This is a genomic window from Geopseudomonas aromaticivorans, from assembly GCF_019097855.1.
In the GTDB taxonomy this organism is placed as follows: Bacteria; Pseudomonadota; Gammaproteobacteria; order Pseudomonadales; family Pseudomonadaceae; genus Geopseudomonas; species Geopseudomonas aromaticivorans.
In genome coordinates, this window is sequence record NZ_JAHRGL010000018.1 from 1 (window position 1) to 54303 (window position 54303).

A 54303-nucleotide genomic window follows, 5' to 3' on the forward strand; every position below is an offset into this window, starting at 1 on the left:
CCAGGTAATCAGGAAGCGGTTTTCTCGTGGTTGTGGTGAACAGCGACACTGTCGGAACAGGCGAGTCCTGCAGCGGAACAAGGCCGATAACAATTCTGATCCCCGTGATCGATTGAACGCTTGGCCCTCGCTGCGCGAACTACAGAGTGGCCCGGGCGGTAACGCCCAGCGAAGGCCGGATATACGAATGCAACCGCACTGACGACAGGGTTGGAAAGGCTTTACTCACCACTTGTGGGGAGAGTCCATATACCATTAGTTAGAGTGCGAGGCTTCGAGGTAAAGCCACGCTCTGTGCGCTGAAAGTGGAATTAATATTAGTTCAATTAGTAATGGGTATGAGGTTGAAAATAGAAGATTGAGGCTTTCGGCCTTAAGCGCTGTGATGCTGAAAAATAAAATAGGGGTGTATATCGCAAGAGCAGCAAGTGGGGCGTATTTTTTGTAAATGTACGCGGCTGGAAAAGCTATGATTGATGCGGCAAGTGCAGTGAGAATAAAATTTAGCGCGACTGATGAAAGTAAGATGCCTGTCATTGAATTGTTGGGGTTTGCTGGGATTAAATCCGTCAATGGCATGACTGCAAATTTTGAGAATCCGCCGAAAAATGCTATGGCGAAAACTGGTATTAGTAGAATTTTTATCAATGTAACTGCGGCGTGCACGAGTTTTCTCCTTGTTCTCTAGCGTTTGGTTAAGGGGCCGGCTTTAGCCGGTCCCGAGTGAGCGAAGCGAACGGCTTGAACTATTTGTTATGTGCTCGCTAGGCACTCCAGGATAACGCCAGAAAGAATAATAAGCTGCCTAGAATGTATTGCCACCTAAATAGTGATCTGTCGATGTATTCGGCGAGTGTCTTACCCTTGAAGGACTCAATTTTTGAGCCGAGCACTGATAGAGTTGCTGAAAGCAGAATGCCTACCCCAAAGACCTGAATTGCATTTGTTATGAGAGTTGAGGGCTTTCCGAGTGAGTGCTTTAGTCCTGCGCCAATGGCGATCCCGATAATAATTGATGAAAAAGTTATTAGAAGGGAAGAGAGAAAGGAGTTTCTAATTGCATTCGCTCTGTATAGGTTGTGCTTTTTCCATTCGGCAACGACTTCTGGAGGAGCTTTCCCATCGGGATGTGCTTCTCTAAGTTGCTTGTTGTCTCTGAACTCTTGCTCTATCCCCGCCTTGGTGGCGTACTCAGAGAACTTCTCTGGTGAAAATATGAGCAATGTTGTACCAACAATAATCTGCTTTGTTTTCATGATGGGCGCATAACGTTTAGGTTAAGGGGCGGCCGCGGTACGCGGACGTCCCAGCGAGCAGAGCGAGCGACTTGAACCGCATGTTAGGCAAGCTCAACCACTCCTGCAGCCCAGAAAAGCACATCACGATCCTCGAACCATCCGCCTACCTCTATGCTTCTTTCGCTTTCCCATCCGAGAGACTTGGTGCTTGCGATATAAATGAATGGAATTTGTGGGATTTGGAATGGGCCAAATTCAGCCAGCTGTGGCTGTGCAAACCAGAGACGCTTCAACTGTTTAGTGGCTGAGCATAGCTCGATGGTGATGCTCGATGGCAAGGAAGTATCGAAATCAAGCTCCACCTCGTAGCGTATGACCTTCCAGTCAGCAGGGCTCGTGATACACGGATGGAGAAGACTCTGCAGCTCCTCGTATGGCACTGACTCCATAGTTTTTCTGCCTAACGTTTGGTTAAGGGGCTGGCTTTAGCCAGTCCCGAGTGAGCGAAGCGAACGGCTTGAACCAGTAGTTAGAGGTTGGCATCGCAAACCGGTTTTTCGCTGTACGATGTACCTGTTTCTATGTCGATGAAAAGCCCTGACTCTGAAAATTTGAACCCATACCAACCGACCCACAAACAACCCTCTTTCTCAAAGGGCTCAAGATCCGTGAATTTTACGGCCATAGACCGGATCTCTTCCTTTGTTTTTCCTGCGAGCGAAGTTTTTAGCATGCCCACCGCTTGAGCGTTGGAACCGTTCAGCTCATAAATTTCTTGATCTATATATGAGCGCGTTACTACGGTGTCAATTGTGGTGTATAGCCAAAATATATTAGTGCCTACTAGTAGTAGGCTGAGCGTAATTATGGCTAAGCGGGTTTTCACGCAGACCTCTAACGTAGAGGTGAGGGGCGGCTGTCGGCTTGCCGGCAGGCGTCCCTCTCGACCGCCATGTTAGGGCGGGCGTGGTTAATGAAAGCGTTAAGGCTGTGTTTGTACCGCGATGACCGTGAACTCACTGCCGCCAACCTCAATTGATTTTCGCCAGACATTCTTGATATTCGGGACAGCCAAGAAGTCACCACTATATGCTTTAGACGTAAGTTCCTTATGCAACGCCGGAGTAAGAGCGGGCAGCGCGCCAGCGGGAATGTTTGAGCACCAAGAGGAGATGAAGCCTTTGAAGTTGCTGTGGCTTCCTTGTGTAACCCGGCTAGCCCCTTTGTACGAGACGATATATGTGTAGAGCGGCATTGCTCAGAGCCCTAACGTATGGTTAAGGGGCGGGCTTTAGCCCGTCCCAGTGAGCGAAGCGAACGGTTTGAACCGTTTGTTAGACATCGATATCAGCTCTGTATGACCAAGCGGAAGCGCTGGCGGTGAAGAGGCCTATTTTTCACACTTTATTATTGGGTAAGGCTCGCCTTTGAAACCAACCCCTATCAAAACACCATTTTCAACATACAAGGACGATCCGTTTGGCTTGGTAATCGGCAGGCCGCTAAGTGCATCATGCTCCTTGCACAAATATACGGATGAGATATCTAGTAGGAGATCCTTGCTCCTTCTGTCCAAGAAAGATACAGACGACTCTTGATGGGCGATAGTTATGCCTTGGTCGACGAGCGAATAAAAAGCCCATGCAAGGATAAGGAGTAGTACGACAATCGTGGAATTTTTTTTCATTGGGTCCGGAACGCCTGGATGTGTGCGGCGGTTTGATCGAAGGGCTGTCGTTTTAACCAATTTTTCCAGCCGTTGCACCATGTGCGAAGAGATGGCTAACGTAGAGCTAACCGGCGCTGCGCAGCTCTATCGCGCAGCGTCCAGCGACCGAAGGGAGCGAGGTTGAGCGCCGGGTTAGGGCTCGGCTGTTTCATTGACCAAAATGCTCCCGGTGAAGTGGGCGATACCGCCGACCGAAACGAAACGAATGTGAGGTGCCCAAAGAACCGCGTAGCCAGTGGAGCGCCGCAGGATAGAACGATGGCCGGCGACAAGCGCCAGCTTTGAACGAGGGACAGGCCCAGGCGTGAAGAAACCTTTGAGTAAGAGCGAAATGCTTTTTGGCGGGCCAGACAACCGATTGTCAACATAGCCACCCTTTGAGTTGGGTAAGCGCGGTGGTCGCTGCCCGACGTAACGCACGCCGACAGCTCTTTGGAATTGCGTGGGCAAGGCGTCTGAACTTTTGTTCTCGCGCCAAATCCTGCGGTCGCCAAATGAGCGAGGACATGTGAGTAGCCAGATTCCATAGCGACGGAGCAAGTTGAGAGCCCTAACGTTCGAGGTGAGCACCGCCCGCGCGCAGCGTGGGTGTGTGCTCTAGCGAGTAGTTAGCCGACGATATTGCACCGGTCCGCGCAGCGGACTGTAAATGGGATGGGTGCTCAGGCGCCGGCGAAAATCTAAAATTGACCTCAACCCCAACCAGGGTCTGCGGCGTGTGCATTAACTTCGTTATGCTCCGCCGCAGACCCTGGTTGGGTATAGCAGCGATTTTCGATTTACGTTGTGGCTGATTCCACATTATTTACGTTTCCCTATGCAAAATGTCGTATATCGTTGGTTAACTATAAATAGACCCCACTTGGTGTATAACACCCCAAGCGGGCTTGGTGGATAACATTCCGGGCACGGCACGCTCTGCCGCTCTGGAATGCGGCATTGGCCATGCAGGTGGGGGTAAAAGGCGGTTATACACCATGCCAGCAGGTCCTTTTGCGTGCGGTGTTTGGCAAGTGCCGGGAGGGTAGCGCGTGGCGAGGTTGGAAGACAACCGGGGCAGGGGGAGGCCCCGGCTGTCGGCAGCAGGTGCCCGCGTCAGTTGCCGAGCATCTCGTGCATGGAGATGATCTGCTCGGCCACCTGGATCAGCTTCTGCTGCTTGCTCATCGCCTGGCGGCGCATCAGGGTGTAGGCCTCTTCCTCGTTGCACTGGCGCATCTTCATCAGCAGGCCCTTGGCCAGTTCGATGCGCTTGCGCTCGGCCATCTGCTGGTCGCGGGCGTTGAGCTGGGCGCGCAGGGCCTGGTCGCTCTCGAAGCGCGCCATGGCCACGTCGAGGATCGGCTGCAGGCGCTGGGCGTGGATGCCTTCGACGATGTAGGCGCTGACCCCGGACTGGATGGCCTGGCGCATCACTTTCGGGTCGTGCTCGTCGGTGAACATGACGATCGGGTGCGGCTGGTCGCGGCTGAGCAGGCAGACCTGCTCCATCACGTCGCGCCCGGGCGATTCGCTGTCGATCAGGATCACGTCCGGGCGGACCGCGGCGACCCGCGCCGGCAGGTCGATGGTCAGGCCGGACTCGTCGACCACCTCGAAGCCGGCTTCGGTCAGTGCGCTTTTCAGGCGGCCGACCTTCTTCGCGGTGTCGTTGATCAGGAGAATGCGCAACATATACAGAACTCCTGCGGATCAGAGGGCCAGTGACGGGCGTGCGGCCAGCGCGTGCAGCGCGAAGCTGCGGGCGTACCCGGCCGGGTCGCTGCCGTCCCACACCTTGCCATCCTGGAGGGTGGAACTGCGCATGGGCTGCGGCACGGCGATGCCCAGCGCACCCGCCGCCTCGCGATACAGGGCGAGCTGGTGCACTTCGCTGGCCAGTTCATGGTACGCCGGATCGTCGCGCAACAGACCCCAGCGGCGCAGCTGGGTAAGGAACCAGATGCCGTCGGACAGGTAGGGCATGTTCACCGCGCCTTCGGCGAAGAAGCGCAGCGGGTGGGCGTCCAGCCAGGCGTGGCCGAGGCCATCCTGGTAGTGGCCGAGAAAGCGCGGCTCCAGGGTGCTCGCCGGCGCGTTGACGAATTCCGCGGCGCTGAGCAGCTGGGCGGTGCTGCGACGGTTTTCCACGCTGGCGTCGATGAAGCGGCTGGCCTCGAGCAGCGCCATGCTCAGGGCGCGCGCGCTGTTGGGGCACTGCTCGACGAACTCGCGGGTGACACCGAGGACCTTTTCCGGATGGTCCGGCCAGATCGACTGGCTGGTAGCGATGGTGAAGCCTTGGCCCTCGTCTACTGCGTGGGCGCCCCACGGATCGCCGGCGCAGAAGCCGTCGATGCGCCCGGCGCGCAGGTGGGTGACCATCTGCGCCGGCGGCACCACCACGCTGTTGACGTCGCTGAGCGGATGGATGCCGTGGCCGGCCAGCCAGTAGTACAGCCACAGGGCATGGGTGCCGGTGGGGAAGGTGTGGGCGAAGGTGAGTTTCGCACCGCTCTGGTGCGTGCGTTCACGCAGCGCCTCAGGAGTGGTCACGCCGGCCTCGCGCAGTGCCGTGCTCAGGTTGATCGACTGGCCGTTCTGGTTCAGGCCCATGAGGATCGCCATGGGCGTGGCCGGGCTGCCGATGCCCAGATGGGTGCCGTAGACCTGGCCATAGAGCATCTGCGCCGCGTCCAGTTCGCCGCTGACCAGCTTGTCGCGCAGGCCGGCCCAGGAGGCCTGGCGGCGCAGGTTGAGGGTCAGGCCGTAGGGCTGGGCGAAGCCCTGGGTGGCGGCGACGATCAGCGACGCCGAGTCGGCCAGGGCCATGAAGCCGAGGTCGAGGACGTTCTTTTCCGGGGCATCCGAGCCGGCGACCCAGGACAGGGCGTCGTGGCGGGGAGCGGGGGTATGGTCGGGCATGACGGGTTCCAGAAACGGGCAGGGCAGGTGGGCTGCATGCCTGCGATAAAGCAAGCCGTATGCCAGTGTGGCTCCTGGTCGTGCCAACGATGCTGTCGCCACGCCCGTGGTACACGCCTGTGCACCAAAGATGAACGCTACCGACCAGGGCGAAGGCCTGGGGTGGTTGCTCCGGCGCGCGGGGCTCACTACAGTCCTTTCAAGGGCTTATCGAACCAGCCCAGGCAGGGGGCCGCCGTGATCCAGTTTCTGCTCAACCGCGAGCAGCGCCGCGAGACTGCGCTCGATCCGAACCTGACGGTGCTCGAATACCTGCGCCGCCATCTCGGTCGCAGCGGCACCAAGGAAGGCTGCGCCTCCGGCGACTGCGGTGCCTGTACCGTGGTGGTCGCCGAGGCGGACCCGTCCGTCAACGGCGAGCGCCTGCGCTATCGCAGCCTGAATGCCTGCCTGACCTTCATGTCCGCGCTGCACGGCAAGCAACTGCTCACGGTCGAAGACCTCGGCCAGCCGGGTCACCTGCACGGCGTGCAGCAGGCGATGGCCGACTGCCACGCCAGCCAGTGCGGTTTCTGTACCCCGGGCTTCGTCATGTCGCTGTTCGCCCTGCACAAGGGCTGCGATGGTTACGACCGCGCGCAGGCGGTCGATGCGCTGACCGGCAACCTGTGCCGCTGCACCGGCTACCGGCCGATCCTCGCCGCTGCCGAACGGGCCTGCACGGACAGGCAGGTGGATACCTTCGACCGCCACGAGACGGAAACCCTGGCCGCCCTGCGCGCCATCGCCAGCCAGGACGAGGCCGGATTGGCGCGGGGCGAGCGGCGCTGCTGGCTGCCGCAGACGTTGGACGAGCTGGCCGAACTCTACCTGGCCCAGCCGCAGGCGCGCCTGCTGGCCGGCGGCACCGACGTGGCTCTGGAGGTCTCCCAGCAGCACAGTACCTTGCCGCTGCTGATCGACCTCGGCCGGGTGGCCGAACTCAAGCGCATCGCAGTGACCGACTCGCATGTCGAGATTGGTGCGGGCGTGGCGCTGAGCGACTGCCAGGCCGTGCTGGCCGCCGAGTACCCGGACTTCGGCGCGCTGCTGGCACGCTTCGCCTCGCGGCAGATCCGCAACCGTGCCACCCTCGGCGGCAATCTCGGCAATGCCTCGCCGATCGGCGACACGCCGCCGCTGCTGATCGCCCTCGGTGCCGAGCTGCTGCTGCGCCGTGGGGCTACGCGGCGCACGCTGGCGCTGGAGGAATTCTTCCGCGACTACCGGGTCACCGCGCTGGCGCCCGGCGAATTCATCGAGTGCATCCGCGTGCCGCGGGCCACCGCGGGACAGGCGCTGCGCGCCTACAAGGTCAGCAAGCGCCTGGACGACGATATCTCCGCGGTCTGCGCGGCGTTCAACCTGCAGCTGCACGATGGCGTGGTAACGCAGGCGCGCATCGCCTTCGGCGGCATGGCGGCGACGCCTAGACGCGCCTTCCAGTGCGAGCAGGCGCTGCTCGGCACGCGCGGCGACGCGGCGGCCATTGAGCGCGCCGGCCAGGTACTGGCCGGCGAGTTCACCCCGCTCAGTGATCAGCGCGCCAGCGCCGCCTACCGCCTGCGGGTGGCGCAGAATCTGCTGCGCCGTTGCTTCATCGAGCTGCAGCAACCTTACGTGGCCACCCGGGTGTATCCAGCATGAACAGGCCTGAACTCTCTCCTGACCAGCCATCCCAGCAAGAGCTGGCGGAACGCTTCCGCGCCGGCATCGCCAGCGGAGTCGGCCGCGGCCTCAAGCACGAGAGCGCCGACAAGCATGTGTCCGGCACGGCGCTGTACGTCGACGACCGCCTGGAGTTCGCCAACCAGCTGCACGTCTGCGCACGGCTCTCCGAGCATGCCCATGCGCGCATCCTGCGCATCGACACCTCGCCGTGCTACGCCTTTCCCGGCGTGGCCATCGCCATCACCAGCCGCGACGTGCCCGGCGAGCTGGACATCGGCGCGGTGGCCCCCGGCGATCCGCTGCTGGCCGACGGCGTGGTGCAGTACCTCGGCCAGATGGTGCTGGCGGTGGCCGCCGCCGACCCCGAGATCGCCCGCCAGGCGGCGCAGGCGGCGCGGATCGACTACGAGGTGCTCGAGCCGCTGCTCGACCTGGAGGAGGCGCTGCGCCGCGGCGAGTTGGTGCGCGACAGTCATTGCCAGCAGCGCGGCGATGCCGATGCCGCGCTGGCTGGCGCGCCACATCGGCTGCAGGGACGTCTGCACATCGGCGGCCAGGAGCACTTCTATCTGGAAACCCAGGTCTGCACGGTGCTGCCCAGCGAGGACGGCGGCATGCTGGTGTATTCCTCGACGCAGAATCCCACCGAGATCCAGCAGCTGGTCGCCCGCGTGCTCGGCGTGTCGATGCACCAGGTGGCGGTGGACATGCGCCGCATGGGCGGCGGCTTCGGCGGCAAGGAAACCCAGGCGGCCGGCCCGGCCTGCCTGTGCGCGGTGGTCGCCCAGCTGACCGGGCGGCCGGCGAAGATGCGTCTGGCGCGCCGCGACGACATGCGCACCACCGGCAAGCGCCACCCGTTCCTGATCGACTACGACGTCGGCTTCGACGACCAGGGCGTGCTGCAGGGCATCGACATCCGGCTGCTGGCCAACTGCGGCTTTTCGCCGGATCTGTCCGGAGCCATCGTCGACCGCGCCATGTTCCATGCCGACAACGCCTACTACCTGGGCGATGCGCGGGTCACTGGCCATCGTTGCCGTACCCACCTGGCGTCGAACACGGCGTTTCGCGGTTTCGGCGGCCCGCAGGGCATGCTCGGCATCGAGGAGGTGATGGAGCGCATCGCTCGTCACCTCGGCCTCGATCCGCTGGAGGTGCGCAAGCGCAACTACTACGCCGCTGCGCCGCGCAACGTCACCCACTACCAGCAGACGGTGGAGGACAACCTGCTGGCCGAGCTGACCGCGCAACTGGAGGCGAGCTGCGACTACCAGGCCCGCCGTGCGGCGATCCGCGCCTTCAATGCCGAAAGCCCGCTGTTGAAGAAGGGCCTGGCGCTGACCCCGGTGAAGTTCGGCATCAGCTTCACCTCCGGCTTCCTCAACCAGGCCGGCGCGCTGCTGCACATCTACACCGACGGCAGCATCCACCTCAACCACGGCGGCACCGAGATGGGCCAGGGCCTGCACACCAAGGTGGCGCAGGTGGTCGCCGAGACCCTGCAGGTCGATATCTCGCGCATCCACATCAGCGCCACCCACACCGAGAAGGTGCCCAACACCTCGCCGACCGCCGCTTCCTCGGGCAGCGACCTCAACGGCAAGGCGGCGCAGAACGCCGCGCTGATCCTGCGCCAGCGCTTGGTCGGTTTCGCCGCCACCCACTTCGAGGTCGATCCGGACGAGGTGGAATTCGGCAACGGCCATGTGCGGGTGGGCGAGCGTTACCTGAGCTTCGACGAGCTGATCGGCCTCGCCTATGTCGGCCAGGTGTCGCTGTCCAGCACCGGCTTCTACGCCACGCCCGGCGTGCACTACGACCGCGAGCAGGCGCGCGGCCGGCCGTTCTACTACTACGCCTTCGGGGTGTCCTGCTCCGAGGTGCTGGTGGATACCCTGACCGGCGAATACAAGGTGCTGCGTACCGACATTCTCCACGACGTCGGCGACTCGCTGAACCCGGCCATCGACATCGGCCAGATCGAGGGCGGCTTCATCCAGGGCATGGGCTGGCTGACCTGCGAGGAGCTGGTGTGGGACGTCCAGGGCCGGCTGCTGACCGACAGCCCGGCGACCTACAAGATTCCCACGGTGGGCGACCTGCCGGCGGACCTGCGCGTGCAGCTGGTGGCCAACCGCAGCAACCCGCAGGACACCGTGTTCCACTCCAAGGCGGTGGGCGAGCCGCCGTTCATGCACGGCATCTCGGTGTGGTGCGCGATCAAGGATGCGCTGGCCAGTCTCGCCGACTACCGCGTGCATGCCGAGCTGGACGCCCCGGCCACCCCGGAGCGGGTGCTGTGGGCGGCGGAGCGCCTGCGCCATGCATGACTGGATCGAAACCTTGGCGGCGCTGCAGCGCCGCGGCGAGCCCTGCGTGCTGGTCACCCTGGTCGAGGAGCAGGGCTCCACGCCGCGCGAAGCCGGCGCCAAGCTGCTGGTCACCGCTGAGCGCAGCTACCACAGCATCGGTGGCGGCCATCTGGAACTGCGCGCCATGCAGATCGCCCGCGACCTGCTCGCCAGCGGTACCCGCACGCCGCTGCTGGAGCGCTTCAGCCTGGGCGCGAGCCTCGGCCAGTGCTGCGGCGGCGTCACCCTGCTGCTGTTCGAGCCGCTGGGGCGGCCACGGGCCGAGGTCGCCGTATTCGGTGCCGGGCATGTCGGCCGCGCGCTGGTGCCGCTGCTCGCCGGCCTGCCGTGCCGGGTGCGCTGGATCGACTCGCGCGTGGCCGAGTTCCCGGCGCAGCTGCCGTCGGGTGTCGAGCGGGTGGTCAGCGAAGAACCGGTCGATGAGGTGGACGAGCTGCCGCCCGGCTGCTACTGCATCGTCATGACCCACGACCATCAGCTCGACCTCGAGCTGGCCGAGCGCATCCTGCGCCGCGGCGATTTCGCCTATTTCGGCCTGATCGGCTCACGGACCAAGCGCGCGCGCTTCGAGCATCGCCTGCGCGAGCGCGGCCTGGCAGCGGAGTCGATCGCCCGCATGCGCTGCCCGCTGGGCCTGCCCGAGGTGCGTGGCAAGCTGCCGCTGGAGATTGCCATCGCGGTGGCGGGGGAGGTGATCGCCACCTACGGCGCCGGGCAGGACCGGCAGGAGCAGTAGACCGGGCAGCAGGTAGGGCGCAGGGCGCGGGCTGGTGAATGCCCGGGCAAAGCTGCCCGGCCTGATCCGCTCCATCCGCTTTTCCGCCAGGCTGGCGCCGGCCCGGTATAATCGACGCTTTTGCGAGCATCCCCGTGGCCAACAAGAGATACAGCTGTATCGGTCTGTTCAATCCCAAATCGCCGGAAAATGTCGGCTCGATCATGCGCGCGGCGGGCTGCTATGACGTCAGCTCGGTGTTCTATACCGGCACCCGCTACGACCGGGCGCGGGACTTCGTCACCGATACCAAGAAGGTCCACCAGGACATTCCGCTGATCAACATCGACGACCTGCGCAAGATTCTCCCCTTCGGCTGCACGCCGGTGGCGGTGGAGCTGGTCGAGGGCGCGCGGTCCCTGCCCGAGTACACCCACCCTGATCGCGCGCTGTACATCTTCGGGCCGGAGGACGGCTCGCTGGACAAGCAGATCCGCGACTGGTGCGAGGACGTGGTCTACATCCCCACCAACGGCTGCATGAACCTCGCCGCCACGGTCAACGTGGTGCTCTACGACCGGCTGGCCAAGGGCAACAACACCCGCTCCGGGCCGCTGTTCTAGAGCGCTCGGTCAGTCCGCCAGCGGACGACCGATTGGGTTTCGAAGGCTGCCCGGCGGGGCGTAATTTGCTAAGGTGCGCCCGCCGTTCCGTCGCCCATTCCCGAGAAACCAGCCCCTATGTCTGCCGAGCACTCCAGCACTGCGCCCGTGGCGCGCCCGTTGACCCGCAGCGACTTCAAGACCCTCTCGCTCTCCGCCCTGGGCGGTGCGCTGGAGTTCTACGACTTCATCATCTTCGTGTTCTTCGCGGCGGTGGTCGGCAAGCTGTTCTTCCCCGCCGAGATGCCCGAGTGGCTGCGCCAACTGCAGACCTTCGGCATCTTCGCCGCCGGCTATCTGGCGCGGCCGTTGGGTGGCATCGTCATGGCCCACTTCGGCGACCTGCTCGGGCGCAAGCGCATGTTCACCCTGAGCATCTTCATGATGGCCGTGCCGACCCTGTGCATGGGCCTGCTGCCGACCTATGCGCAGATCGGCCTGTGGGCGCCGCTGGCGTTGCTGGCGCTGCGGGTGGTTCAGGGCGCAGCGATTGGTGGCGAAGTGCCGGGGGCCTGGGTGTTCGTCGCCGAGCATGTGCCGGCGCGGCGCATCGGCTTTGCCTGCAGCACCCTGACTGCCGGGTTGACCGCCGGCATCCTGCTCGGCTCGCTGACCGCCAGCGCGATCAACCGGGCGTTCAGCGCCGAAGAGCTGGCCGACTACGCCTGGCGCATTCCCTTCCTGCTGGGTGGGGTGTTCGGGCTGGTCTCGGTCTACCTGCGGCGCTGGCTGCACGAGACCCCGGTGTTCGCCGAGCTGCAACTGCGCCAGTCGCTGGCCGAGGAGCTGCCGCTCAAGGCGGTACTGCGCGAGCATCGCCCGGCGGTGCTGCTGTCTATGCTGCTGACCTGGGTGCTGTCGGCCGGCATCGTGGTGGTCATCCTGATGACCCCGACGATCCTCCAGACCCTGCACGGCTTCGCCCCGGGCGAAGCGCTGCAGGCCAACAGCCTGGCCATCGTCGCTCTCAGCCTCGGTTGCGTGCTGGCCGGCCTGGCGGCGGACCGCTTCGGCGCGGGACCGACCTTCGTCTGCGGCGGCCTGCTGCTGTTGCTGAGTTCCTCGCTGTTCTATGCCAGCGTCGCCAGCCACCGTGATCTGCTGATCCCGCTGTACACCCTGGCCGGCCTGAGCGTGGGCACCATCGGCGCCATCCCCATGGTGATGGTCAAGGCCTTCCCGGCGGCGGTGCGCTTTTCCGGGCTGTCGTTCTCCTACAACCTGGCCTACGCCATCTGCGGCGGCATGACGCCGATCCTGGTCAGCCTGCTGCTGAAGTGGAGTCCGCTGGGCCCGGCCTACTATGTCGGCGCGCTGAGCCTGCTGTTCATCCTGGCTGGCGTCGGCCTGTGGCGCCGCGCGGCTTCGGCAATGGCGCCTGCCGGTTGCGCTTCGTAGCGGCGCAGCCGCTCCTTAACGTCGCTGGAAGGGAGCAGATGAGTCTGTTGGGATCAGATGAGCAGGCCCTGGGGGCCTGAAAAAAAGAAACCCCGCCGAAGCGGGGTTTCTTTCAGTGCCTAGGTGCTACAGGATCAAGCCTGGATGACCGGGATGTTGGCCTTGGCAGCCGCGTCACGGTATTCAGCCATCTGATCGAAGGACAGGTAGCGGTAAACGTCGGCAGACATGCTGTCGATGTTCTTCGCGTAGCCCATGTACTCCTCAACGGTCGGCAGCTTACCGATGATGGAGGCAACGGCCGCCAGCTCAGCAGAAGCCAGGAACACGTTGGTAGCGTCGCCCAGACGGTTCGGGAAGTTACGGGTCGAGGTGGAAACCACGGTCGAACCGGTCTGTACGCGAGCCTGGTTACCCATGCACAGCGAGCAACCCGGCATTTCCATGCGCGCGCCAGCACGGCCGTAGATGCCGTAGTAGCCTTCTTCGGTCAGCTGGTGGGCGTCCATCTTGGTCGGCGGAGCCAGCCACAGACGGGTCGGGATGCCGCCCTTGACCTTTTCCAGCAGCTTGCCGGCCGCGCGGAAGTGACCGATGTTGGTCATGCAGGAACCGATGAACACTTCGTCGATCTTCTGACCGGCAACGGTGGACAGCAGGCGGGCGTCGTCCGGGTCGTTCGGAGCGCAGAGAACCGGCTCCTTCACTTCGGCCAGGTCGATCTCGATCACGGCCGCGTATTCGGCGTCCTTGTCGGCTTCCAGCAGTTTCGGGTTGGCCAGCCAGGCTTCCATCGCCTGGGCACGACGCTCCAGGGTACGGGCATCGCCGTAGCCTTCGCCGATCATCCAGCGCAGCATGGTGATGTTGGAGCGCAGGTATTCGGCGATAGCCTCTTCCGGCAGCTTGATGGCGCAACCAGCAGCGGAACGCTCGGCGGAGGCGTCGGACAGCTCGAAAGCTTGCTCGACGGTCAGACCGTCCAGACCTTCGATCTCGAGGATGCGGCCGGAGAAGATGTTCTTCTTGCCTTTCTTCTCGACGGTCAGCAGGCCAGCCTGGATCGCGTAGTAGGGGATGGCATGCACCAGGTCACGCAGGGTGATACCGGGTTGCAGCTTGCCCTTGAAGCGCACCAGAACGGATTCCGGCATGTCCAGCGGCATGACGCCGGTGGCGGCGGCGAAGGCCACCAGGCCGGAACCGGCCGGGAAGGAGATGCCGATCGGGAAGCGGGTGTGCGAGTCGCCACCGGTGCCGACGGTATCCGGCAGCAGCATGCGGTTCAGCCAGCTGTGGATGATGCCGTCGCCCGGACGCAGGGACACGCCGCTGCGGTTCATGATGAAGTCCGGCAGGGTGTGGTGGGTAACCACGTCGATCGGTTTCGGATAGGCGGCGGTGTGGCAGAAGGACTGCATGACCAGGTCGGCGGAGAAGCCCAGGCAAGCCAGGTCCTTCAGCTCGTCGCGGGTCATCGGGCCGGTGGTGTCCTGGGAACCGACGGTGGTCATCTTCGGTTCGCAGTAGGTGCCCGGACGCACGCCCTGGCCTTCCGGCAGACCGCAGGCACGGCCAACCATCTTCTGGGCGAGGGAGAAGCCCTTGCCGCTGTCAGCCGGAGCAACCGGCTTCTTGAACAGGGTGGACGGAGCCAGACCCAGTTCGGCACGCGCCTTCTCGGTCAGACCGCGACCGATGATCAGCGGAATACGGCCGCCGGCGCGGACTTCGTCCAGCAGCACGTCGGTCTTCAGTTCGAAGGTGGTGATGACTTCGTCAGTACCAGCCTTGCAGACCTTGCCAGCGTACGGGTACACGTCGATGACGTCGCCCATGGCCAGGTTGGTGCAGTCGAATTCGATCGGCAGGGCGCCGGCGTCTTCCATGGTGTTGTAGAAGATCGGGGCGATCTTGGTGCCGAAGCAGAAACCACCGGCGCGCTTGTTCGGCACGTACGGGATATCGTCGCCGAAGAACCACAGCACCGAGTTGGTGGCGGACTTGCGGGAGGAGCCGGTACCGACCACGTCGCCGACGTAGGCAACCGGAATGCCTTTGGCCTTCAGGGCTTCCATCTGCTTGATCGGACCAACCGAACCCGGAGCGTCCGGCTCGATGCCGTCGCGGGCCATCTTCAGCATGGCCAGGGCGTGCAGCGGGATGTCGGGGCGCGACCAGGCGTCCGGAGCCGGCGACAGGTCGTCGGTGTTGGTTTCACCGGTGACCTTGAACACGGCCAGGGTGATTTTCTCGGCCAGGGCCGGACGGTTGACGAACCACTCGGCGTCAGCCCAGGACTGCAGCACGGCCTTGGCGGCGGCGTTGCCGTTCTTGGCGCGCTCGGCAACGTCGTGGAAGGCGTCGAACATCAGCAGGGTGTGCTTGAGCTGAGCGGCAGCGACTTCGGCCAGTTCGGCGTTGTCCAGCAGCTCGACCAGGGTGGCGATGTTGTAGCCGCCCTGCATGGTGCCCAGCAGCTCGACAGCGCGCTGCTTGCTGATCAGCGGAGAGGCGGTCTCGCCCTTGGCGATGGCTGCCAGGAAACCGGCTTTGACGTAGGCGGCTTCGTCGACGCCTGCGGGAACGCGGTTGGTGATCAGGTCAACCAGGAATTCTTCTTCGCCGGCCGGCGGGTTCTTCAGCAGCTCAACCAGGCCTGCGGTCTGCTCGGCGTTCAGCGGCTGGGGCACGACGCCCTGGGCGGCACGCTCTTCTACGTGTTTGCGGTAGGCTTCAAGCACAGTATTACCCTCATCAGTGGTCCCATGCGGGAGTCCGGGACTTTCGTCCAGAAGCTGTTTTCAAAGTTTTACGCCGGCGATCATGACGAAGCTGTGTTGGTGAGGGCGGAGCGATGCGGGTCTCACCAACTGCTTCCTGCCGGGTTTACTGTGCTCGTGACGCTTTGAAAACAGCTTCCTGCGGACATTGGCGCCTGTAACAAGGCGGGCAGATTCTACTGGAAAGAGCGACATAAGTTAAGCAACCCTCCCGGCCGGTGGCGGATGACCCAGCATAGACAAAGGGCTAACATGCCGCCCATTCCTCGCTTTGCACGCCATTCGTCATGCCCAAACAGCTCATCAAGACTCCTTGTATCGGTCTCTGCTCCACCGTCTATGGCGATCTGGTATGCCGCGGCTGCAAGCGCTTCCATCACGAGGTGGTGAACTGGAACCTGTACGGCGAAGACGAGAAGCGTGCCGTCTGGCAGCGCCTGGAAACCCTGCTGGTGCAGGTGGTCGCCGCCAAGCTCGAGGTGTTCGACCCGCACTTGCTGCGCCACCAGCTGCAGCAGCGGCAGATCCGCTTCGTCGAGCGGCAGTCGCCGTACTGCTGGGCCTACCAGCTGATCGCCCGCGGCGCGCGGCTGATCCAGCAGCTGGACGCCTACGGCATCGTGCTGCTGCCGGAGTTCCGCGACAGCAGCCTGCCGCAGCTGCGTGATGCCATCGATCGCGAGTACTTCCTGCTGTCCGAGGCACACTACCAGCGCTATATCGCGCCGCTTTTTCTGGTGGAGGGCGCGGAGAGCCGCGGCTGATATCGCGCTTACTCCTGCGCCGTCAGTTTCTCCAACTGGTCGCAGATGTCGTCCGGCTTGAGTACCAGCACGTCGCTTTGCAACACATCCAGCACCACTTCGGCGGTGTTGCCGATCAGGGCGCCGGAGAGGCCGCTGCGTGCCACCGAGCCGATCACCGTGACCGCGGCGTCCAGCTGCAACGCCATCTGCGGAATCAGGATGTCGGCGGGACCCTCGGCGATATGCAGCTGGTGGCTGCCGAGGCCGTACTCGTCCTGGAAGCTCTGGCAGGCTTCGCGGTAGCGCGCGGCAATGGTTTCGCTCAGCTGGAAGGAGGGATCGGCAGCCGTGAGCAGCGGCGCCGGATGGGCGCTGAGTACGTGCAGTTCGCCCTTGGCCAGGTGGGCGATGTCGTGGGCGTGGCAGACGATGTTGGCATGCAGGGAGTGGTGCTCGGGATCGTCATTGCCGACATCGACCGCCGCCAGCACCTTGCCGCCGGTCCAGGGCCGGTCGGTCTTGACCAGCAGTACCGGGCAGGGACAGTAGCGCAGCAACTTCCAGTCGTCCGGGGTGAGCAGCGCCTTCTTCAGTGGGTTGTCCGGGTAGTGCTGCTTGATCACCAGGCCGCAGCCTTCGGCCTGCTGGGCGGCGATGATGGTCTGGAAGGTCGTTTCCTGCCAGTCCTGGCGGGTGGAGACGGTGTGGCCTTCCTCGCGCAGGCTGTTCGCCAGATCGTCGAGCAGGACGTCGTGGTTGCGTTGCTTGTCGCACACCAGCAAGTGCAGCTCGGACTGGGTGGCGTTGGCGATCAGCGTTGCCCGTTTGAGCGCCAGGCCTTCTTCCGGCTGATTGGGTTCCAGCACGACCAGAATGCTGCGGATGGCTTGCATGGTCTTCTTCCTCGGTGGCTTTCGATCTCAACTCTAGACGCAACGCCGTCGCCTGCCGCTTGATGCACATCAAGCAGCAGGCATGCCCGTAGCGAGCGAGGGCCGTATAATGCGCGGCTTTCCAAGACTAGCCGGATTGCCATGTCCCTGCTTCCCGAGATCGAGAGCTTCCTGCTCTGCCCGACGCCCCAGGCCTGGATCGACCAGGCGCTGCAGCACCCCGAGATCCTGCTGATCGATCACGCCAACTGCGAGAAGAAGGCCGCCAGTACGGCGCTGACCCTGCTGTACCGCTATGTCGAGAAGGAAGACCTGCAGTACAAGCTGTCGCGCCTGGCGCGCGAGGAGCTGCGGCATTTCGAGCAGGTGGCGGTGCTGATGAAGAAACGCGGCGTGGCTTATCGCCCGGTGAGTGCCTCGCTGTATGCCCAGCGCCTGCATGCGCACATCCGCAAGAGCGAGCCGGGCAAGCTGGTGGACACCCTGATCGTTGGTGCCTATATCGAGGCGCGCTCCTGTGAGCGCTTCTACCGGCTGGCGCCTTATCTGGACGAGGAGCTGGGCAAGTTCTACGTCTCGCTGCTCAAGTCCGAGGCGCGTCACTATCAGGACTACCTGAAAATGGCCCAGCAGTACGCCAGCGAGCCGATCGACGAGCGAGTGGCCTTTTTTGCCGAGGTCGAGCGCGAGGCGATTCTGACGCCGGACCCGGAGTTCCGTTTCCACAGCGGCGCGGCGGCCTGAGTCGAGCGGGCAGGGCGCGCTGGCACGCCAGAGGCACCGCAGGGCGGCGGTGCGCCCTACGGCGCGTCGAGCGGGAAAGAGGTGAGGTGATAGCCCTGCGGGACCACTTCCAGCACCCAGCCCTGCTGGTCCCAGTCGCCGAGGACGATACGCTGGGAGTGTTGGCCGGCGACCAGCAGCTGGTGCACGGCGGGGCGGTGGGTGTGGCCGTGGATCAGGGTGCGCACGCCGCGCTCGGCCATCACCTGTGGCACCACTTCGGGGGTCACATCGATGATCTCGGCGGCCTTCTCGCGGGTACGCAGGCGGCTGGCATCGCGCAGCTTGCGCGCCAGCTTGTGGCGGGTGGCCAGCGGCAGGTTGCGCAGCAGCCATAGGGAGAACGGGTTGCGCAGGCGCCGGCGCAGGCGCTGGTAGCTCTCGTCGCGGGTGCACAGGCTGTCGCCGTGCAGCAGCAACACCGGCTCGCCGTACAGGTCCACCACGCTGCCTTCTTTGAGCAGGGTGCAGCCGGCCGCGCGGCAGAACCCCTTGCCGAGCAGGAAGTCGCGGTTGCCGTGCATCAGGTAGATGCGCGTGCCGGTGTCGCTCAGCCGACGCAGGGCTGCTGCGATGGAGCGCTGGAACTCGTCCATGCCGTCGTCGCCGACCCATACCTCGAAGAAGTCGCCGAGGATGTACAGCGCCTCGGCGCCAGCGGCGCGCGTCTCCAGGAAATGCAGAAACGCCCGGACGATGTCCGGGCGTTCCGCTTCGAGATGCAGGTCCGAGATGAACAGGACGCTCATCGAATCACTCGGCGACGACTTCGGCCTTCTCGATGATCACGTCGTCCAGCGGCACGTCGCCGTGGCCGGCACGGTTGCCGGTGGCAACGGCCTTGATCTTCTCGACCACGTCCATGCCTTCCACCACTTCGCCGAACACGGCGTAGCCCCAGCCCTGGGTGGTCGGTGCAGTGTGGTCGAGGAAGCTGTTGTCGGACACGTTGATGAAGAACTGCGCGCTGGCCGAGTGCGGGTCCATGGTGCGGGCCATGGCGACGGTGCCGACCTTGTTGGACAGGCCGTTGTTGGCCTCGTTCTTGATCGGCGCACGGGTGCTCTTCTGCTTCATGCCCGGCTCGAAACCGCCACCCTGGATCATGAAGTTGCTGATCACGCGGTGGAAGATGGTGTTGTCGTAGTGGCCGTCCTTCACGTACTGCTCGAAGTTGGCCGCGGTTTCCGGGGCCTTGTCGGCAAACAGCTTGAGGGTGATGACGCCGTGGTTGGTGTGCAGCTTGATCATGGGGGAATTCCGCTGGATGGTGAGGGATGCCCGGACGTCACCGATCGGCGTTGTTGCTGCCGGGTGTCTGTCAGGGGCTTGACGGGTTCGCTATCATAAGCGCTTTGCATTGGCCGGCCTACCCTGACCGGCGCCGACATGTTCAAGGATCCCATGAGCAAGCCCGAGACTTCCGCCGCTGCTGCGAACTTCCTCCGCCCGATCGTCCAGGCCGACCTGGAAGCCGGCAAGCACGCCAAGATCATCACCCGCTTCCCGCCGGAGCCCAACGGTTACCTGCACATCGGCCACGCCAAGTCGATCTGTCTGAACTTCGGCCTGGCCAAGGAATTCGGCGGCGAGTGCAACCTGCGCTTCGATGACACCAACCCGGCCAAGGAAGACCAGGAGTACATCGACGCGATCAAGGCGGACGTTGAGTGGCTGGGCTTCCAGTGGGCCGGTGAGGAGCGCTACGCCTCCAACTATTTCGACCAGCTGTACGCCTGGGCCGTACACCTGATTCAGAATGGCCAGGCCTACGTCTGCGACCTGTCGCCGGAAGAGGCGCGCGCCTATCGCGGCAACCTGACCGAGCCGGGCAAGAACAGCCCGTTCCGCGAGCGCAGCGTCGAGGAGAACCTCGATCTGTTCGCGCGCATGAAGGCCGGCGAATTCCCCGACGGTGCCCGTGCGCTGCGCGCCAAGATCGACATGGCCTCGCCGAACATGAATCTGCGCGACCCGATCCTCTACCGCATCCGTCACGCCCATCACCACCAGACCGGCGACAAGTGGTGCATCTATCCGAGCTACGACTTCACTCACGGTCAGTCGGACGCCATCGAGGGCGTCACCCACTCGATCTGCACCCTGGAGTTCGAGGATCACCGCCCGCTGTACGAGTGGTTCCTGGCCAACCTGCCGGTGCCGGCGCAGCCGCGCCAGTACGAGTTCGCCCGTCTCAACCTGAACTACACCATCACCAGCAAGCGCAAGCTCAAGCAGCTGGTCGATGAGAATCATGTCAATGGCTGGGACGACCCGCGCATGTCGACCCTGAGCGGTTACCGTCGCCGCGGCTACACCCCGGGCTCGATCCGCCACTTCTGCGACCTGATCGGCGTCAACCGCGCCGGCGGCCTGGTCGACATCGGCATGCTGGAATTCGCCATCCGCGAGGACTTGGACGCCAACGCCGCGCGCGCCATGTGCGTACTCAAACCGCTGAAAGTGGTCATCACCAACTACCCGGAAGGCCAGGTCGAGAACCTCGAGCTGCCGCGCCATCCCAAGCAGGACATGGGCGTGCGCGTGCTGCCGTTCTCTCGCGAGATCTACATCGACGCCAGCGACTTCGAGGAAGTCCCACCGGCCGGTTTCAAGCGCCTGATCCCCGGTGGCGAAGTGCGCCTGCGCGGCAGCTACGTGATCCGTGCCGACGAGGCGATCAAGGATGAGGCCGGCAACATCGTAGAGCTGCGCTGCTCCTACGACGAAAACACCCTCGGCAAGAATCCGGAAGGCCGCAAGGTCAAGGGCGTGATTCACTGGGTGCCGGCTGCCGAAAGCGTCGAGTGCGAGGTGCGCCTGTACGACCGCCTGTTCAAGGCCGCCAACCCGGAGAAGACCGACGAGGAGGGCGGCAGCTTCCTCGACAACATCAACCCCGAGTCGCTGGTGGTGCTCAAGGGCTGCCGCGCCGAGCCGTCGCTGGCCAATGCCGTGCCGGAAGAGCGCTTCCAGTTCGAGCGCGAAGGCTACTTCTGCGCCGACTTGAAGGACTCCAAGCCGGGCGCTCCGGTGTTCAACCGTACCGTCACCCTGCGCGACTCCTGGGGGCAGTGAATGACGCTTTCCATCTACAGCACCCTGTCCAAGAGCAAGGACGAGCTCAAGCCGCTGGAAGGCAACAAGGTGCGCATGTACGTGTGCGGCATGACCGTCTACGACTTCTGTCACATCGGCCATGCGCGGGTGATGGTGGCGTTCGACGTGGTCGCCCGCTGGCTGCGCCATCGCGGCTATGAGCTGACCTACGTGCGCAACATCACCGACATCGACGACAAGATCATCAAGCGCGCCAACGAAAACGGCGAGTCGTTCCAGGATCTGGTCGCGCGGATGATCGCCGCGATGCACGAGGATGAGGCGCGCCTCAACGTGCTGCGCCCGGACCTCGAGCCGCGCGCCACCGACCACATCGCCGGCATGCATGTGATGATCCAGACCCTGATCGACAAGGGCTTCGCCTACGCCCCGGGCAACGGCGACGTCTACTACCGGGTCGGCAAGTTCGAGGGCTACGGCAAGCTGTCGCGGCGCAAGATCGAGGACCTGAAGATCGGCGCGCGCATCGAGGTCGACGAGGCCAAGGAAGACCCGCTCGACTTCGTCCTGTGGAAGGGCGCCAAGCCGGGCGAGCCGAGCTGGGAGTCGCCCTGGGGCCCCGGCCGTCCGGGCTGGCACATCGAGTGCTCGGTGATGTCCACCTGCTGCCTGGGCGAGACCTTCGACATCCACGGCGGCGGCCCGGACCTGGTGTTCCCGCACCACGAGAACGAGATCGCGCAGAGCGAGGCGGCCACCGGCAAGCTGTACGCCAACGCCTGGATGCACGCTGGCGCGGTGCGCGTCGACGGCGAGAAGATGTCCAAGAGTCTCGGCAACTTCTTCACCATCCGTGAGGTGCTGGAGAAGTACCACCCCGAGGTGGTGCGCTACCTGCTGGTGTCCAGCCACTACCGCAGCCCGATCAACTACTCCGAGGACAGCCTCAAGGAAGCCAAGGGCGCCCTGGAGCGCTTCTACAACGGCCTCAAGGGCCTGCCGGACGCGGCTCCGGCCGGTGGCGAGGAGTTCGTCGCCCGCTTCGGCGCGGCCATGGACGACGACTTCAACTCGCCGGAAGCCTGCGCGGTGCTGTTCGAGATGATCCGCGAGGTCAACCGTCTGCGCGAGTCCGACCTGAACGCCGCCGCCGCGCTGGCCGCGCGCCTCAAGGAGCTGGCCGGCGTACTCGGCGTGCTGCAGCTCGACCCGGAGGCCTTCCTGCAGGCCGGTGCCGCGGGCAAGGTGGACGCCGCAGAGGTGGAGGCACTGATCGCCGCCCGCCTGCAGGCGCGCGCCGAGAAGAACTGGGCCGAGTCCGACCGCATCCGTGACCAGCTCACCGCCATGGGCGTGGTGCTGGAGGACGGCAAGGGCGGCACCACCTGGCGCCTGGCCGAGTAAGTCGCACTGTTGTACCGAAAGGGCTGCCGTGAGGCGGCCCTTTTTGCAGGCGGCGCGGAAATGCTGGGGATTAGCCTTGCGCTGCTGCGCTGTTCTCCTCGTGGATCCGCAACATCTGCTCCAGTTCGCCTTTGATCAGCGCATCCTGGCAGCCCGGCAGGAAGTCGCGGAGCCTGCGGATCACCCATTGCTGGCCTCTGTCGACGAATAGCAGGCGCTCCTCCAGCGGTTCGATAGCCATGGCCTTGGCATAGAAGGCGCCGGTTTCCCGGTTTGGCTCAAGTCCCAGGTGCTTGAGGCAGGTCAGCAGGTGCAGGCAGCTGTCGCCTTCGCCCTTGAGGATCTGCTGTAGCAGCTGGCGTTGAGCCGGGTCGCTGGTCTGGCGCAGGCTTTCGCCAGCCACCTTGGCACCTGCGCGCTCGGCGCTGAGCAGGGTCTGCAGCAGCTCGGCCTGGCCCTCGGCGCTGTGAAGAAGATTGGCTGAGTCAATCATGGTGTCGCTCCCTGGTGCGGACGTTGCCACCGCTGCTCGGCGGCGCGTTGTTTTCGTCCATGGTAGCTGGTTCGTCACGGCAGGGGAGGGCGGAATTGCGGGCATAAAAAAGCCCCGCATAAGCGGGGCTTTTTCAACGAGGGTCAGCTAATTAGCTAACGCGCACGTCTTCAGCTTGCATGCCCTTCTGGCCTTTGGCCGGAACGAAGGTCACTTGCTGGCCTTCAGACAGGCTCTTGAAGCCTTCGCTCTGAATGGCGCGGAAGTGTACGAACAGGTCAGCGCTGCCGTCGGCCGGGGTGATGAAGCCGAAGCCTTTTTCATCGTTGAACCACTTGACGGTGCCGGATTGACGATTGGACATGGTGTATCTCCAGGGGTAAAGGTAGGTTGACTCGGGCTCCAGAGTGGATCGCCAGAGTCGCTACTGAGTTGCGAGAGCAGATGGAGCCGAGGAGATGAAACGATCGAAATCAGAACACCAGTCGCGAATCACAGTGACAATTGCAGCGCAGTGGGGACACGATACGCTATTTGGCCGATCTGTACAGCTTTATTTTTATCCGCTGGCAGTGGTCCGGAAACGAAAAAGCCGCTGGCATCTCTCGAGATTCCAGCGGCTTTTTCTTGCAATATGGCGGTGAGGGTGGGATTCGAACCCACGATACGGTTTCCCGTATACACACTTTCCAGGCGTGCTCCTTCAACCGCTCGGACACCTCACCATATTCAGTCGTCTAGGCTGTCGCCCTGTCGACGGCGCATAATTTAGTCGAAGCCTTTTCCAAATGCAAAGGTTTTTTCAGTTTTTTCATTGGCTTAGGGCTGGGGCGGCCGGTCGGGAGGAGGGCGCGAGCCTGATAGACTGGGCTTGGGAAGGCCAGAGGAGAGAGGCGTGGCAAGCTGGGACATATTCTGCAGCGTAGTGGACAACTTCGGCGACATTGGAGTGACCTGGCGCCTGGCGCGCCAGCTGGCGGCCGAGCATGGCCACCAGGTGCGTCTGTGGGTCGACGAGCCGGCGGCCTTCGCCGCGCTCTGTCCGCAGGCTGATGCCGGGCTGGCGCGCCAGCAGGTGGCTGGCGTGGAAGTCTGTCGTTGGGCGGCGGACTGGCAGCCCCAGGCGCTGGCCGACGTGGTGATCGAAGCCTTCGGTTGCACGCTGCCGGAGGCGCAGGTGGCAGCCATGCGCGCCGCCGAGCGGCAGCCGCTGTGGCTGAATCTGGAGTATCTCAGTGCCGAGGACTGGGTGGCCGGCTGCCACGGCTTGCCGTCGCCCCAGGGCCAAGGCCTGCAGAAGTACTTCTTCTTCCCGGGTTTCGTCTCCGGTACTGGCGGTGTGCTGCGCGAACGTGACCTGCTGGCACGGCGGCGGGCGTTCCAGGCCGATGAGGCGGCGCAGCGGACGTTTCTCGCCGGTCTCGGTGTCGTCGTGCAGGGCGAAGAGCGGCTGATCTCGCTGTTCGCCTACGAGAATCCCGGTCTGGGCGAATGGCTGGATGCGCTGGCCGCTGATCCGCAGTCGACCCGGTTGCTGGTGCCGCGCGGGCGCATTCTCGGTGATCTGCGCCAGTGGTTGGGCGAGACCGCGGAGCTGGAGCCGGGCTTCGTCGCGCGGCGCGGCAAGCTGCAGTTGCAGGTGCTGCCGTTCGTCTCCCAGGACGACTACGACTGCCTGTTGTGGTGCTGCGATTTCAACGCGGTGCGCGGCGAGGACTCCTTCGTCCGGGCGCAGTGGGCCGGTCGGCCGTTGCTCTGGCACATCTATCCGCAGGAAGAGGGCGCCCACTGGGACAAGCTGGGGGCATTTCTGGCGCTCTATCTGCAAGGCTTGTCACCGGCAGCGGCGCAGGCGCTGCAGCAATTGTGGCAGGCCTGGAATGCCGGAACGGGGATGGGCGAAGCCTGGCGAGCGGCGCGAATGCACTGGCCAGAGTGGCGCGAGCGTGCGCAGAGCTGGTGTGCGGAACAGGCCTCCCGTCCTGATCTTGCTACGGCGCTGGAACAGTTTTACCAAAATTCGCTATCATGAGCGGCTTAGATCTTGTACCTCCAGTCATATCCGGATATTTCGCATGAAAACCGCACAAGAAATGAAGGCCAACAGCGTAGCCCTGATCGACGGCCATCCGTGGCTGATCCAGAAAGCTGAATTCACCAAGTCCGGTCGTAACAGCGCCATCGTCAAGATGAAGCTGAAGAACCTGATCAACGGCTCCAAGACGGAAACCGTTTACAAAGCCGACGACAAGATGGAGCCGGTCATCCTTGATCGCAAGGAAGTGACCCTGTCCTACATCAGCGGCGAGGACTACGTGTTCATGGATCCGGAGTACAACTCCTATGAACTGCGTGCGGAAGACCTGGAAAGCGTCCTGCCGTTCATCGAAGAAGGCATGACCGACGTCTGCGAAGCCGTGTTCTTCGAAGGCAAGGTTATCTCCGTCGACCTGCCGACCACCATCGTGCGTCAGGTTGTCTACACCGAAACCGCTGCCCGTGGCGACACCAGCGGCAAGGTGATGAAGCCGGCCAAGCTGAGCAACGGCACCGAAGTCAAAGTGGCCGATTTCGTGAACATCGACGACTGGATCGAAATCGACACCCGCGACGGCTCCTACAAAGGCCGTACCCAGGCTCCGCAAGCCTGAGTCTGACGCGCATCCACAAGAGCCCGGCCTAGCGCCGGGCTTTTGCGTTCTACAGGCCGCGCAGAATGCGGGTCTTGCTTCTCTTGGTCGTTTTGTCCCCCCACTTGTCCCCCCACTTCGCTGGCGCGTGATGCGTTCCCCCATCGGTTCGGGGTTATCTGCTGGCGCCGGTCATAGTCCCAACTGCCAGGCTATTTGCTCGGTCGTCTGCCCGGTGCGCAGGTGACGGTGGGCGGCTCGGGTCATTTCGTCCAGGGCGCGTTCCTCGAACTGCGCCGCCATCGCTGCGGCCTTGCGCACGATCAGCAACGCCAGCTCGGGCGGGAACTCCACCTTGGCCGGCGCTTCCAGGTAGTCGCATTGGATGATGGACATGGTGTCGGCCTCGCTGCTGGTCTGGTCGGGCATAGTTTGCCAGCCCCTCGCGTGCGCGCGCTGGTCACTACCCCCGGTCACTGGCTGGTCACTGGTGCGAACCTATGCCGCGAACCTCGCCGCGAACTTGCGCACTCCAGATGCGCACCGGGTGCGCACTGCGCCCAGGTGCTCGCCGGCAGTGATCCCGGAATGCGAATTTTGGGGAAACGGGAAAACGGTTCACCCTTTCGTTCGGGAGGTCATAGCGCCGGACGTTTCGCCTCCCCCCTCCCGTTAAGGGTTAACGTCTGCCGTTAACAGGGCAAATTCTGCGCGTGCGGTCGGGTGCGGTTTCCTGCGGGTGGCGCTTCCAGACTTTCGCCCCACCCCTCCCCATACGGCCACAGCAGCGCGAACAGGATCAGGCCATGCCATCGGCCAGCGGATCAGCCGGCGCGCTTCCTGCGGCCTCTCCGGGCGGTCTACTTGCGTCCATTCTAGACGGCCATTCATGGGGTTGTTTCGCAGCAGCGCCTTGCCGTGATCTTGCCTCGCGTGGTGACGTCCGAAAAACCTTGCGGTGATCTTGGGGTGCCCCGGCTCTAGGTTCTCCCCGAGGGGTGGGCCTTGCGGATGATTCAGGCCCCAGCGCCTCGCCTCATGCGGGCCGGCTGGTGGTGATGGTTGTTGTTTCGTTGTGGCGATCCACAGGCCGACCGTTTCCGCCTCGCTGGCGGCCTCTGCGGGGCTGCTGCGCCTGTGTCCGGGTGCCGGGGCGCTTGCTGGTCGTGACATTGCTGGGGATCAGCCCAAACCGGAACCGGACACGGCTATGCGGGGAAAATTCCGTATGAAGCGAAAGGTCGGGGCGCGAATTACCCGCACGGGGCGGGGGTGCGGGAAGAACCTAGTACGGGGGTGGGGTCGCGCGTGCGCGCGTACTGGTCACGAAACTCGACGCAAAAGCCAAGAGCGGCAGGTTGCTCACTGATTGGCTCGCCCCCATGGACTCTGGCACAGTCACAACCTTGACTAAGGCATACCACAGAACCACCGAGAGGCCCCCTCATGAGCATGTACCGCCTAACCGACGCAGGACACGAACTAAACATTGGCTTTCGACGCAACGCTCGGATAGCTCTCGAAGCCCTAGGCCCCACCTTCACTGAGGCCAGGGCTATGGACGCATTAGCGGTGCTTCATGCTCTCGATATGCTGGGTGAAGGTACGCCAGCTAGCTTCTGGCACCGTTTCACCGCTCAAGGTGCCCACGCCCACAAGAAAGCATTTATTGAATGCATTCACGAGTAATACGAGTGCGTGCTTGATGGCTTAGCAACCCTTTTTACACGGGGTGTTTTCCTCATTGCCAGCCACCTTCATGCGGTTCCAGGCGGTGCGGGATCAGCAGCGAGCCAGGGCGGCGCGTGCCGTGTTCACCTTGCGCTCGATGGTGCCAAGCATGGCTTGAGCTGCGCCCAGGGCGCGGGCGTCCACTCGCCGGAGCTGTTCCACCTTCCGCTCGAACGTCCGCCAATGCATGCCCTTGGGCTTGGTGATGTACTCAGCAGGCAGGGACAGGAACCCTTCATCACAGCCTAGGGCGCGGCGCAGATCCCACGAACGGTCGCATGGCCTGTCGCGCTTGTTGGCCTGCTGGCTGCGGTAGTTGAGGCGCAGGCAGTGCCGGCAGGCAAACAGGGTGCTGCTGTACAGCTTGGCCACGCGGCGACCACAGCACGGGCACAGGAACCACGGACGATTGCCGCCCAGGTGGCAGGGCGTCCAGGTGATCGGCACGCGGTAATCCTTCGCCTCGGTCTTGCCCTGCCGGGTCAACTGGTAGCGTAGGCGCAGGCACTCCAGACTTTCGGCCTCGATGCCGATTGATGCGACCACTTCGCCCCGGCGCGACCACTCCCAGCCACAGGAACGGCCAGCCGCCAGCGCCCCGGCCCGGTGTAGCTTCCGCACGTCGAGCGCGCGGTGATCCTCGGTTGTTCTCTTGCTCATGGCGAACCTAAATCAATAGGGAAATTGTGCGGAATGCGTACCGGGGCGCGAACCCCGGCAGCAGGTCAGACGATGCGCAGCACGGGCGGCAGCCTCGGGCCGAAAGGTGCGCCAGGGGCGAACGGATCGGGTAGCAGGTGTTCCGGGCATGTACGCATGAACTCCACCAGCGCCAACTGGCACGCCTGATAGAGCGGGCTTCCGTCGCCCCAGCGGTCGCCCCGGCGCTCGGCGCTGTTCTCCAGATCGTGAATGGCCACCAGATCGGACAGGGTGTGCCAGCCCTCCCGGCGTGCTCGCTCCCGGTCTGCGCGGTTGATATTCAGCAGGTCGGCCAGCGCCTCGAAGCCCAGCGACTCGGCATAGCCGCATTGGTCTAGCAGGATCAGCCGCCCATATCCCACCAGTACCGCGCGGGTGGCTTCCAGCTTGGCGCGGTGCTCGTCCGCCAGCCGCTCCAGTTCCTCGACATTGTGCCGAGTGAACGGCAGGTGTTCGCGGCGGATAGCGGCCAGCCGGCGCAAGGCTCGCTGTGCTTCGTGGTTGGCGCGGCGCACCTCGCACAGCCGGCGCACGATGCGGCGGGCGATGGTCAGCATGTCGCGGGCGGTGGTGGTCGGCTTCAGGCCGATATTGGCCAGCGTGTGCGTGATCGGGGTCATGGGTCAGTTCTCCAGAATGTCGGCATCGGGCCAGCGCCAGCGCGCATCGGCTAGGGCTTCGCTGCGGATGCAAGGGGCGCCGACCATGCGACAGATCGGCTTGCCCCCTCGGGTGATCGTCCAGGCGTTGCGCGTAGGCTCGCTGGCGGCCTCTGGTGCGCTTTCCGCTGCTGGCGCTGGGGTTGGTGCGGCTGGCGCTTGTGGCGGCTCGCTGGCCGGCTGGGCGTCATTGGCGGCGCTCAGTTCGGCCAGCAGCTCGGCGCGGTGGTCGCGAACGAACTGGCGAAGGTCTGCCGTGATGCGATCCGCTGGGGTGACGCGCAGCCGCTCGCCTTCCAGCTCGACGGCCAGGCCAGCCCCGCGCAGGTAGTCCAGTGCGGCCATGCTCAGAAATACTCCGCGCCGCCACTGGGCTGGGCATGACCGGCAGCCAGCTCGGGGGCGCTCCGCTCTGCGCCGATTGCGCCGATGGTGTTCGGCGCTGCGCCCTTCATGCTTGGCGCAATGGCGCAAGCATCCCCATGCGCTGCGCCGATGCGCTGGGGGGTTATAGGGGGGTGGCGCGGCGCACTTTCGGCGCTCGGGATTGGCGCGTTTTCGACCGGATCGGCGGCCACCTCTGGCAGCTCGACCAGCTCCAGGCGCTCGCGTGTTTTGCGCTGGGGCGTCTTGTACTCGGCGCGCCGAATGCGCCCGACACGGATCAGCGCAGTAATGGCGCGTGCGGCGCGCTGCCCTCCAGCCTTGCCCCGGAAGGTCTGCCCGTACTCTGGCAGCGATTCCAGCGCCTTCATGGCCGAATGGGCGCCGGGGGTGGTGCTGGCCGGCACGTTGATACCCGCATCATGGGCGGCCTTCATGGCGCGGATAACCTCGGTGCGGTCGAAGTCCTCGGCGGTCAATCCGTCGCCTTGGGCGCCAGCCTCGGGGATAGGTACGCCATCCACGAACGTGACGCCTACCGGATCAGCCCGCGCGCTCAGGTTGGCTTTCTCATGCGCCAGCAGAATGCGCCCGTCATCCTCCAGCAGCGCCAGCCGCGACCGGGCGCTGTTATGCCAAGCGGTGCTCCCGCTGTAGCTGTTGCCGCGCGCCCCATCCTTCGCGGCGCTCTTGTCGATATGCGCCAGCAGCACTACGGCGGCATTTTGCTTGCGGGCGATGGCAGCTAGGCCGCGCACAAAGGCGCGCACGGTGCGGCGGCTGTTCTCGTTGGCATCGAAGGCGTCGGAAGCGTTGTCGATAACGATCAGCCCAGCGCCCCCGGCATGGCTCGACAGCTCGCGGAAAGCCGGGGTAAAGATCGGCGCCGCGTTGAAGCCGTCGCCCTCGGTCATCAGCGCGGCAAAGGTCTGGGTTCCGTCCAGCAGACGCAGGCCAGCCAGTACCCGCGCAGCCGGCAGCCGGTATGCCTCGATGATCCGGCGCAGACGAAGGCGCACGATGCTGGCCTCATCCTCCAGGCTCACGAACAGGACGGGCGATTGCTCAACCTCCAGGCCAGCGAACGGCAGGCCGCACGCCACATGCGCGCCGATAGCTAGAGCCAGGCTCGATTTGCCGATCCCGCCATGCCCACCGAACAGGGTCACGTGCCGGCGCGGCATCCACGGTTTTACCGCATGGCGTACAGGCTCCAGGCTGGCGCTCATCACGTCGCCCAAGGCCACCTCAAGCAGTGCGGGGCGGGGCTGCTCTGGTTGGCTGCCCAACTCTGCTAGCTGGCGGTCGAGCTGGTCGATCCGCTCTTGAGCCAGGGCAAGCCGGGCGGTGCTTTCGTCGCTCAGGTCGCTGGCCTTGGCTTCCCCCTTCGCGGCCTCGATAACCAGCGCCTCGAAGCGGCGCTCGGCTTCCAGCTTGTTGCGGCGATACTGCTGGCGCTGCTCTTGGCTCAGGTTCTCGGGGAACAGGTCGCGCAGCTCCAGGCCGACAGCGGCCAGCACGTCGCGCACCTCGCAGCCGGCATAGCAGTGAACCAGGGCGCGGCCATCGTCGCCGCGCGAAAGGCTCAGGGAGGGGGACTTGTCTTGATGCGCCGGGCATCGGGCCATATACCGCGCGCCTTGCGGCTTCACGCCTTCCAGACGCGGTAGCAGCAGGTCGAGCGGGTCGCCTTGGTATTGGGTCATCAGCGCAGCGCCTCCAGGGTGAACAGGCCGACCACAGCGGCCAGTGCCAGCAGCTCGACGGCCAACGGGTGACGGTGAAGCCATGCGGCGGCTTTCATCAGGCAAGCCGGTGCCAGCCCGGCCAAGCGGGTGCGAATGTTCGGCATGGGGTTAGTTCTCGCTGGTGGGGCGGGAGGTGCGCTTGAAGGTCGCCAGGACGGCGCGGGCGCGCTTGTGTTCGCTGGCCGGCAGGCTGTAGCGGGTGACGGTGCAAGGTGCGCCCCAGTTGTTCGGGACGCGCTCTTGCTGGCGCTGGAGTAGCAGCCCGTTACGGTTCGCCAGCACGGCTATGGTGCTCGGCAAACAGTGATCCCCCAAGCGTTCGGCCTCGAAGCGGTTGACGCTGGCGCCAGCCAGCAGGTGCGCCAGAATGCGGGCGATCTTGGTCGGGGTAGCGGTGCTAGAATCGGCCTTGCGCGGGCGGCTTTGTTCTTCGGGACGGGTCGCCTTTTTCATGCGCGGCCCTCCAGGCGATCAGTTACCCACTGCTCGACTTCATCGCTCGGCCAGCCCACGGCGCGGGTGCCGATCTTGCGGGCCTTCGGAAATTTGCCCTCGCTCATCAGGGCGTAAATCCATGCGCGGCCAAAGCCGGTGGCGGCCTGTACTTGCGGCAGGCGCATGATGCGGCGGGGTTGTTGAGTGCTAGTTACGATGGCAGCCATAGCCAAATCTCCGTTGCGCTTGGTGGCGCGTTGTGGACTTGGTTACGGATTAAATACACCAAAAGACGGGGCCACCATGCCGAGATTCAGCCCTCGAATAATTCCGGAAAGACTCAGGCGCCGAGTTTTTCCGAAGCCGCCTCGATAGCGGCTAGGGCCTCCAGTTCGCCCAAGTTGTGCATCAGTTCGGTGGCTAGCTTCGGAACGGTCTTCCGGAAACTGTCCCCACCCTTGCGGTAGCCGACTGCCTCAGCCATGACGTGATGCGGGATTTGACTCCCGGTTTCCTTTGCCCAGATCAGCAGGTCTAGATACGGCAGCAGGCCATACGCTGCCCAGCTCCAATATGCTGGACGCTCGCGCTTGGCTGTCGGATGCTTGATGCGCGCATCTTTGAGCCATGCCGCAAATGCGGCCATCAGAACTGAATCATTGGCTTGCAGGTTCACAGCCAAAACTGCCGCATGGGTTATTGCTTTTGGGCCGTGATCTTCAAGTATCAGTGCGTCATCCAGCAGATCGGCGAACGTATCTACACCATTGGCGACCAGCTTCCACCTTTCAGCAAACCACGGGGCGCACTCGCCATCCTCTGCGGCATCCCGATCAGCGCTTGATTGGAGAACCAAGTCCGAGATTCGCAGTGGGCGCACAGGCGCATTTTCTGCAAGCTCTTGCTCGTCGCGGATAATCAAACATCGGCAACCATACCCATTGTCCGTGGGGAGACGGCGCAGGAAACCCAACAGGGTAGCCAGTAGTTGCTCTCCGGCGTATGCAAGGACGTGTTCGCGCCGATCCAGTGTGTGAAGAATGAAGCGGCGCACGGCAAGGCTCTGGAACCATTCGACAACGCCGAACGATTCACAGCCCCGATACTTCTCCAGCTTGAACCACTCCGGCAGGTCTTCCACGCGGTCAATCTTGGCCACTACTACGCCCTCCCAGGCGCTCCCACTTCCTGAATAGATCGGCCAGCCGGGTGGGTGGGAAATCCGCTTTTCGCCCCGTCGGGCTAGGCTGGCCGGTGCTCGGTTAGGCGCGCTTGTTGAAGTCGCCTTGAATGACGTTGGCCGCTGGTGGTGTGGTGGCGTACTTCGCCCAGTCTGCCATCAATGCGCGGCGCTTTTCGATGAAGTCCGACCGGGAATAGGCGGCCTCGGTCTGGTCGCGTTCGTCATGGGCTAGCGCCAGCTCGCAGACTTCGCGGGGGTAGTGGGTGCGCTCGTTTGCCCAGTCGCGGAAGGTGGAGCGGAAGCCGTGGGCGGTAATGTCGGCCAGCCCCCGGCCATGCAACAGGGTGCGGAATGCGTTTTTGTGCATGACGCCAGTCTTAAAGCCGGCTCCGGGAAACAGGTACGGGCTGCCCTCGATTCGCGGCAGGGCTTCCAGCAGTTCGACCACTTCGGGCGCCAGGGGAATATCGAAGGCTTGGCGCATTTTCATGCGCTCGGCAGGCAGCGACCAGACGCCCGCCTTCAAATCGAACTCCGACCACTCGGCAAAGCGGACCATGTGCGCGCGGGCACCAGTCAGAATCAGCAGGCGCAGTGCCAGGGCGTCACGGTCTTGGCTTTGCGCCAGCTTCACCATAAGGCCGGGAATGTCGCGCCAGTGTAGGGCGGGCATGTGTTCGCGCTTGCTGGCCTTTTTCTTGTCGGCCTTGCTCAGCAGGTTTTCCAGATGCCCGCGCCAGCGTGCCGGGTTGTCGCCGTCGCGCAGCTTGTGGGCCTTGGCGGCATCTAGCACGCGCTCGATTTGCCCGCGCACCTCATCAGCCGTGCGGGTCTTGGTGGCCCAGATCGGTTGCAGTACGCGCAGGACGTGTTCCGTTTCGATGGCGCTGGCCGGCAGCTTGCCGATAACAGGGAAGGCGTAAGTTTCCAGCTTGAAGCGCCAGCCCTTGCGCCATTGATCCGACCAGCCAGCCCCGTGCGCCTCTATGTACTCCAGGGCCAGCACCTCGAACGGGCGGCGGTTGGCTTCCTGCTGGCGCTGGACTTCGCGCTGGCGCTCGCGCTCGGCGTCACGGGCGGCCATCGGATCGGCGCCAGTGGCCAGCAGCTTGCGCTGATCGGCGCAGGCGATGCGGGCGGCCTTAAGGCTCACCTCGGGGAAGCTCCCCAAGCCCATCTCCCGGCGCTTGCCGTTGAGCTGGAAACGCAGCACCCACGACTTCCCCCCGCTGGCCTTAACGACAAGGCGCAGGCCGTCGCCGTCTTCATAGGTGCCCGGCTCTGTCAGGTTCTCGACTTGCTTGGAATTCAGCTTGCCCATTCCGGCCTCCACTGGTGGGGGAACAGAAACCGTTCCCCCACTTGTTCCCCCACTTAGCGCCCGTATGGGGCTGGTATTCGGTGGGCTTGAGTGGACGCATATTAGGCTGAAAGCCGCGTGGAATCTAGGGTGTAGTGGAGGTCGGCAGAAGCAGCCGGAAGACAGAAAGCCCGGCCTAGCGCCGGGCTTTTGCGTTTTTGCGCGCCTATTTGCCGAGGCCAGCCTGCAGAGCCAGATCCCAGGGCGGCAGCGGGCCGAAGCGATTCCTCAGGAACTCCAGCAGCAGGCGGGTGCGCGACGCCGCGGGCTGCGGCAGGCGTAGGGCATAGATGCCGCTGGGCTCGGCCGGCGGCAGGCCGTCGTCGCAGAACAGTGGCACCAGTTCGCCGCGCAGCAGGTAGTCGCTGATCAGCCAGGTCGGCAGGTGGGCGATGCCGAGTCCGGCGAGGGCGGCACACAGCAGGGTTTCCGCGTTGTTGGCGGTCATGCGCAGGCGGCCCGGGCGGATCGAGCGGCTCTGGCCGTCGAGGATGAAGCGCCAGGCATGGGGCGGCGCCAGGACGTCCCAGTCGAGGCCGTCATGCTCGGGCAGCTGGCGCGGGTCGGTGGGCGTGCTGCGGCGTTTGAGGTAGTCGGGGCTGGCGCAGGCGATGCGCAGCATTGGCGCCAGCGGCGTGGCGACCAGGCGGGTGTCGGCCAGTGGGCCGATGCGCAGCACCAGGTCGACCTGGCCGAGGTGCTCGCCCTGCAGGTCGACGAAGCTGTCGATCAGGCGTAGCTGCACATCCAGACCCGGGTAGGCGACGAGGAATTCGGCGATGGCGGGTGCCAGGTGGCGTCGGCCGAAGGGCGCCGGCGCGTCGATGCGGATCAGTCCTTCCGGCGCGCTACTCAGCGACACCGCCTCGGCCCGCGCCAGGCGCAGTTCGTCGAGGATGCGCCGGGCGCGTTCGGCGAAGGCCTGGCCGGCCGGGGTGGCCTTCACTGCATGGGTGCTGCGCTGGAACAGGGCTGTGCCAAGTGCCTGCTCCAGGGCGTCGATGCGACGCGCCACCGCCGAGGGGGTAAGCTGCTGGCGGCGGGCTGCGGCGGAAAAACTGCCGCAGGCCAGTACGTCGAGGAACAGGTCGAGCTGACCGGTCAGGGAGTCGGGACTCATTGGCAACCTGCTATGCGGAAAGTGCATAGCCATTGTGCGTGGCTTTGCGTTTCCCGGCCAGAGGTGCCTGCGTAGCATGCTGCTTTTGCGGAGGCATGATGACTCTACTGCAGTTTTTCTTCGATGTTGCTCTGGGCCTGCTGCTCGGCACTCTGGGCGGGTTGTTCGGCATCGGTGGCGGGTTGCTGGCCATTCCGGCGCTGGGCCTGCTGTTCGGCCTGGACCAGCAGCTCGCTCAGGGTACGGCGCTGGTGATGGTGGTGCCCAATGTGTTGTTGGCGCTTTGGCGCTATCACCAGCGCAACCGTATCGACTGGAGGCATGCTCTGTTGCTGGCGCTGTCTTCGTTCTGCCTGGCCTGGGTCGGCTCCGCGGTGGCGGTGGGCTTGGATGCCGGGGTGATGCGTCGCGGTTTCGTCGGCTTCCTGCTGGTGCTGGCGGCCTGGAATCTGGTGCAGCTGTTCCTGCGCCCGGGCGCAGGAACTACCGAGCTGAGTCGCCCGTGGCCGTGGCTGGGTGTGCTTGGGGGTGGGGCGGGCTTGCTTGGCGGGTTGTTCGGCGTCGGCGGTGCGGTGCTGGCGACGCCGATCCTGACTTTGCTGTTTGGCGTGTCCCAGGTGGTGGCACAGGGCATGTCACTGGCGCTGGCGGCGCCGAGCACGGCGGTGACCCTGATCACCTACGCAGCGCACGGCCAGGTCGCCTGGTTGACCGGCATACCCCTGGCGGTCGGCGGCCTGCTCAGCATCAGCTGGGGAGTGAAGCTGGCGCATGTGTTGCCGCAGCGCTTGCTGCGCGTGTTGTTCACCCTGTTCCTGCTGTTGTGTGCGCTGCTGCTGGGGCTCAAGGCCTGAGCGCTGTCTGGCTGGAGCAAGGGTAGGGAGCGCCACGCGCACCGCTACCCTTGGCTGGGTCAGCGACGGATCTGCTTCAGTGTGTCGGCGATCAGGAAAGCCAGCTCCAACGACTGATCGGCGTTGAGGCGCGGGTCGCAGTGGGTGTGGTAGCGATCCGAAAGTCCGGCTTCGGTGATCGGGCGGGTGCCGCCGATGCATTCGGTGACGTTCTGCCCGGTCATTTCGATGTGGATGCCGCCGGGGTAGCTGTTCTCCGCTTGGTGTACCTGGAAGAACTGCTTCACCTCGTTCAGCACCTGGGCGAAGTCGCGGGTCTTGTAGCCGCTGCTGGCCTTGATGGTGTTGCCGTGCATCGGGTCCGAGCTCCACAGCACCTGGCGGCCTTCGCCCTGCACGGCGCGGATCAGGCGCGGCAGGTGCTGCTCGACCTTGTCGGCGCCCATGCGCACGATCAGGTTGAGGCGGCCCGGATCGTTGTCCGGGTTGAGGATGTCGATCAGGCGGATCAGCTCGTCGCTGGCCATGCTCGGGCCGACCTTGACGCCGATCGGGTTGCCGACGCCGCGCAGGAACTCGACGTGGGCGCCGTCCAGCTGGCGGGTGCGGTCGCCGATCCACAGCATGTGCGCCGAGCAGTCATACCAGTCGCCGGTCAGGCTGTCCTTGCGCGCGAAGGCCTGCTCGTAGTTGAGCAGCAGGGTTTCATGGGCGGTGAAGAAGCTGGTTTCGCGCACCTGCGGGGCGTTCTCCAACCCGCAGGCGCGCATGAAGGCCAGGGTCTCGTCGATGCGGTCGGCCAGCTGGCCGTACTTCTCGGTCAGCTCGGCGCTGGCGATGAAGTCGAGGTTCCACTGGTGCACCTGGTGCAGGTCGGCGAAGCCGCCCTGGGCGAAGGCGCGCAGCAGGTTGAGGCTGGCGGTAGACTGGTGGTAAGCCTGCAGCAGGCGCTCTGGGTCCGGCACCCGGTTCTTCTCATCGAAGCCGATGCCATTGACGATGTCGCCGCGGTAGGCGGGCAGGGTCACGCCGTCGATGCTCTCCTCGCCGGAGGAGCGCGGCTTGGCGAACTGGCCGGCCATGCGCCCGACCTTGACCACCGGGCAGCCGGCGGCAAAGGTCATGGCGATGGCCATCTGCAGCAGCACCTTGAAGGTGTCGCGGATCTTGCCGGCGGAGAACTCGGCGAAGCTCTCGGCGCAGTCGCCGCCCTGCAGCAGGAAGGCGCGGCCCTGAGTGACTTCGGCGAATTGCCGGCGCAGCTCGCGCGCCTCGCCGGCGAACACCAGTGGTGGATAGCCCGCGAGGGTCTGCTCCACGCGCGCCAGGTGGGCGGCATCGGGGTACACGGGTTGCTGCTGGATCGGCTTGCTTCTCCAGCTTTCGGGGCTCCAGGTCTGGCTCATCGAACGGCTCGGCTTGCGGATGGCGAATGTTTTCATGTTAACCGATCGGATGCAGCCTCGGGGGTGATGGTTCCGATAGCCTCACTGCATCGATGCGCCGCAGTCTGCTAGGATGCCGGGCAATTTCCAGGGGGACGAGATGAGCGAATACCATCAGCTGGCCGAGGTGCACGACGACTACGGGGTGATCCGTGTGGTGCAGGCTGGCGACTATCGCTTTCTCGAGTTCGGCGAAGATGTCGAGCAGAGCTGCAGCTATGTTCCCGATCCGGCCTGGCTGGAGTACGACTACACCCGCGCGATGCTGCTCGGTGCGCTGCTGCCCGAACGCGCAGAGCGCGCGCTGTTCCTCGGTCTGGGTGGCGGCAGTCTGACTACTACCTGCCTGAAATTCCTGCCGCTGCAGGCGGTGGAGGCGGTCGAGCTGCGTCCGGCCGTGCCGCAGCTGGCGCGCGAGTTCCTCGGGCTGGCGGATGATCCGCGGCTGACCATCATTATTGGCGATGCGCGCACCCGCCTGTCCGATTGCGCGCCGGCCGACCTGATCTATCTGGATCTCTATACCGACACCGGGCCGGCGCCGGCCCACATCGCCTGGGGCTTTCTCGAGGCCTGCCGCGCGCAGCTGCGCCCCGGCGGCTGGCTGGTCATCAATCAGTGGAGTGGCACTGATGGCAAGCCCTTGGGGGCGCCCCTGCTGCGCGGGCTGTTCCGCCACTGCTACTGGGAGTGTCCGGTCACCGAGGGCAACGTCATCCTGTATGTGCCGGCCGACGGTGAGCAGGAACTGGACACCGAGCGTCTGCGCCAGCGTGCCGCCGCGCTGGCGCCGCGCCTGGGTTATGGCTTGAGTCGCCATATCGATGCGTTGCGCCCGGCAAGCTGAGCGCTCTGCGCCGGGTTTTTCCGGATGTGCGGGGCAAAAATAGCGCGACTCGGCACATATTTTGCGTTATTATGCGCGCCGGCTTTGACGCGCCCTGTTCAAACTCTGCACCATCAGGAAGCGCTGCTTCCGCCGTGCGTCCGTCTCCACGGACACCTCTTGACGAACTATCCTTTTCACGCGATTTCGCAAATCCCCGCCGACCAGGCTGCCAGGGTGACCCTTTGGGTCTTGCTTTTGGCTGGCGCAGCGCTGGCCATGGGTCTTTGCGGATGTACATGAGGCAAATACCCATGACCGAAACTATCGTTGGCGGCTTCGCCGCGCTCAATCTTCACCCGGCTGTGCTTTCCGCAATTACTGCGGTGGGCTACGAAGAGCCGTCCGCCATCCAGGCCCAGTCGATTCCGGTAATCCTCGCCGGCCACGACATGATCGGCCAGGCGCAGACCGGTACCGGCAAGACCGCGGCCTTCGCCCTGCCGCTGCTGTCGCTGCTCGATCCGGCCCGCCGCGAGCCGCAGATCCTCATCCTGACGCCGACCCGCGAGCTGGCCCTGCAGGTCGCCGCGGCCTTCGAGCGCTATTCCAGCGACATGCCTGGCGTGAAGGTGCTGGCGGTGTACGGCGGCGCGCCCATGGGGCCGCAGCTCAAGGCTCTGCGCCAGGGTGCCCAGGTAGTGGTAGCGACCCCGGGACGCCTGTGCGACCACCTGCGTCGCGACGAGAAGCTGCTGGCTACCGTCGATCGCCTGGTCCTCGACGAGGCCGACGAGATGCTCAAGCTCGGCTTCATGGAAGACATCGAGTCGATCTTCCAGGCTCTGCCGGAAAGCCGCCAGACCGTGCTGTTCTCCGCGACCCTGCCGGCCTCGATCCGTGCCATCGCCGAGCGCAACCTGAAGTCCCCGAAACACGTCAAGATCGCCACCAAGACCCAGACCGTCGAGAGCATCGAGCAGGCCCACCTGATGGTGCATGCCGACCAGAAGCAGGCCGCCGTGCTGCGTCTGCTGGAAGTCGAGCAGTTCGATGCGCTGATCGGCTTCGTGCGCACCAAGCAGGCCACCCTCGACATCGCCGAGATGCTCGAGCGCAACGGCTACCGCGCTGCCGCGCTGAACGGCGACATCGCCCAGGCCCAGCGCGAGCGTGTGGTCGAGTCGCTCAAGGACGGCACCTTGGACATCGTGATCGCCACCGACGTCGCCGCCCGCGGCCTCGACGTGCCGCGCATCACCCATGTGTTCAATATCGACATGCCGTACGACCCAGAGTCCTACGTACACCGCATCGGCCGTACCGGCCGTGCCGGGCGTACCGGTCGCGCACTGCTGCTGGTGACCCCGCGCGAGCGCCGCATGCTGCAGGTGATCGAGCGCGTCACCGGGCAGAAGGTCGCCGAGATCAAGATGCCGGATGCCGAAACCGTCCTGGAAGCCCGTCTGCAGCGTCTGACCAACAGCCTCAAGCCGCTGCTGGAAGGCGCCGAGGCCGCCCGTGGCGAGATCGGTGTCGAGCTGTGCCGTCGCCTGGAGTGCACTCCGGAGCAGCTGGCTGCCGCCCTGCTGGCCAAGTTGACCCAGGGTCAGGCTCTGGATTTGGAAAGCGTGCGGCGCGAACAGCCGGCAGCCCCGGCTCCGGCCCGCGAGCGTCCGGCTGGCGACCGTCCTGAGCGTACCGGCGAGCGCAGCGGCGAAGCCCGTCCGCGCCGTCCGATGGAGCCGCTGGCCGAAGGCCGCGTGCGCTGCCGCACCGCGCTGGGCAAGCGCGACGGTATCGCCGCCAAGAACCTGCTCGGCGCCATCATCAACGAGGGCAAGCTGGTCCGCGAGGCTATCGGTCGCATCCAGGTGCGCGAGACCTTCAGTCTGGTGGAGCTGCCGGAGGAGGGCCTGGAGCGTGTACTGGGTCGCCTGAAGGAAACCCGCGTCGCCGGCAAGGCCCTGCGCCTGCGTCGCTATCACGAAGAGTGATGATCGCGTGACAGCAAAACGCCCCGCCTAGTGCGGGGCGTTTTTGTTTGTGTCGTCGACGGTCGTCTGCTATCTGCTGCTGGGCTTCTCTGCTTCTCTGCTCCGGCGGCAGGTTGGCAGGCGGTCAGCCGAAGCGGTAGATATCCATGCCGAGGGTGCCCTTATCGAAGCCCTGATGCTCGACGTGGAACTCCCCGCCGGCGCCGCGGGCGAAGAACAGCGGCAGCAGGTGCTCGTCACTCGGGTGGCTGCGCACCGCCCAGGGTGCCTGCTGGCGGTAGTCGTGGAGGGCGGACTCGTCGCCGCTGGTCAGGTGTTCGACAATCCAGTCGCGAAACTCGCGGGCCCACGGTTCGACCACTTCCGGGCCGGCATTCCAGTCCAGATCGCGCAGATTGTGGGTGATGCTGCCCGAGCCGATCAGCAGGATGTCTTGCGCGCGCAGCTCGGCGAGCAGACGGCCGAGTCGGGTCTGCAGCGCTGGCCCCTGGTGGCTGGGCAGCGACAGCTGCACGACAGGAATGTCGGCATCCGGATACATCAGTCTCAGCGGCACCCAGGCGCCATGATCCAGCGGGCGCTGCGGGTCGAGCTGCGCCGGCAAGCCGGCTTTCTCCAGCAGTTCGCGAATCTCCATGGCCAGCTGCGGCGCGCCCGGCGGTGTGTAGTCGAGCGCGTAGAGCGCCGGCGGGAAGCCGTAGAAGTCGTGCCAGGCCTGCTGTTGCTGCGCGGAGGTCAGGCGCAGGTCACTGGTTTCCCAGTGGGCGGAAACCACCAGAATGGCCTTGGGGCGTGGCAGCTCGCGGGCCAGGCGGGCGAGCTGTCGGCCGGTGTCGCCCGGTTGCAGGGCGACCATCGGCGAGCCGTGGGAAATGAACAGACTGGGCAGCATGGCAGGTGTCTCCGGATGACTATGTTGCTATCTTCGGGAGACGAACCATCGAAATCCAGTATAAGTTTTCGACCATTAGGATCGAATCAGGCAATCAAAGGGAGACCACGATGCACGAGGAGTTCTGGCAGGCGCGCTGGGCGCGCAACGAAATCGGTTTTCACTGCAGCGAGGTGAATCCGTCGCTGCAGAAGTACTGGCCGGCGCTGCAGCTGGCGTCCGCCAGCGAGGTGCTGGTGCCGCTGTGTGGCAAGAGCCTGGACATGCCCTGGCTGGCCGTCCAGGGGCATGCGGTGCTGGGCGTGGAGCTGGCGGAGCGGGCCGTGCAGGACTTCTTCGCCGAGCAGCAGCTGGTGGCGCAGGTTGGCACCGATGGCGCCTTGCGCAGGTATCAGGCGCAGGGCATTGCCGTGCTGCAGGGGGACTTTTTCGCCGTCACGCCAGCGCAGACAGCGGGTTGTACCGGCTATTACGACCGCGCGGCGCTGATCGCCCTGCCGCCGGAGATGCGCCGTCGCTACGTGGCCCAGCTGCAGGCGCTGCTGCCGAGTGGCTGCCATGGGCTGCTGGTGACCATCGATTATCCGCAGGAGCAGAAGGACGGCCCGCCGTTCGCAGTCAGCGATGCCGAGGTGCACGAGCTGTATGGCGGAGGCTGGAAGGTCGAGCTGCTGGAGGACACCGATGTGCTGGCGGACAACGCCAAGTTCGGCGCCCAGGCGGTGACTGAGCTGCGCCAGCGGGTGTATCGGCTGGTGCGTCGCTAGCGACTCCGACGAATGCCGGGGCCGCCACTGGCCTGGGTAGTCGTCAGTTGCTGCTCTGCAGGCGCCGCATGAAGGCATCGGACTCGTCGATAGCACGCTGCATGTCGCGCAGCAGCTGGTCGACGTTGCCCTGCAGGGTGCGGTATTCGCCCTGCAGCGAGCCAATCGCGCGGGCGTTGAGGTTGTGCTTGAGAAACAGCACCTGGTCGTGCAGCACGCTAAGTACCGGCTCGATACGCCGTTCGGCTGTCTTCATGCGCTGGAGCAGGGTGCGGTAGTCCTGGCGGGTGCGGGCCAGCTCGCGGGCACTGGCGCTGCGCAGGCTGGCGTTGCTGTACTGCGCCAGCTCGCCCTCCCATTCGTCGAACAGCGCTTCGGCCACGTCCTCGACGGCGGCGATGCGCTGATGCACGGCCTTGGCGCTGTCTTCGCTGGCGCGGTATTCGCTGTCCAGCGCGTTGTAGCGCTCCTCCAGCTCGCCACCGTTGACCTGCACCACGCTGCGGTAGCGCTCCAGCGCATCGCGGAACTGCTGCTTGGCTTCCACCTGGGCGTCACGTGCTTCCTCGACGCGGTCGGCGAGAATGTCGCGCTTGTGTACGCCGACTTTTTCCATGGCGCTGTAGTAGGCGCTCTGGCAGCCGGTCAGCAGGAGCAGGGCGGCGAAGAAGAGGGAGGCAGTGCGGCGCATCGGGAGCTTCTCGCGGGGGATAACGGGGACATGGTAACCAGCGGACAAGAAAAGGGCGACTTGCGTCGCCCTGTCCCGGGGTAAAACTTCGACCCGCTTGGCAATCAGTGACCGCGCTGGCGCAGGGCCTCGATGCGGTCTTCCAGCGGCGGGTGGGTCATCAGCAGGCCTGCCAGGCCATGCTTGAGGCCGCCGTTGATGCCAAACGCGGTCATGCTTTCCGGCATGTGAACCGGCACGCCCTGTTCGGCGCGCAGGCGCTGCAGCGCGGCGATCATCGCCCCGGTGCCGGCCAGGTCGGCGCCGGACTCGTCGGCGCGGAACTCGCGTTTGCGCGAGAACCACATGACGATGATGCTGGCGAGGATGCCCAGCACCAGCTCGGCGAAGATGGTCGCCACGAAGTAGCCGATACCCGGGCCTTCCTCGTTCTTGAGGATCACCTTGTCGACGAAGTTGCCGAAGATGCGCGCGAAGAACATCACGAAGGTGTTCACCACGCCCTGGATCAGCGACAGGGTGACCATGTCGCCGTTGGCCACGTGACCGATCTCGTGGGCCAGTACGGCCTTCACTTCGTCCGGCGAGAAGCGCTCGAGCAGGCCCTGGCTGACCGCGACCAGCGCATCGTTCTTGTTCCAGCCGGTGGCGAAGGCATTGGCCTCGTAGGCGGGGAAGATGCCGACCTCGGGCATCTTGATCCCGGCATCGCGGGACAGTTGCTCGACGGTCTGCAGCAGCCACTGCTCGTGGCGGGTGCGTGGCTGGCTGATGATTTCGGTGCCGGTGCTCATCTTCGCCATCCACTTGGAGATGAACAGCGAGATCAGCGAGCCGGCAAAACCGAACACGGCGCAGTAGACCAGCAGGCTGCCGTAGTTCTGGCCGGTGAAGCGGTCGACTCCGAGCAGCTTGAGGGTGATGCTGGCAATTACCAGTACGGCCAGGTTGGTGGCCAGGAACAGCAGAATACGCATCATGATGAAAACCGTCTCCTTGCGGCAGAGTCGCGATGAGTCTGAGCGGCTATATAAGGGAGCGCGCGGGGTTATTACAACCCGGGCGCTATTTCAAACTGTGTCGCCTGCCGGTTTGGAGTCGGAATTGAGCAGTTGGCGGGCCAGATTGGCCAGGCGTTCGCCATCGTTGCTGGCGAGGCATTCCTGCAGTTGGCGGGCCAGCGTGCTGCGCACCCGCAACGCATTCGGCGGCAGGTCGGAGCCTTGCAGTGGCGCATCGGCAATGCGCGTGGACAGGCGCAGGAAGCCTTTCTCGCTCAACACCACCTGCTCGACAGCCTCGTGGTTGAGGGTGCCGGCATGGCGCAGGTAGCCTTCCTCGCCGAGCCAAAGCAGGGTGCCCAGGCAGCTCTGGTGGCGGACGGCAGGCAGGCCGTACTCGTCAGGCTCGTGGTAGCCGATCAGGTCGTCGATGTAGAGGGTGGTCTTGCGCGGAAACGCCCGGTAGAGCGCGAGCAGGGCGCGGCTGGCGTCCTGGTAGAAGTCGTCGATCTGTAGATCCATGCTGTGGACTCGCGTCTGCCGCCCCGCAGGGCGGCAGATCGACAGGTTACTGGCGGTAGCCCTTGATGAAGTTGCCGATGCGGCCGATGGCCAGCTCGAGGTCGTCGACCCGCGGCAGGGTGACCACGCGGAAGTGGTCCGGCCACGGCCAGTTGAAGGCGGTGCCCTGGACGATCAGCAGCTTTTCCTGCAGCAGCAGGTCGAGGACGAACTTTTCGTCGTTGTGGATCGGGCAGACCTTGGGGTCGATCTTCGGGAAGGCGTAGAGCGCGCCCATCGGCTTGACGCAGCTGACCCCGGGGATGTCGTTGAGCAGCTCCCAGGTGCGGTTGCGCTGCTCGTACAGGCGGCCATGGGGCAGGACCAGGTCGTTGATGCTCTGGTAGCCGCCCAGCGCGGTCTGGATCGCATGCTGCGCCGGCACGTTGGCGCACAGACGCATGTTGGCGAGGATGTCGAGGCCCTCGATGTAGCCGCGCGCCTTGTGCTTGGGGCCGGAGATGATCACCCAGCCGGAGCGGAAGCCGGCCACCCGGTAGGATTTGGACAGGCCGTTGAAGGTCAGGCACAGCACGTCCGGGGCCAGCGAAGCGGTGGAGATGTGCTCGGCGCCGTCGTAGAGGATCTTGTCGTAGATCTCGTCGGAGAAGATCACCAGATTGTGCTGGCGGGCGACCTCGATGATCTCTTCCAGCACTTCCTTGGGGTACACCGCGCCGGTGGGGTTGTTCGGGTTGATCAGCAGCAGCGCCCTGGTGTTGCGAGTGATCTTGGCCTTCATGTCGGCGATGTCGGGATACCAGTTCGACTGCTCGTCGCACAGGTAGTGCACCGCCTTGCCGCCGGCCAGACTGGTGGCGGCGGTCCACAGCGGGTAGTCGGGTGCCGGGATCAGCACCTCGTCGCCGTTGTTGAGCAGGGCCTGCAGGGCCATGACGATCAGCTCGGACACGCCGTTGCCGAGGTAGATGTCCTCGATGGTGACGCCTTCGATATTTTTCTGCTGGCAGTACTGCATCACCGCCTTGCGCGCGCTGAACAGGCCCTTGGAGTCACTGTAGCCCTGGGAGATCGGCAGGTTGCGGATCACGTCCTGCAGGATTTCCTCCGGCGCCTCGAAACCGAACGGCGCGGGGTTGCCGATGTTCAGCTTGAGGATGCGGTGGCCTTCATCTTCGAGGCGCTTGGCGTGCTTGAGTACCGGCCCGCGGATGTCGTAGCAGACGTTGGCGAGCTTGTTGGATTTGCTGACCTGCATGGTGGGACCCCGATCTAACCAGCGCCCGCCTCGGCGCTGGCTCAAGTCGTCCGGGGGCGGCTTGGCAGGCTCGATGGCGGGTGACAGACTGAAAGCTACGCATCATACGGCTGCCCTGTGCCCGGTGAAAGGGAAGGCGCCGGCTTTTTTCCACGGCGAGGTGAATTACATGCAAAAGGTCGAAAAGCCTCTGGACGAGTGGCGCGAGGAGCTGTCGGAGAGCCAGTTCCAGGTCTGCCGCCTGAAGGGTACCGAGCGCGCCTTCAGCGGTGAGTACTACCGGTGCAAGACTCCGGGGGTGTATCACTGCGCCTGCTGCGACGAAGCCTTGTTCGACTCGGAGGCCAAGTTCGATTCCGGTTGCGGCTGGCCAAGCTATTTCCAGCCGGTTTCCGCCGCGGCGCTGCGCCAGGTGGAAGACTTCAGCCACGGCATGCACCGCATCGAGGTGCTTTGCGCGCGCTGCGATGCGCACTTGGGGCACGTGTTCCCGGACGGTCCCGCGCCGACCGGTCTGCGCTACTGCATCAACTCCGTGGCCCTGCGCCTCAAAGCGCGTGAGTAAGGTAATGCATTCAATAGGCTTGCTAGTCTATTGAATGCATTGATTATTTTTCTGAAGTTAAAGTGTTTTGTGAAGTAGGGCAGTCAGGTAGGCCTGCCTGAAAGGGTGTCAATGGCTGAAGAGAATACCCCTATAAGCTTCTGACACGCTGGGCTAGGCCGCAGGATGGCTGATCCTGTCGCTGCGCCGGCGTTGTGTGTGTGTCGCGGTTCATGTCGAGGGAGTGTGCGTGGAAAATCGTCTGAGTGAGTTTCTTGATCGCGTCGAGCAGGTGCTCGAGCGGGTACAGCCGCTGCTGCCGGATGCGCTGCCGGTCATCGACTGGACGGTCTGCCTGGCGGCGCGCTGGCAGCGCATGGGGCAACATGGCGGGCTGCGGCCGCTGCAGGTGCGTTTGGATCTGCATCTGCACGACCTGCTGGGCGTGGACCGCCAGCGGACCCAGCTGGAGGGCAATACCCGCCAGTTCGTTCGCGGTCTGCCGGCCAACCATGCGTTGTTGTGGGGCGCACGCGGCACTGGCAAGTCGTCGCTGGTGCGGGCGCTGCTGGCCGAGTACGCCGAGGCCGGGCTGCGGCTGATCGAGATCGAGCGCGACGACCTGGCCGATCTGCCGCGGGTGGTCGAGCAACTGACCGGTCTGCCGCAGCGTTTCGTGCTGTTCTGCGATGACCTGTCTTTCGAGTCCGGCGAGGGCGACTATCGGGTGCTCAAAAGCGTGCTGGACGGCTCGCTGGAGCAGGCGCCGGACAATGTGCTGCTGTACGCCACCTCCAACCGCCGTCACCTTGTGCCTGAACGGCAGCGCGACAACCTGGATTGGCAGCAGGTGGATGGAGAAGTGCATCCGAGCGAGGCGGTGGAAGACAAGGTTGCCCTGTCGGACCGCTTCGGCCTGTGGCTGTCCTTCTATCCCTTCACTCAGCCGGAATACCTGCAGGTGGTGCACCACTGGGTGGCGGTACTGGCCGCGCGGGCCGGGTTGAAGTGGAGTTGGAGTGACGAGCTGGAAAAGGATGCGATCCGCTGGGCCACGGGGCGCGGCAACCGCAATGGTCGTTGTGCCTACCAGTTTGCCCGCCACTGGGTGGGGCTGGCGCTGCTCGAGGGTGGCGACGAACAGCGGCAATGATGCAGGGCGGGTCCGGGCGCCGGTTGCCGCCCGGACCTGGCTGGCTCAGGCCGGTGCTTGGGCACGGGCCAGCAGTTTTGCCAGCAGGCTGCACTCGTCCGGCAGTACGCCCTTGACGCTGTCGCGCCCGCACAGGCGTGCCTGCAGGGCGGCCAGTCCCGGCCAGCGGCTGGCATCGACATGTTCGCCGCCGTGCTGCAGGTTGATCAGTTGGGTGGCGAATGCCAGGTCGGCCATGCTCAGGCGGTTGTCGACGAAGTAGTCGGCAGCGCCCAGAGCCTTCTCCAGATAGTCGAAATGCTTCGGCAACTTCTCCGTCAGGGCTTCCTGCACGGCTTCCTCATTGCAGGGCTTGCCCATGGTCAGGTTGAGTGCGCGGTTGCGGAATACGCAGAAGGTGGTCAGCGGAGCCAGTTCATAGTCGGCATACTTTTCCAGCCAGTGAATGCGCGCGCGTTCGGCTGGTGTGCTGCCATACAGACGGGCGGTCTGCGGATACTGCTCCTCGATGTACTGGGCGATCACCCCGGAGTCGGCTAGGGCAAGGTCGCCGTCCTTGAAGCCGGGTATGCGTCCCAGGGGGCTGATCTCGAAGAACCAGTCGGGCTGGCTGAAGGGCGCGATGATTTCCAGTCGATAGTCCAGGCCCTTTTCCGCCAGCAGCAGACGGACCTTGCGGACGAAGGGAGAAAGAGTGGCGCCGTAGACGGTCATGCTCATGCGGGGTCGATCCTTATCATCGGATTAGATTCCTGTTTATAGCATGCGGGCGGCTGACCGAGGTTTGCGGTAGTTCGGGGAGGGTGGGGTTTCCTCGCAACCCATTGATTTGGAAAAAAATTTCAAAAGGGGTTGACGCATTGGCAGGCGCTTTCTAGAATGCGCGCACTTCCGAAGCAAAGCGTAAACGACGAAGCGAAAGCTGAGTAAAAACTCTGTTAGGAAGGTTGGAAAATGTGGCAGTCAAAGCTGTTATAAGTTCCAGGCCGCGTCCCCTTCGTCTAGTGGCCTAGGACACCGCCCTTTCACGGCGGTAACAGGGGTTCGAGTCCCCTAGGGGACGCCACTTTTGCGGGAATAGCTCAGTTGGTAGAGCACGACCTTGCCAAGGTCGGGGTCGCGAGTTCGAGTCTCGTTTCCCGCTCCAAATTCAACGCCGCGCGCAAGCGTGGCGAGATCCATAGGCGAAAGCTGAGGGTCAGCAGGTGGTAACACGCCTGAACAGCCCGAAAGGGTTATTGCGGGAATAGCTCAGTTGGTAGAGCACGACCTTGCCAAGGTCGGGGTCGCGAGTTCGAGTCTCGTTTCCCGCTCCAGATATTCAGGGATGCCACCGCAGGGTGGCATCTTTGTTCCCAGGCCTTGAGCCTCGGGAGCAGCAGGCGGAAAAGCGCCTGAACACCCGAAAGGGTCATTGCGGGAATAGCTCAGTTGGTAGAGCACGACCTTGCCAAGGTCGGGGTCGCGAGTTCGAGTCTCGTTTCCCGCTCCAAATTCAAAGACGCCACCTTCGGGTGGCGTCTTTTTTTGTGCGTGCTTTTTGGCGCAAAGCCTCCCCCAGCAGCATGCGTGCCGGGGGAGGCGCTTGGCTGTCAGTGGCGCGGGCTGTCGTCCGGCAGGGCGAGCAACTGCTTTTCCAGCTCCCAGTTGAATTCTTCGCCATGCTCTTCGGCGCTGAAGCGGCGCTCGTCGAGTTGCTGGTACAGCTCGATCTCCTCGTCCGGCATGTAGTGCAGGCAGTCGCCGCCGAAGAACCACAGCAGGTCGCGCGGGATCAGGTGGGCGATCTGCGGATAGCGATGGAATACCTGGACAATCAGTTCCTGGCCCTGCGCCATGGCGTCCTCGGGCTGGCGCGGCAGCTCGGCCAGCAGCTCGTCGAAGCGCTCGAGAAACAGCGCGTGATTCTCTTCCGGCACCTGTTCGGCTTCGCCCAGGGCGGCCAGGATGGTGCGCAGATGGACGAGCAGGGCAAGGTGATGGTCGATGTAGGTGGTGGCCATGGCAGGATCCGGCAGTAAAACGGCGGGCGAGTATAGCAGCTGTAGCCGGTGCGATTAGCGCCCGCAAACCTGGGTGCCGGCGGGCTTGGAGGTTGCATTTGGGGTTGCAAACCCCTATGTAGTGCACTCGATTTTCCGCGCGTGCTTCCCCATGACCTCCGCATTGACCATCCGTCAGTTGACCAAGACCTATGGCAACGGCTTCCAGGCCCTCAAGGGCATCGACCTGGACGTTGCCGAAGGCGACTTCTTCGCCCTGCTCGGCCCCAACGGGGCGGGCAAGTCCACCACCATCGGCATCCTCTCCACTCTGGTGAACAAAAGCGGGGGCACCGTTGAGGTGTTCGGCCATGACCTAGACCGCGACCCCTCCGGACTCAAGCGCTGCCTAGGCGTGGTGCCGCAGGAGTTCAACTTCAACCAGTTCGAGAAGGCCTTCGACATCCTCGTCGCCCAGGCCGGCTACTACGGCATTCCGGCGCGCATCGCTGGCGAACGGGCCGAGCAGTACCTGACCGAGTTGGGGCTGTGGGACAAGCGTGACGTGCCGTCGCGCATGCTTTCCGGCGGCATGAAGCGTCGCCTGATGATCGCCCGCGCGCTGATCCATCAGCCGCGCCTGCTGATCCTCGACGAGCCGACCGCCGGCGTCGACATCGAGCTGCGCCGCTCGATGTGGACCTTCCTCACAGAGCTGAACCGCCAGGGCATCACCATCATCCTCACCACGCACTACCTGGAAGAGGCCGAGCAGCTGTGCCGCAACATCGGCATCATCGACCACGGCCGCATCGTCGAGCACACCAGCATGCGCGAGCTGCTGATGAAGCTGCATGTCGAAACCTTCCTGTTCGACCTACGCAATCCGCTGCAGCGTGCACCGCAGCTGGTCGGTTACCCGGCCAGGCTGGTCGATCCGCTGACCCTCGAGGTGCAGGTGGAGAAGAGCCAGGGCATCAACGACCTGTTCGCCCAGCTCGCCGCGCAAGGGGTCGAGGTGCTCAGCCTGCGCAACAAGACCAACCGCCTGGAGGAGCTGTTCGTCTCCCTGGTGGAAAAGAATCTCGCCGGAGGCCAGTGAATGTCTGTCGAATTGCGTGCCAATTGGGTAGCGCTGCAAACCATCGTGCGCAAGGAAGTACGCCGTTTCACCCGCATCTGGCCGCAGACCCTGCTGCCGCCGGCGATCACCATGGTTTTGTACTTCGTCATCTTCGGTAACCTGATCGGCCGGCAGATCGGCGGGGTGGGCGGGTTTTCCTACATGGAATACATCGTTCCCGGTCTGATCATGATGTCGGTGATCACCAACTCCTACGGCAACGTGGTATCGAGCTTCTTCGGCGCCAAGTTCCAGCGTTCGGTCGAGGAGCTGCTGGTGTCGCCTGCCTCCCCGCATGTGATTCTTGTCGGCTTCGTCCTGGGCGGCGTGCTGCGCGGGCTGGCGGTGGCCGCCATCGTCACGGCGCTGTCGCTGTTCTTCACCAACCTGCAGGTGCACCATGCCGGTGTCACGGTGATGGTGATCCTGCTGGCCGCGACCATCTTCTCGCTGTGCGGCTTCGTCAATGCGGTCTACGCGCGCAACTTCGACGATATCTCGATCATCCCGACCTTCGTGCTGACGCCGCTGACCTACCTGGGCGGGGTGTTCTACTCGATCAGCATGCTGCCGCCGTTCTGGCAGACGGTGTCGTTGGGCAACCCGATCCTGCACATGGTCAACGCCTTCCGCTACGGCATCCTCGGCGTGTCCGACATCCATATCGGTACCGCCATCGGCCTGATGCTGCTGGCGGCGGTGATGCTGTACACCGTCTGCTACCAGTTGCTCAGTCGCGGCATCGGCATGCGCCAGTAGGGTAGGCGGGTGGCCGCCGGGCGGGCTTGCCTTTGCTGCTCGCGGCCGTCACGCTTTAGCACTTTCTCATGAGCGAGTACTTCATGGCGCAAGACGTCCATCACTCCCCGCTGGGCAAGGCCACCGAGTACGTGGCCGAGTATGCCCCCGAGCTGCTGTTCCCCATCCCGCGCACGGCCAAGTGGCTGGAGCTGGGTATCGATCCGGCGGCGCTGCCGTTCCAGGGTGTCGACCTGTGGAACTGCTATGAGCTGTCCTGGCTGACGGACAAGGGCAAGCCGGTGGTGGCCATCGGCGAGTTCGCCATCCCGGCGCATTCGCCCTGCATCATCGAATCCAAGTCGTTCAAGCTGTACCTCAACTCGCTGAACCAGACCCGCTTCGCTGGCCGCGAGGCGCTGGTCGAGGTGCTGGCGCGCGATCTTTCGGCGGCGGCCGGTGCGCCGGTAGCCGTGCGCGTGCGCACGCTGGACGAGGTGGCGGAGGAGGGCGTGGCACGGCCGGCCGGCGAGTGTATCGACGGGCTGGACATCGCCATCGACCATTACGGCCCGCCGGATGCTGGCCTGCTGCGCTGCGATCGCCAGCGGGTGGTCAGCGAGACCCTGCACAGTCAGCTGCTCAAGTCCAACTGTCCGGTCACCGGCCAGCCGGACTGGGGCACGGTGGTGATCGACTACACCGGTCCGGCTCTGGATCGCGCCGCACTGCTGGCCTACGTGGTGTCGCTGCGCATGCATGGCGATTTTCACGAGCAGTGCGTCGAGCGCATCTATCTCGACCTCAAGGCGCTGCTGGCGCCCGAGCGGTTGACCGTGCATGCGCGCTACGTGCGCCGCGGCGGGCTGGATATCAACCCCTACCGCAGTAGCCACCCATTTGCCGCGGACAACCGGCGCCTCGTGCGCCAGTAGCGTCGCGGATATAAAAAAGCCGGCCTGTCGATCAGGCCGGCTTTTTTGTCACCGTCGCAATTCAGATGCCCATGTTGGCCAGGCTCTGCAGGATCGAGCGCAGGCTCACCGCCAGGGTCGGGTGGCTCACCTCGAAGCGCTCCACCGCCAGATTGACACCGTCGATCAGGCCGGCGTCCGGTTCGCTGGCGATCTCTCGGGCCAGCTGCACTTCGATTTCACCCATCAGTTCGATCAGGGCGGCCTTGTCCTCGACGCTCAGTGGCGGATCCTCGGCCAGCTGGTTGCGCAGGTCTTGCAGTTGTTGCTGGAGTTCGCGTGCGGGCATGGTGTGCTTCCTTCTACATAACCTTTGAGGGGAAGATTAACCTACTGCGCGACCTGGCGGCTAATCCCGGTCAATGGGGCGCGCCGGCGGTCGCGGGGCTGGTCATGGCTGGCGCGCAAGGGCTGCAAAAAATATCCGGAGGCATATACTGCGCAGCTGTCAGCGGTTGCCGCCTTGATCCGGTCGGCCACGCGCTTTTAAGGAGAAATGTACATGCGCGATCATTGCGCGAATGGCTTGGCTCGTTCCCTGCGTCTGCTGGCGGTTGCCGGCCTGGCGCTGTTGCCGGTGGCTGCCCATGCCAGCGATGAAGACCCCTGGGAAGCGTTCAATCGGCCGATCTTCAAGTTCAACGATACCCTCGACACCTATGCGCTGAAGCCGCTGGCGCAGGGCTATCAGGCGGTCACCCCGCAGTTCCTCGAGGACGGCATCGGTAATGTCTTCGCCAACATCGGCGAGATCAACAACTTCGCCAACAACGTGCTGCAGGGCAAGTTCCACGATGCGGGCGTCGATACCGCGCGCTTCGTGTTCAACACCCTCGGCGGCGGGCTGGGCTTCTTCGATGTCGCCACCCATGCCGGCCTGCAGCGCAACGACGAGGACTTCGGGCAGACGCTGGGCGCCTGGGGCATTTCCAGCGGTCCCTACCTGATGCTGCCGTTCTTCGGCCCGAGCACTCCGCGCGATGCCGTGGGACTGGTGCCGGACGGCTATGCCGGTCTGAAGGGCAGCATCAGTCACGTGCCGACCCGCAACAGCGTGTGGGCCGTTGACGTGGTCGATAGTCGCGCCGAGCTGCTGTCGGCCGAGAAGGTCATCAGCGGCGACAAGTACCTGTTCATCCGCAATGCCTATCTGCAGAACCGTGAGTTCAAGGTGCAGGACGGCCAGGTCGAAGACGACTTCTAAGAGTAGGGCGCCTGCCGGCCAAGACGCGGGACTTGGTTGCGGCACAAGGGTGCTGTAAGCAGTTGTGTCGGCAGCGGGCGCCCGTCTTGAACCCCGTTGCCGATGCGAGTAGTGTCGTGCGCCATATGTCGCATTCTCCGCTTGCCGATATATGGCCAATACGTCTTCCGAGCCGCCTGCGGCGCCGTTTGTCTGGACGATTCATGCACACAATCAGTGCCAAGCTGCTGGTCATCGATGACGACGATGCGGTACGCACCAGTCTGGTCGTCTATCTCGAAGATGCCGGTTTCTGCGTGCTGGAGGCTGCCAATGGCAGCCTCGGACTGCAGATGTTCGAGTTGGAACAGCCCGACCTGGTGATCTGCGATCTGGGTACGCTGCAGCCCGAGGGGCTGGAGCTGATCCGTCGGATCATAGAGCATGGTAGTGACATTCCCGTGATCGTGATTTCTGCCGCGGGCGTGATGAGCGACGCGGTCGAAGCGCTGCGCATGGGAGCGGCCGATTACCTGGCCAAGCCACTGGACGATCTGGCCATGCTCGAGCATTCGGTGCGCCGCGCGCTGGACCGCGCGCGGCTGCGCCAGGAAAACCGTCGCTACCGGGAACGCCTCGAGACGACCAATCGCGAGCTGCAGGCCAGTCTGAGCCTGCTGCAGGAAGACCAGAACGCTGGTCGTCACGTGCAGATGAACATGTTGCCGGAAACGCCCTGGTGGGCGGACGGCTACCAGTTCGCTCACCAAATCATTCCGTCGCTGTACCTCTCCGGCGACTTCGTTGACTATTTCCGCGTCGACGATCGACGGATTGCCTTCTACCTGGCCGACGTCTCCGGTCACGGGGCCTCATCCGCGTTCGTCACCGTGTTGCTCAAGTTCATGACCACCCGCCTGCTCTACGAGTCGCGTCGGCATCGCAGTCGGCCGTTGCCGGAGTTCCACCCCTCCGATGTACTGGCGCACATCAATCGTGGCCTGATCAACTGCCGGCTGGGCAAGCACGTGACCATGCTGGGCGGGGTGATCGACGAGAGTACCGGCAAGCTGACCTACAGTATCGGCGGCCATCTGCCGTTGCCGGTGTTCTATAGTGACGGTCAGGCGCGCTATCTCGAGGGCCGTGGCCTGCCGGTCGGGCTGTTCGAAGAGGCGACCTACGAAGATCACGAGCTACAGTTGCCGGAGGCCTTCAGTCTGTCGCTGTTTTCCGACGGTATCCTCGACCTGTTGCCGGGCGACACCCTGAAGCAGAAGGAAGCGGCGCTGCCACAGCTGGTTGCCGAGGCCGGCGGCACTCTGGAGGGGCTGCACCGGGTGTTCGGGCTGGCCAACCTGCGGGAGATGCCGGATGATATTGCCTTGCTGGTGCTGAGCAGGAAGGGTGCATGAGTACGGGTAAGATCCAGTTTGCCGAGCAGGAAGGTACATTCGCGCTGAAGTTTGTCGGTGAAGTCCGCCTGACCTTGAGTTCGGCTCTGGATG

The 54303-nt window shown here is 64.1% G+C and carries 54 protein-coding genes and 5 tRNA genes (1 of these 59 only partly in view); 27 read left to right on the forward strand and 32 right to left on the reverse strand.

The window, feature by feature from the left end; translation table 11 throughout:
• Positions 1-255: 255 nt before the first annotated feature.
• From KRX52_RS07665 to KRX52_RS07685, 5 genes are all read right to left on the reverse strand, one after another.
• Positions 256-666: a hypothetical protein gene (locus tag KRX52_RS07665; RefSeq protein ID WP_217681152.1), complete on the reverse strand. Its 411-nt coding sequence runs from the start codon at positions 664-666 to the stop codon at positions 256-258.
• A gap of 98 nt (positions 667-764) precedes the next feature.
• Entirely contained in the window at positions 765-1256 is a 492-nt protein-coding gene (locus tag KRX52_RS07670) for a hypothetical protein (RefSeq protein ID WP_217681153.1), read from the reverse strand.
• Positions 1257-1767: 511 nt separating this feature from the next.
• Positions 1768-2124, reverse strand: a complete 357-nt coding sequence (locus tag KRX52_RS07675) for a hypothetical protein (RefSeq protein ID WP_217681154.1) — start codon at positions 2122-2124, stop codon at positions 1768-1770.
• 1938 nt (positions 2125-4062) lie between these two features.
• Complete coding sequence (locus tag KRX52_RS07680; RefSeq protein ID WP_217681155.1) at positions 4063-4641, reverse strand: ANTAR domain-containing response regulator; 579 nt, start codon at positions 4639-4641, stop codon at positions 4063-4065.
• A gap of 18 nt (positions 4642-4659) precedes the next feature.
• Positions 4660-5871, reverse strand: coding sequence for a CmpA/NrtA family ABC transporter substrate-binding protein (locus tag KRX52_RS07685; protein ID WP_217681156.1), 1212 nt, complete (start codon positions 5869-5871; stop codon positions 4660-4662).
• A gap of 237 nt (positions 5872-6108) precedes the next feature.
• Between KRX52_RS07685 and xdhA the strand changes: the two genes are divergently transcribed.
• From xdhA to KRX52_RS07710, 5 genes are all read left to right on the forward strand, one after another.
• A complete protein-coding gene (xdhA, locus tag KRX52_RS07690; RefSeq protein ID WP_217681157.1) occupies positions 6109-7557 on the forward strand; it encodes a xanthine dehydrogenase small subunit in 1449 nt (482 codons plus the stop codon).
• Positions 7554-9914 carry a xanthine dehydrogenase molybdopterin binding subunit gene (xdhB, locus tag KRX52_RS07695; RefSeq protein ID WP_217681158.1) on the forward strand — a complete coding sequence of 787 codons (2361 nt, stop codon included), beginning with the start codon at positions 7554-7556 and terminating at the stop codon, positions 9912-9914. Before xdhA ends, xdhB begins: the two co-directional genes overlap by 4 nt.
• Complete coding sequence (gene xdhC / locus KRX52_RS07700) at positions 9907-10692, forward strand: xanthine dehydrogenase accessory protein XdhC (RefSeq protein ID WP_217681159.1); 786 nt, start codon at positions 9907-9909, stop codon at positions 10690-10692. Before xdhB ends, xdhC begins: the two co-directional genes overlap by 8 nt.
• 134 nt (positions 10693-10826) lie before the next feature.
• Complete coding sequence (locus KRX52_RS07705) at positions 10827-11294, forward strand: RNA methyltransferase (protein ID WP_217681160.1); 468 nt, start codon at positions 10827-10829, stop codon at positions 11292-11294.
• A 117-nt stretch (positions 11295-11411) separates the two neighbouring features.
• Positions 11412-12731 (forward strand): MFS transporter, encoded by a 1320-nt coding sequence (locus tag KRX52_RS07710; RefSeq protein WP_217681161.1) that lies wholly within the window; start codon positions 11412-11414, stop codon positions 12729-12731.
• A gap of 134 nt (positions 12732-12865) precedes the next feature.
• On the opposite strand, the gene acnB is transcribed toward KRX52_RS07710, so the two are convergent.
• Positions 12866-15475 carry a bifunctional aconitate hydratase 2/2-methylisocitrate dehydratase gene (gene acnB, locus KRX52_RS07715; protein ID WP_217681162.1) on the reverse strand — a complete coding sequence of 870 codons (2610 nt, stop codon included), beginning with the start codon at positions 15473-15475 and terminating at the stop codon, positions 12866-12868.
• Between the two features lie 326 nt (positions 15476-15801).
• Between acnB and KRX52_RS07720 the strand changes: the two genes are divergently transcribed.
• Positions 15802-16278, forward strand: a complete 477-nt coding sequence (locus tag KRX52_RS07720) for a DUF1289 domain-containing protein (protein ID WP_217681163.1) — start codon at positions 15802-15804, stop codon at positions 16276-16278.
• An 8-nt stretch (positions 16279-16286) separates the two neighbouring features.
• Here the strand turns inward: KRX52_RS07720 and KRX52_RS07725 are convergent, their stop codons facing one another.
• Positions 16287-17153: a universal stress protein gene (locus KRX52_RS07725; RefSeq protein ID WP_217681164.1), complete on the reverse strand. Its 867-nt coding sequence runs from the start codon at positions 17151-17153 to the stop codon at positions 16287-16289.
• A gap of 141 nt (positions 17154-17294) precedes the next feature.
• On the opposite strand from KRX52_RS07725, the gene KRX52_RS07730 reads away from it, so the two are divergent.
• A complete protein-coding gene (locus KRX52_RS07730) occupies positions 17295-17897 on the forward strand; it encodes a MiaE family protein (RefSeq protein WP_217681165.1) in 603 nt (200 codons plus the stop codon).
• 56 nt (positions 17898-17953) lie between these two features.
• Here KRX52_RS07730 and lpxH read toward each other — a convergent pair whose 3' ends face one another.
• Positions 17954-18685: a UDP-2,3-diacylglucosamine diphosphatase gene (gene lpxH / locus KRX52_RS07735; protein ID WP_217681166.1), complete on the reverse strand. Its 732-nt coding sequence runs from the start codon at positions 18683-18685 to the stop codon at positions 17954-17956.
• A 4-nt stretch (positions 18686-18689) separates the two neighbouring features.
• Entirely contained in the window at positions 18690-19187 is a 498-nt protein-coding gene (locus tag KRX52_RS07740; RefSeq protein WP_217681167.1) for a peptidylprolyl isomerase, read from the reverse strand.
• 153 nt (positions 19188-19340) lie between these two features.
• On the opposite strand from KRX52_RS07740, the gene KRX52_RS07745 reads away from it, so the two are divergent.
• On the forward strand, positions 19341-21014 hold the full coding sequence (locus KRX52_RS07745) for a glutamine--tRNA ligase/YqeY domain fusion protein (RefSeq protein ID WP_217681233.1): 1674 nt from the start codon (positions 19341-19343) through the stop codon (positions 21012-21014).
• Complete coding sequence (cysS, locus tag KRX52_RS07750) at positions 21015-22400, forward strand: cysteine--tRNA ligase (protein ID WP_217681168.1); 1386 nt, start codon at positions 21015-21017, stop codon at positions 22398-22400. It begins immediately after the preceding gene.
• Positions 22401-22470: 70 nt separating this feature from the next.
• Here cysS and KRX52_RS07755 read toward each other — a convergent pair whose 3' ends face one another.
• From KRX52_RS07755 to KRX52_RS07765, 3 genes are all read right to left on the reverse strand, one after another.
• Positions 22471-22893, reverse strand: coding sequence for a DUF6306 domain-containing protein (locus KRX52_RS07755; RefSeq protein ID WP_217681169.1), 423 nt, complete (start codon positions 22891-22893; stop codon positions 22471-22473).
• Positions 22894-23044: 151 nt separating this feature from the next.
• Positions 23045-23257, reverse strand: a complete 213-nt coding sequence (locus KRX52_RS07760) for a cold-shock protein (RefSeq protein ID WP_217681170.1) — start codon at positions 23255-23257, stop codon at positions 23045-23047.
• A 271-nt stretch (positions 23258-23528) separates the two neighbouring features.
• Positions 23529-23618 (reverse strand) — tRNA-Ser (locus KRX52_RS07765).
• 170 nt (positions 23619-23788) lie between these two features.
• Between KRX52_RS07765 and earP the strand changes: the two genes are divergently transcribed.
• Together earP and efp are read left to right on the forward strand one after the other, a co-directional pair.
• Positions 23789-24925 carry an elongation factor P maturation arginine rhamnosyltransferase EarP gene (gene earP / locus KRX52_RS07770; protein WP_217681171.1) on the forward strand — a complete coding sequence of 379 codons (1137 nt, stop codon included), beginning with the start codon at positions 23789-23791 and terminating at the stop codon, positions 24923-24925.
• Positions 24926-24968: 43 nt separating this feature from the next.
• Positions 24969-25544, forward strand: coding sequence for an elongation factor P (gene efp, locus KRX52_RS07775; protein WP_217681172.1), 576 nt, complete (start codon positions 24969-24971; stop codon positions 25542-25544).
• A gap of 171 nt (positions 25545-25715) precedes the next feature.
• Here the strand turns inward: efp and KRX52_RS07780 are convergent, their stop codons facing one another.
• The 11 genes from KRX52_RS07780 to KRX52_RS07830 form a co-directional block, all read right to left on the reverse strand.
• Positions 25716-25919 carry a hypothetical protein gene (locus KRX52_RS07780; protein ID WP_217681173.1) on the reverse strand — a complete coding sequence of 68 codons (204 nt, stop codon included), beginning with the start codon at positions 25917-25919 and terminating at the stop codon, positions 25716-25718.
• A gap of 1386 nt (positions 25920-27305) precedes the next feature.
• Positions 27306-27914 (reverse strand): hypothetical protein, encoded by a 609-nt coding sequence (locus tag KRX52_RS07785; protein ID WP_254797457.1) that lies wholly within the window; start codon positions 27912-27914, stop codon positions 27306-27308.
• A 65-nt stretch (positions 27915-27979) separates the two neighbouring features.
• Positions 27980-28576, reverse strand: a complete 597-nt coding sequence (locus tag KRX52_RS07790; RefSeq protein ID WP_217681174.1) for a hypothetical protein — start codon at positions 28574-28576, stop codon at positions 27980-27982.
• Positions 28577-28579: 3 nt separating this feature from the next.
• The gene (locus KRX52_RS07795; protein ID WP_217681175.1) at positions 28580-28960 is read right to left on the reverse strand and encodes a TubC N-terminal docking domain-related protein; all 381 of its coding nucleotides are present in this window, start codon (positions 28958-28960) and stop codon (positions 28580-28582) included.
• 2 nt (positions 28961-28962) lie between these two features.
• The gene (locus KRX52_RS07800) at positions 28963-30705 is read right to left on the reverse strand and encodes an ATP-binding protein (protein WP_217681176.1); all 1743 of its coding nucleotides are present in this window, start codon (positions 30703-30705) and stop codon (positions 28963-28965) included.
• Complete coding sequence (locus tag KRX52_RS07805) at positions 30705-30851, reverse strand: hypothetical protein (protein WP_217681177.1); 147 nt, start codon at positions 30849-30851, stop codon at positions 30705-30707. Before KRX52_RS07805 ends, KRX52_RS07800 begins: the two co-directional genes overlap by 1 nt.
• A 4-nt stretch (positions 30852-30855) precedes the next feature.
• Complete coding sequence (locus KRX52_RS07810; protein WP_217681178.1) at positions 30856-31200, reverse strand: hypothetical protein; 345 nt, start codon at positions 31198-31200, stop codon at positions 30856-30858.
• On the reverse strand, positions 31197-31409 hold the full coding sequence (locus tag KRX52_RS07815; RefSeq protein WP_217681179.1) for a helix-turn-helix transcriptional regulator: 213 nt from the start codon (positions 31407-31409) through the stop codon (positions 31197-31199). Before KRX52_RS07815 ends, KRX52_RS07810 begins: the two co-directional genes overlap by 4 nt.
• A 113-nt stretch (positions 31410-31522) precedes the next feature.
• Positions 31523-32341 carry a DUF6387 family protein gene (locus tag KRX52_RS21050; RefSeq protein WP_217681180.1) on the reverse strand — a complete coding sequence of 273 codons (819 nt, stop codon included), beginning with the start codon at positions 32339-32341 and terminating at the stop codon, positions 31523-31525.
• A gap of 103 nt (positions 32342-32444) precedes the next feature.
• Positions 32445-33686, reverse strand: coding sequence for a tyrosine-type recombinase/integrase (locus tag KRX52_RS07825; RefSeq protein WP_217681181.1), 1242 nt, complete (start codon positions 33684-33686; stop codon positions 32445-32447).
• Between the two features lie 205 nt (positions 33687-33891).
• Positions 33892-34845, reverse strand: a complete 954-nt coding sequence (locus KRX52_RS07830) for a LysR family transcriptional regulator (RefSeq protein ID WP_217681182.1) — start codon at positions 34843-34845, stop codon at positions 33892-33894.
• Positions 34846-34943: 98 nt separating this feature from the next.
• Between KRX52_RS07830 and KRX52_RS07835 the strand changes: the two genes are divergently transcribed.
• On the forward strand, positions 34944-35699 hold the full coding sequence (locus tag KRX52_RS07835) for a sulfite exporter TauE/SafE family protein (RefSeq protein ID WP_217681183.1): 756 nt from the start codon (positions 34944-34946) through the stop codon (positions 35697-35699).
• Positions 35700-35758: 59 nt separating this feature from the next.
• Here the strand turns inward: KRX52_RS07835 and KRX52_RS07840 are convergent, their stop codons facing one another.
• Positions 35759-37105 carry a class II 3-deoxy-7-phosphoheptulonate synthase gene (locus KRX52_RS07840; protein WP_217681235.1) on the reverse strand — a complete coding sequence of 449 codons (1347 nt, stop codon included), beginning with the start codon at positions 37103-37105 and terminating at the stop codon, positions 35759-35761.
• A gap of 139 nt (positions 37106-37244) precedes the next feature.
• Between KRX52_RS07840 and KRX52_RS07845 the strand changes: the two genes are divergently transcribed.
• Together KRX52_RS07845 and KRX52_RS07850 are read left to right on the forward strand one after the other, a co-directional pair.
• Positions 37245-37991: a spermidine synthase gene (locus KRX52_RS07845; RefSeq protein WP_254797458.1), complete on the forward strand. Its 747-nt coding sequence runs from the start codon at positions 37245-37247 to the stop codon at positions 37989-37991.
• Positions 37992-38284: 293 nt separating this feature from the next.
• On the forward strand, positions 38285-39967 hold the full coding sequence (locus KRX52_RS07850; RefSeq protein ID WP_217681185.1) for a DEAD/DEAH box helicase: 1683 nt from the start codon (positions 38285-38287) through the stop codon (positions 39965-39967).
• Between the two features lie 124 nt (positions 39968-40091).
• Here KRX52_RS07850 and KRX52_RS07855 read toward each other — a convergent pair whose 3' ends face one another.
• Positions 40092-40859 carry a DODA-type extradiol aromatic ring-opening family dioxygenase gene (locus tag KRX52_RS07855; RefSeq protein ID WP_217681186.1) on the reverse strand — a complete coding sequence of 256 codons (768 nt, stop codon included), beginning with the start codon at positions 40857-40859 and terminating at the stop codon, positions 40092-40094.
• Between the two features lie 110 nt (positions 40860-40969).
• Here KRX52_RS07855 and KRX52_RS07860 point away from each other — a divergent pair, with 110 nt between their 5' ends.
• Positions 40970-41626: a thiopurine S-methyltransferase gene (locus tag KRX52_RS07860; RefSeq protein ID WP_217681187.1), complete on the forward strand. Its 657-nt coding sequence runs from the start codon at positions 40970-40972 to the stop codon at positions 41624-41626.
• 43 nt (positions 41627-41669) lie between these two features.
• Here the strand turns inward: KRX52_RS07860 and KRX52_RS07865 are convergent, their stop codons facing one another.
• The 4 genes from KRX52_RS07865 to KRX52_RS07880 all read right to left on the reverse strand — a co-directional run bounded on the left by KRX52_RS07865 (position 41670) and on the right by KRX52_RS07880 (position 45098).
• Complete coding sequence (locus tag KRX52_RS07865) at positions 41670-42317, reverse strand: DUF2959 domain-containing protein (protein WP_217681188.1); 648 nt, start codon at positions 42315-42317, stop codon at positions 41670-41672.
• A 104-nt stretch (positions 42318-42421) separates the two neighbouring features.
• Complete coding sequence (htpX, locus tag KRX52_RS07870; protein ID WP_217681189.1) at positions 42422-43297, reverse strand: protease HtpX; 876 nt, start codon at positions 43295-43297, stop codon at positions 42422-42424.
• A gap of 90 nt (positions 43298-43387) precedes the next feature.
• Positions 43388-43840, reverse strand: a complete 453-nt coding sequence (locus tag KRX52_RS07875; protein ID WP_217681190.1) for a hypothetical protein — start codon at positions 43838-43840, stop codon at positions 43388-43390.
• A 46-nt stretch (positions 43841-43886) separates the two neighbouring features.
• Positions 43887-45098, reverse strand: a complete 1212-nt coding sequence (locus KRX52_RS07880; protein WP_217681191.1) for a pyridoxal phosphate-dependent aminotransferase — start codon at positions 45096-45098, stop codon at positions 43887-43889.
• A gap of 169 nt (positions 45099-45267) precedes the next feature.
• On the opposite strand from KRX52_RS07880, the gene msrB reads away from it, so the two are divergent.
• Together msrB and KRX52_RS07890 are read left to right on the forward strand one after the other, a co-directional pair.
• On the forward strand, positions 45268-45663 hold the full coding sequence (msrB, locus tag KRX52_RS07885) for a peptide-methionine (R)-S-oxide reductase MsrB (protein ID WP_217681192.1): 396 nt from the start codon (positions 45268-45270) through the stop codon (positions 45661-45663).
• A gap of 229 nt (positions 45664-45892) precedes the next feature.
• Positions 45893-46795, forward strand: a complete 903-nt coding sequence (locus tag KRX52_RS07890) for an ATP-binding protein (protein ID WP_217681193.1) — start codon at positions 45893-45895, stop codon at positions 46793-46795.
• A gap of 45 nt (positions 46796-46840) precedes the next feature.
• On the opposite strand, the gene KRX52_RS07895 is transcribed toward KRX52_RS07890, so the two are convergent.
• Positions 46841-47515 (reverse strand): glutathione S-transferase family protein, encoded by a 675-nt coding sequence (locus KRX52_RS07895; RefSeq protein ID WP_217681194.1) that lies wholly within the window; start codon positions 47513-47515, stop codon positions 46841-46843.
• A gap of 270 nt (positions 47516-47785) precedes the next feature.
• Here KRX52_RS07895 and KRX52_RS07900 point away from each other — a divergent pair.
• The 4 genes from KRX52_RS07900 to KRX52_RS07915 all read left to right on the forward strand — a co-directional run bounded on the left by KRX52_RS07900 (position 47786) and on the right by KRX52_RS07915 (position 48287).
• A tRNA-Glu gene (locus KRX52_RS07900) sits at positions 47786-47861 on the forward strand.
• Positions 47862-47866: 5 nt separating this feature from the next.
• A tRNA-Gly gene (locus KRX52_RS07905) sits at positions 47867-47942 on the forward strand.
• A gap of 93 nt (positions 47943-48035) precedes the next feature.
• Positions 48036-48111, forward strand: a tRNA-Gly gene (locus KRX52_RS07910).
• Positions 48112-48211: 100 nt separating this feature from the next.
• A tRNA-Gly gene (locus tag KRX52_RS07915) sits at positions 48212-48287 on the forward strand.
• A gap of 100 nt (positions 48288-48387) precedes the next feature.
• Here KRX52_RS07915 and KRX52_RS07920 read toward each other — a convergent pair.
• Positions 48388-48798 (reverse strand): PA2817 family protein, encoded by a 411-nt coding sequence (locus tag KRX52_RS07920; RefSeq protein ID WP_217681195.1) that lies wholly within the window; start codon positions 48796-48798, stop codon positions 48388-48390.
• Between the two features lie 151 nt (positions 48799-48949).
• On the opposite strand from KRX52_RS07920, the gene KRX52_RS07925 reads away from it, so the two are divergent.
• The 3 genes from KRX52_RS07925 to queF all read left to right on the forward strand — a co-directional run bounded on the left by KRX52_RS07925 (position 48950) and on the right by queF (position 51573).
• Positions 48950-49879: an ABC transporter ATP-binding protein gene (locus KRX52_RS07925; protein WP_217681196.1), complete on the forward strand. Its 930-nt coding sequence runs from the start codon at positions 48950-48952 to the stop codon at positions 49877-49879.
• Entirely contained in the window at positions 49880-50659 is a 780-nt protein-coding gene (locus tag KRX52_RS07930) for an ABC transporter permease (RefSeq protein ID WP_217681197.1), read from the forward strand. It begins immediately after the preceding gene.
• Between the two features lie 83 nt (positions 50660-50742).
• Positions 50743-51573, forward strand: a complete 831-nt coding sequence (gene queF, locus KRX52_RS07935; protein WP_217681198.1) for an NADPH-dependent 7-cyano-7-deazaguanine reductase QueF — start codon at positions 50743-50745, stop codon at positions 51571-51573.
• A gap of 61 nt (positions 51574-51634) precedes the next feature.
• Here queF and KRX52_RS07940 read toward each other — a convergent pair whose 3' ends face one another.
• Positions 51635-51901: a DUF4404 family protein gene (locus tag KRX52_RS07940; RefSeq protein ID WP_217681199.1), complete on the reverse strand. Its 267-nt coding sequence runs from the start codon at positions 51899-51901 to the stop codon at positions 51635-51637.
• Between the two features lie 213 nt (positions 51902-52114).
• Here KRX52_RS07940 and KRX52_RS07945 point away from each other — a divergent pair, with 213 nt between their 5' ends.
• The 3 genes from KRX52_RS07945 to rssC form a co-directional block, all read left to right on the forward strand.
• Positions 52115-52816 (forward strand): MlaA family lipoprotein, encoded by a 702-nt coding sequence (locus tag KRX52_RS07945; protein WP_217681200.1) that lies wholly within the window; start codon positions 52115-52117, stop codon positions 52814-52816.
• A 203-nt stretch (positions 52817-53019) separates the two neighbouring features.
• Positions 53020-54210 (forward strand): two-component system response regulator RssB, encoded by a 1191-nt coding sequence (rssB, locus tag KRX52_RS07950; RefSeq protein WP_217681201.1) that lies wholly within the window; start codon positions 53020-53022, stop codon positions 54208-54210.
• Positions 54207-54303, forward strand: partial view of an anti-sigma factor antagonist RssC gene (rssC, locus tag KRX52_RS07955; RefSeq protein ID WP_217681202.1) — the start only. The gene runs 386 nt beyond the window's last position; the window shows 97 of its 483 coding nt (coding positions 1-97); its start codon is at positions 54207-54209; its stop codon lies beyond the right edge, outside the window. The genes rssB and rssC overlap by 4 nt, the downstream gene beginning before the upstream one ends.

What these genes read in the sequence shown, in the direction of transcription:
- KRX52_RS07845 (WP_254797458.1), top strand. Translation starts at nt 37,245, where the DNA reads ATGAGCGAATACCATCAGCTGGCCGAGGTGCACGACGACTACGGGGTG.
- KRX52_RS07730 (WP_217681165.1), top strand. Translation starts at nt 17,295, where the DNA reads ATGTCCCTGCTTCCCGAGATCGAGAGCTTCCTGCTCTGCCCGACGCCC.
- KRX52_RS07805 (WP_217681177.1), bottom strand. Translation starts at nt 30,851, where the DNA reads ATGCCGAACATTCGCACCCGCTTGGCCGGGCTGGCACCGGCTTGCCTG.
- cysS (WP_217681168.1), top strand. Translation starts at nt 21,015, where the DNA reads ATGACGCTTTCCATCTACAGCACCCTGTCCAAGAGCAAGGACGAGCTC.
- rssB (WP_217681201.1), top strand. Translation starts at nt 53,020, where the DNA reads ATGCACACAATCAGTGCCAAGCTGCTGGTCATCGATGACGACGATGCG.
- KRX52_RS07790 (WP_217681174.1), bottom strand. Translation starts at nt 28,576, where the DNA reads ATGACCCCGATCACGCACACGCTGGCCAATATCGGCCTGAAGCCGACC.
- KRX52_RS07780 (WP_217681173.1), bottom strand. Translation starts at nt 25,919, where the DNA reads ATGTCCATCATCCAATGCGACTACCTGGAAGCGCCGGCCAAGGTGGAG.
- KRX52_RS07710 (WP_217681161.1), top strand. Translation starts at nt 11,412, where the DNA reads ATGTCTGCCGAGCACTCCAGCACTGCGCCCGTGGCGCGCCCGTTGACC.
- KRX52_RS07875 (WP_217681190.1), bottom strand. Translation starts at nt 43,840, where the DNA reads ATGGATCTACAGATCGACGACTTCTACCAGGACGCCAGCCGCGCCCTG.
- xdhC (WP_217681159.1), top strand. Translation starts at nt 9,907, where the DNA reads ATGCATGACTGGATCGAAACCTTGGCGGCGCTGCAGCGCCGCGGCGAG.
- KRX52_RS07895 (WP_217681194.1), bottom strand. Translation starts at nt 47,515, where the DNA reads ATGAGCATGACCGTCTACGGCGCCACTCTTTCTCCCTTCGTCCGCAAG.
- KRX52_RS07800 (WP_217681176.1), bottom strand. Translation starts at nt 30,705, where the DNA reads ATGACCCAATACCAAGGCGACCCGCTCGACCTGCTGCTACCGCGTCTG.
- KRX52_RS07680 (WP_217681155.1), bottom strand. Translation starts at nt 4,641, where the DNA reads ATGTTGCGCATTCTCCTGATCAACGACACCGCGAAGAAGGTCGGCCGC.
- KRX52_RS07810 (WP_217681178.1), bottom strand. Translation starts at nt 31,200, where the DNA reads ATGAAAAAGGCGACCCGTCCCGAAGAACAAAGCCGCCCGCGCAAGGCC.
- KRX52_RS07940 (WP_217681199.1), bottom strand. Translation starts at nt 51,901, where the DNA reads ATGCCCGCACGCGAACTCCAGCAACAACTGCAAGACCTGCGCAACCAG.
- msrB (WP_217681192.1), top strand. Translation starts at nt 45,268, where the DNA reads ATGCAAAAGGTCGAAAAGCCTCTGGACGAGTGGCGCGAGGAGCTGTCG.
- KRX52_RS07755 (WP_217681169.1), bottom strand. Translation starts at nt 22,893, where the DNA reads ATGATTGACTCAGCCAATCTTCTTCACAGCGCCGAGGGCCAGGCCGAG.
- KRX52_RS07785 (WP_254797457.1), bottom strand. Translation starts at nt 27,914, where the DNA reads ATGAGCAAGAGAACAACCGAGGATCACCGCGCGCTCGACGTGCGGAAG.
- KRX52_RS07925 (WP_217681196.1), top strand. Translation starts at nt 48,950, where the DNA reads ATGACCTCCGCATTGACCATCCGTCAGTTGACCAAGACCTATGGCAAC.
- KRX52_RS07740 (WP_217681167.1), bottom strand. Translation starts at nt 19,187, where the DNA reads ATGATCAAGCTGCACACCAACCACGGCGTCATCACCCTCAAGCTGTTT.
- KRX52_RS07865 (WP_217681188.1), bottom strand. Translation starts at nt 42,317, where the DNA reads ATGCGCCGCACTGCCTCCCTCTTCTTCGCCGCCCTGCTCCTGCTGACC.
- KRX52_RS07795 (WP_217681175.1), bottom strand. Translation starts at nt 28,960, where the DNA reads ATGGCCGCACTGGACTACCTGCGCGGGGCTGGCCTGGCCGTCGAGCTG.
- KRX52_RS07840 (WP_217681235.1), bottom strand. Translation starts at nt 37,105, where the DNA reads ATGAGCCAGACCTGGAGCCCCGAAAGCTGGAGAAGCAAGCCGATCCAG.
- KRX52_RS07835 (WP_217681183.1), top strand. Translation starts at nt 34,944, where the DNA reads ATGACTCTACTGCAGTTTTTCTTCGATGTTGCTCTGGGCCTGCTGCTC.
- KRX52_RS07920 (WP_217681195.1), bottom strand. Translation starts at nt 48,798, where the DNA reads ATGGCCACCACCTACATCGACCATCACCTTGCCCTGCTCGTCCATCTG.
- KRX52_RS07745 (WP_217681233.1), top strand. Translation starts at nt 19,341, where the DNA reads ATGAGCAAGCCCGAGACTTCCGCCGCTGCTGCGAACTTCCTCCGCCCG.
- queF (WP_217681198.1), top strand. Translation starts at nt 50,743, where the DNA reads ATGGCGCAAGACGTCCATCACTCCCCGCTGGGCAAGGCCACCGAGTAC.
- KRX52_RS07670 (WP_217681153.1), bottom strand. Translation starts at nt 1,256, where the DNA reads ATGAAAACAAAGCAGATTATTGTTGGTACAACATTGCTCATATTTTCA.
- KRX52_RS07725 (WP_217681164.1), bottom strand. Translation starts at nt 17,153, where the DNA reads ATGCAAGCCATCCGCAGCATTCTGGTCGTGCTGGAACCCAATCAGCCG.
- KRX52_RS07850 (WP_217681185.1), top strand. Translation starts at nt 38,285, where the DNA reads ATGACCGAAACTATCGTTGGCGGCTTCGCCGCGCTCAATCTTCACCCG.
- xdhB (WP_217681158.1), top strand. Translation starts at nt 7,554, where the DNA reads ATGAACAGGCCTGAACTCTCTCCTGACCAGCCATCCCAGCAAGAGCTG.
- KRX52_RS07860 (WP_217681187.1), top strand. Translation starts at nt 40,970, where the DNA reads ATGCACGAGGAGTTCTGGCAGGCGCGCTGGGCGCGCAACGAAATCGGT.
- KRX52_RS07825 (WP_217681181.1), bottom strand. Translation starts at nt 33,686, where the DNA reads ATGGGCAAGCTGAATTCCAAGCAAGTCGAGAACCTGACAGAGCCGGGC.
- KRX52_RS07760 (WP_217681170.1), bottom strand. Translation starts at nt 23,257, where the DNA reads ATGTCCAATCGTCAATCCGGCACCGTCAAGTGGTTCAACGATGAAAAA.
- KRX52_RS07815 (WP_217681179.1), bottom strand. Translation starts at nt 31,409, where the DNA reads ATGGCTGCCATCGTAACTAGCACTCAACAACCCCGCCGCATCATGCGC.
- KRX52_RS07945 (WP_217681200.1), top strand. Translation starts at nt 52,115, where the DNA reads ATGCGCGATCATTGCGCGAATGGCTTGGCTCGTTCCCTGCGTCTGCTG.
- KRX52_RS07720 (WP_217681163.1), top strand. Translation starts at nt 15,802, where the DNA reads ATGCCCAAACAGCTCATCAAGACTCCTTGTATCGGTCTCTGCTCCACC.
- KRX52_RS07830 (WP_217681182.1), bottom strand. Translation starts at nt 34,845, where the DNA reads ATGAGTCCCGACTCCCTGACCGGTCAGCTCGACCTGTTCCTCGACGTA.
- KRX52_RS07880 (WP_217681191.1), bottom strand. Translation starts at nt 45,098, where the DNA reads ATGCAGGTCAGCAAATCCAACAAGCTCGCCAACGTCTGCTACGACATC.
- KRX52_RS07930 (WP_217681197.1), top strand. Translation starts at nt 49,880, where the DNA reads ATGTCTGTCGAATTGCGTGCCAATTGGGTAGCGCTGCAAACCATCGTG.
- htpX (WP_217681189.1), bottom strand. Translation starts at nt 43,297, where the DNA reads ATGATGCGTATTCTGCTGTTCCTGGCCACCAACCTGGCCGTACTGGTA.
- lpxH (WP_217681166.1), bottom strand. Translation starts at nt 18,685, where the DNA reads ATGAGCGTCCTGTTCATCTCGGACCTGCATCTCGAAGCGGAACGCCCG.
- efp (WP_217681172.1), top strand. Translation starts at nt 24,969, where the DNA reads ATGAAAACCGCACAAGAAATGAAGGCCAACAGCGTAGCCCTGATCGAC.
- KRX52_RS07855 (WP_217681186.1), bottom strand. Translation starts at nt 40,859, where the DNA reads ATGCTGCCCAGTCTGTTCATTTCCCACGGCTCGCCGATGGTCGCCCTG.
- KRX52_RS07685 (WP_217681156.1), bottom strand. Translation starts at nt 5,871, where the DNA reads ATGCCCGACCATACCCCCGCTCCCCGCCACGACGCCCTGTCCTGGGTC.